Origin of the sequence: Youngiibacter multivorans (genome assembly GCF_017873395.1) — a bacterium.
In the GTDB taxonomy this organism is placed as follows: Bacteria; Bacillota; Clostridia; order Clostridiales; family Clostridiaceae; genus Youngiibacter; species Youngiibacter multivorans.
Window position 1 is genome coordinate 57,672 of the sequence record NZ_JAGGKC010000009.1, and the last position, 57,671, is coordinate 115,342.

Annotated in this window: 58 protein-coding genes and 2 tRNA genes (2 of these 60 cut by a window edge); 48 read left to right on the forward strand and 12 right to left on the reverse strand. The window is 45.1% G+C overall.

Annotated elements, in window-relative coordinates; all coding sequences use genetic code 11:
- The 3 genes from J2Z34_RS06800 to thrB all read left to right on the forward strand — a co-directional run.
- Nucleotides 1-168 carry the end of an alpha/beta hydrolase gene (locus tag J2Z34_RS06800; protein WP_209459115.1) on the forward strand. The gene continues 636 nt to the left of window position 1, outside the view, so only the last 168 of its 804 coding nucleotides appear in the window; its start codon lies beyond the left edge, outside the window; the stop codon is at nt 166-168.
- Nucleotides 169-368: 200 nt separating this feature from the next.
- Nucleotides 369-1,664 (forward strand): homoserine dehydrogenase, encoded by a 1,296-nt coding sequence (locus tag J2Z34_RS06805; protein WP_209459116.1) that lies wholly within the window; start codon nt 369-371, stop codon nt 1,662-1,664.
- Between the two features lie 70 nt (nt 1,665-1,734).
- The gene (thrB, locus tag J2Z34_RS06810; RefSeq protein WP_209459117.1) at nt 1,735-2,646 is read left to right on the forward strand and encodes a homoserine kinase; all 912 of its coding nucleotides are present in this window, start codon (nt 1,735-1,737) and stop codon (nt 2,644-2,646) included.
- A 48-nt stretch (nt 2,647-2,694) separates the two neighbouring features.
- Here the strand turns inward: thrB and J2Z34_RS06815 are convergent, their stop codons facing one another.
- Nucleotides 2,695-3,345: a hypothetical protein gene (locus tag J2Z34_RS06815; protein ID WP_209459118.1), complete on the reverse strand. Its 651-nt coding sequence runs from the start codon at nt 3,343-3,345 to the stop codon at nt 2,695-2,697.
- A 253-nt stretch (nt 3,346-3,598) separates the two neighbouring features.
- Here J2Z34_RS06815 and dnaX point away from each other — a divergent pair, with 253 nt between their 5' ends.
- The 6 genes from dnaX to trxA all read left to right on the forward strand — a co-directional run bounded on the left by dnaX (nt 3,599) and on the right by trxA (nt 8,789).
- Entirely contained in the window at nt 3,599-5,242 is a 1,644-nt protein-coding gene (gene dnaX, locus J2Z34_RS06820; protein WP_209459119.1) for a DNA polymerase III subunit gamma/tau, read from the forward strand.
- 45 nt (nt 5,243-5,287) lie between these two features.
- Nucleotides 5,288-5,620 carry a YbaB/EbfC family nucleoid-associated protein gene (locus tag J2Z34_RS06825; RefSeq protein WP_209459120.1) on the forward strand — a complete coding sequence of 111 codons (333 nt, stop codon included), beginning with the start codon at nt 5,288-5,290 and terminating at the stop codon, nt 5,618-5,620.
- A 13-nt stretch (nt 5,621-5,633) separates the two neighbouring features.
- Nucleotides 5,634-6,230, forward strand: a complete 597-nt coding sequence (gene recR, locus J2Z34_RS06830; RefSeq protein WP_209459121.1) for a recombination mediator RecR — start codon at nt 5,634-5,636, stop codon at nt 6,228-6,230.
- Between the two features lie 504 nt (nt 6,231-6,734).
- A complete protein-coding gene (locus J2Z34_RS06835; protein WP_209459122.1) occupies nt 6,735-7,685 on the forward strand; it encodes an SH3 domain-containing protein in 951 nt (316 codons plus the stop codon).
- A gap of 134 nt (nt 7,686-7,819) precedes the next feature.
- The gene (locus J2Z34_RS06840) at nt 7,820-8,353 is read left to right on the forward strand and encodes a dihydrofolate reductase family protein (protein ID WP_209459123.1); all 534 of its coding nucleotides are present in this window, start codon (nt 7,820-7,822) and stop codon (nt 8,351-8,353) included.
- 121 nt (nt 8,354-8,474) lie between these two features.
- Entirely contained in the window at nt 8,475-8,789 is a 315-nt protein-coding gene (trxA, locus tag J2Z34_RS06845; RefSeq protein ID WP_209459124.1) for a thioredoxin, read from the forward strand.
- 54 nt (nt 8,790-8,843) lie between these two features.
- Here the strand turns inward: trxA and J2Z34_RS06850 are convergent, their stop codons facing one another.
- Nucleotides 8,844-9,482: a dUTP diphosphatase gene (locus J2Z34_RS06850; RefSeq protein WP_209459125.1), complete on the reverse strand. Its 639-nt coding sequence runs from the start codon at nt 9,480-9,482 to the stop codon at nt 8,844-8,846.
- Between the two features lie 122 nt (nt 9,483-9,604).
- Here J2Z34_RS06850 and J2Z34_RS06855 point away from each other — a divergent pair, with 122 nt between their 5' ends.
- A complete protein-coding gene (locus tag J2Z34_RS06855; protein WP_209459126.1) occupies nt 9,605-10,075 on the forward strand; it encodes a GTP pyrophosphokinase in 471 nt (156 codons plus the stop codon).
- A 367-nt stretch (nt 10,076-10,442) separates the two neighbouring features.
- On the opposite strand, the gene wrbA is transcribed toward J2Z34_RS06855, so the two are convergent.
- Nucleotides 10,443-11,051 (reverse strand): NAD(P)H:quinone oxidoreductase, encoded by a 609-nt coding sequence (gene wrbA, locus J2Z34_RS06860; protein ID WP_209459127.1) that lies wholly within the window; start codon nt 11,049-11,051, stop codon nt 10,443-10,445.
- A 225-nt stretch (nt 11,052-11,276) separates the two neighbouring features.
- Here wrbA and J2Z34_RS06865 point away from each other — a divergent pair.
- The 7 genes from J2Z34_RS06865 (at nt 11,277) to J2Z34_RS06895 (ending at nt 17,539) form a co-directional block, all read left to right on the forward strand.
- Nucleotides 11,277-11,351, forward strand: a tRNA-Glu gene (locus J2Z34_RS06865).
- A 320-nt stretch (nt 11,352-11,671) separates the two neighbouring features.
- Nucleotides 11,672-13,057: an FAD-binding oxidoreductase gene (locus tag J2Z34_RS06870; protein WP_209459128.1), complete on the forward strand. Its 1,386-nt coding sequence runs from the start codon at nt 11,672-11,674 to the stop codon at nt 13,055-13,057.
- Between the two features lie 379 nt (nt 13,058-13,436).
- Nucleotides 13,437-14,126, forward strand: a complete 690-nt coding sequence (sfsA, locus tag J2Z34_RS06875; protein WP_209459129.1) for a DNA/RNA nuclease SfsA — start codon at nt 13,437-13,439, stop codon at nt 14,124-14,126.
- 91 nt (nt 14,127-14,217) lie between these two features.
- Complete coding sequence (locus tag J2Z34_RS06880; RefSeq protein ID WP_245250545.1) at nt 14,218-14,880, forward strand: beta/alpha barrel domain-containing protein; 663 nt, start codon at nt 14,218-14,220, stop codon at nt 14,878-14,880.
- Nucleotides 14,880-15,104: a hypothetical protein gene (locus J2Z34_RS06885; RefSeq protein WP_209459173.1), complete on the forward strand. Its 225-nt coding sequence runs from the start codon at nt 14,880-14,882 to the stop codon at nt 15,102-15,104. Before J2Z34_RS06880 ends, J2Z34_RS06885 begins: the two co-directional genes overlap by 1 nt.
- A gap of 11 nt (nt 15,105-15,115) precedes the next feature.
- Nucleotides 15,116-16,624 (forward strand): carboxypeptidase M32, encoded by a 1,509-nt coding sequence (locus J2Z34_RS06890; RefSeq protein ID WP_209459131.1) that lies wholly within the window; start codon nt 15,116-15,118, stop codon nt 16,622-16,624.
- 27 nt (nt 16,625-16,651) lie between these two features.
- A complete protein-coding gene (locus J2Z34_RS06895) occupies nt 16,652-17,539 on the forward strand; it encodes an MBL fold metallo-hydrolase (protein ID WP_209459132.1) in 888 nt (295 codons plus the stop codon).
- A gap of 45 nt (nt 17,540-17,584) precedes the next feature.
- On the opposite strand, the gene J2Z34_RS06900 is transcribed toward J2Z34_RS06895, so the two are convergent.
- A complete protein-coding gene (locus J2Z34_RS06900; RefSeq protein ID WP_209459133.1) occupies nt 17,585-18,292 on the reverse strand; it encodes a 5'-methylthioadenosine/adenosylhomocysteine nucleosidase in 708 nt (235 codons plus the stop codon).
- Nucleotides 18,293-18,453: 161 nt separating this feature from the next.
- Here J2Z34_RS06900 and J2Z34_RS06905 point away from each other — a divergent pair, with 161 nt between their 5' ends.
- On the forward strand, nt 18,454-19,164 hold the full coding sequence (locus tag J2Z34_RS06905; RefSeq protein ID WP_209459171.1) for a tRNA threonylcarbamoyladenosine dehydratase: 711 nt from the start codon (nt 18,454-18,456) through the stop codon (nt 19,162-19,164).
- Between the two features lie 45 nt (nt 19,165-19,209).
- Here J2Z34_RS06905 and J2Z34_RS06910 read toward each other — a convergent pair whose 3' ends face one another.
- Entirely contained in the window at nt 19,210-19,398 is a 189-nt protein-coding gene (locus J2Z34_RS06910; protein WP_023387448.1) for a DUF4250 domain-containing protein, read from the reverse strand.
- A gap of 247 nt (nt 19,399-19,645) precedes the next feature.
- Between J2Z34_RS06910 and J2Z34_RS06915 the strand changes: the two genes are divergently transcribed.
- Nucleotides 19,646-20,671, forward strand: coding sequence for an NADH:flavin oxidoreductase/NADH oxidase (locus J2Z34_RS06915; RefSeq protein WP_209459134.1), 1,026 nt, complete (start codon nt 19,646-19,648; stop codon nt 20,669-20,671).
- A gap of 149 nt (nt 20,672-20,820) precedes the next feature.
- On the opposite strand, the gene J2Z34_RS06920 is transcribed toward J2Z34_RS06915, so the two are convergent.
- Genes J2Z34_RS06920 through J2Z34_RS06930 form a run of 3 tightly spaced genes read right to left on the reverse strand, consistent with a single transcriptional unit; the run spans nt 20,821 to nt 24,094 of the window.
- A complete protein-coding gene (locus J2Z34_RS06920; RefSeq protein ID WP_209459135.1) occupies nt 20,821-22,488 on the reverse strand; it encodes an SWIM zinc finger family protein in 1,668 nt (555 codons plus the stop codon).
- Nucleotides 22,489-22,508: 20 nt separating this feature from the next.
- Nucleotides 22,509-22,907 carry a hypothetical protein gene (locus J2Z34_RS06925; protein WP_209459136.1) on the reverse strand — a complete coding sequence of 133 codons (399 nt, stop codon included), beginning with the start codon at nt 22,905-22,907 and terminating at the stop codon, nt 22,509-22,511.
- Between the two features lie 14 nt (nt 22,908-22,921).
- Nucleotides 22,922-24,094, reverse strand: a complete 1,173-nt coding sequence (locus J2Z34_RS06930) for a class I SAM-dependent methyltransferase (RefSeq protein WP_209459137.1) — start codon at nt 24,092-24,094, stop codon at nt 22,922-22,924.
- Nucleotides 24,095-24,307: 213 nt separating this feature from the next.
- Between J2Z34_RS06930 and J2Z34_RS06935 the strand changes: the two genes are divergently transcribed.
- From J2Z34_RS06935 to J2Z34_RS06945, 3 genes are all read left to right on the forward strand, one after another.
- Nucleotides 24,308-25,468: an MFS transporter gene (locus J2Z34_RS06935; RefSeq protein ID WP_209459138.1), complete on the forward strand. Its 1,161-nt coding sequence runs from the start codon at nt 24,308-24,310 to the stop codon at nt 25,466-25,468.
- Nucleotides 25,469-25,484: 16 nt separating this feature from the next.
- Nucleotides 25,485-26,447, forward strand: a complete 963-nt coding sequence (locus J2Z34_RS06940) for a GNAT family N-acetyltransferase (RefSeq protein WP_209459139.1) — start codon at nt 25,485-25,487, stop codon at nt 26,445-26,447.
- A 123-nt stretch (nt 26,448-26,570) separates the two neighbouring features.
- Nucleotides 26,571-27,812, forward strand: coding sequence for an MFS transporter (locus J2Z34_RS06945; protein WP_209459140.1), 1,242 nt, complete (start codon nt 26,571-26,573; stop codon nt 27,810-27,812).
- Between the two features lie 57 nt (nt 27,813-27,869).
- Here the strand turns inward: J2Z34_RS06945 and J2Z34_RS06950 are convergent, their stop codons facing one another.
- Nucleotides 27,870-28,760: a LysR family transcriptional regulator gene (locus J2Z34_RS06950; RefSeq protein ID WP_209459141.1), complete on the reverse strand. Its 891-nt coding sequence runs from the start codon at nt 28,758-28,760 to the stop codon at nt 27,870-27,872.
- A 109-nt stretch (nt 28,761-28,869) separates the two neighbouring features.
- Here J2Z34_RS06950 and J2Z34_RS06955 point away from each other — a divergent pair, with 109 nt between their 5' ends.
- The 3 genes from J2Z34_RS06955 (at nt 28,870) to J2Z34_RS06965 (ending at nt 32,540) form a co-directional block, all read left to right on the forward strand.
- A complete protein-coding gene (locus J2Z34_RS06955) occupies nt 28,870-29,886 on the forward strand; it encodes a YeiH family protein (protein ID WP_209459142.1) in 1,017 nt (338 codons plus the stop codon).
- 307 nt (nt 29,887-30,193) lie between these two features.
- Nucleotides 30,194-30,817: an AAA family ATPase gene (locus J2Z34_RS06960; protein ID WP_209459143.1), complete on the forward strand. Its 624-nt coding sequence runs from the start codon at nt 30,194-30,196 to the stop codon at nt 30,815-30,817.
- Nucleotides 30,818-30,944: 127 nt separating this feature from the next.
- Nucleotides 30,945-32,540 carry an ABC-F family ATP-binding cassette domain-containing protein gene (locus tag J2Z34_RS06965; RefSeq protein ID WP_209459144.1) on the forward strand — a complete coding sequence of 532 codons (1,596 nt, stop codon included), beginning with the start codon at nt 30,945-30,947 and terminating at the stop codon, nt 32,538-32,540.
- A 45-nt stretch (nt 32,541-32,585) separates the two neighbouring features.
- Here the strand turns inward: J2Z34_RS06965 and J2Z34_RS06970 are convergent, their stop codons facing one another.
- Together J2Z34_RS06970 and J2Z34_RS06975 are read right to left on the reverse strand one after the other, a co-directional pair.
- The gene (locus J2Z34_RS06970; RefSeq protein ID WP_209459145.1) at nt 32,586-33,206 is read right to left on the reverse strand and encodes an SOS response-associated peptidase; all 621 of its coding nucleotides are present in this window, start codon (nt 33,204-33,206) and stop codon (nt 32,586-32,588) included.
- A gap of 12 nt (nt 33,207-33,218) precedes the next feature.
- On the reverse strand, nt 33,219-34,316 hold the full coding sequence (locus J2Z34_RS06975) for an iron-containing alcohol dehydrogenase family protein (protein WP_245250546.1): 1,098 nt from the start codon (nt 34,314-34,316) through the stop codon (nt 33,219-33,221).
- Between the two features lie 531 nt (nt 34,317-34,847).
- On the opposite strand from J2Z34_RS06975, the gene J2Z34_RS06980 reads away from it, so the two are divergent.
- From J2Z34_RS06980 to cuyB, 16 genes are all read left to right on the forward strand, one after another.
- Nucleotides 34,848-35,300, forward strand: a complete 453-nt coding sequence (locus J2Z34_RS06980; protein ID WP_209459147.1) for a tripartite tricarboxylate transporter TctB family protein — start codon at nt 34,848-34,850, stop codon at nt 35,298-35,300.
- 11 nt (nt 35,301-35,311) lie between these two features.
- Nucleotides 35,312-36,865, forward strand: a complete 1,554-nt coding sequence (locus J2Z34_RS06985) for a tripartite tricarboxylate transporter permease (RefSeq protein WP_209459148.1) — start codon at nt 35,312-35,314, stop codon at nt 36,863-36,865.
- A gap of 29 nt (nt 36,866-36,894) precedes the next feature.
- On the forward strand, nt 36,895-37,881 hold the full coding sequence (locus tag J2Z34_RS06990) for a tripartite tricarboxylate transporter substrate-binding protein (RefSeq protein ID WP_209459149.1): 987 nt from the start codon (nt 36,895-36,897) through the stop codon (nt 37,879-37,881).
- 43 nt (nt 37,882-37,924) lie between these two features.
- Nucleotides 37,925-38,611, forward strand: a complete 687-nt coding sequence (locus tag J2Z34_RS06995) for a FadR/GntR family transcriptional regulator (protein WP_209459150.1) — start codon at nt 37,925-37,927, stop codon at nt 38,609-38,611.
- Between the two features lie 36 nt (nt 38,612-38,647).
- Entirely contained in the window at nt 38,648-39,667 is a 1,020-nt protein-coding gene (locus J2Z34_RS07000; protein ID WP_209459151.1) for a 4-hydroxythreonine-4-phosphate dehydrogenase PdxA, read from the forward strand.
- Between the two features lie 156 nt (nt 39,668-39,823).
- A complete protein-coding gene (locus J2Z34_RS07005; RefSeq protein WP_209459152.1) occupies nt 39,824-40,870 on the forward strand; it encodes a zinc-dependent alcohol dehydrogenase in 1,047 nt (348 codons plus the stop codon).
- A complete protein-coding gene (locus J2Z34_RS07010) occupies nt 40,867-41,676 on the forward strand; it encodes a sugar phosphate isomerase/epimerase family protein (protein WP_209459153.1) in 810 nt (269 codons plus the stop codon). Before J2Z34_RS07005 ends, J2Z34_RS07010 begins: the two co-directional genes overlap by 4 nt.
- Nucleotides 41,677-41,678: 2 nt before the next feature.
- The gene (locus tag J2Z34_RS07015; RefSeq protein ID WP_209459154.1) at nt 41,679-42,500 is read left to right on the forward strand and encodes a transketolase; all 822 of its coding nucleotides are present in this window, start codon (nt 41,679-41,681) and stop codon (nt 42,498-42,500) included.
- A 14-nt stretch (nt 42,501-42,514) separates the two neighbouring features.
- Nucleotides 42,515-43,447, forward strand: a complete 933-nt coding sequence (locus tag J2Z34_RS07020; protein WP_209459155.1) for a transketolase family protein — start codon at nt 42,515-42,517, stop codon at nt 43,445-43,447.
- Between the two features lie 9 nt (nt 43,448-43,456).
- Nucleotides 43,457-44,350 carry a 2-hydroxy-3-oxopropionate reductase gene (gene garR / locus J2Z34_RS07025; RefSeq protein WP_209459156.1) on the forward strand — a complete coding sequence of 298 codons (894 nt, stop codon included), beginning with the start codon at nt 43,457-43,459 and terminating at the stop codon, nt 44,348-44,350.
- Nucleotides 44,351-44,544: 194 nt separating this feature from the next.
- Nucleotides 44,545-44,620, forward strand: a tRNA-Lys gene (locus J2Z34_RS07030).
- A gap of 126 nt (nt 44,621-44,746) precedes the next feature.
- Nucleotides 44,747-45,604 carry a DMT family transporter gene (locus tag J2Z34_RS07035; protein WP_209459157.1) on the forward strand — a complete coding sequence of 286 codons (858 nt, stop codon included), beginning with the start codon at nt 44,747-44,749 and terminating at the stop codon, nt 45,602-45,604.
- A gap of 2 nt (nt 45,605-45,606) precedes the next feature.
- Entirely contained in the window at nt 45,607-46,737 is a 1,131-nt protein-coding gene (locus J2Z34_RS07040) for an aminopeptidase (RefSeq protein ID WP_209459158.1), read from the forward strand.
- Nucleotides 46,738-46,886: 149 nt separating this feature from the next.
- Nucleotides 46,887-48,137 (forward strand): 3-phosphoshikimate 1-carboxyvinyltransferase, encoded by a 1,251-nt coding sequence (gene aroA, locus J2Z34_RS07045; RefSeq protein WP_209459159.1) that lies wholly within the window; start codon nt 46,887-46,889, stop codon nt 48,135-48,137.
- A gap of 155 nt (nt 48,138-48,292) precedes the next feature.
- Nucleotides 48,293-49,849: a Mur ligase family protein gene (locus J2Z34_RS07050; RefSeq protein WP_209459160.1), complete on the forward strand. Its 1,557-nt coding sequence runs from the start codon at nt 48,293-48,295 to the stop codon at nt 49,847-49,849.
- Nucleotides 49,846-50,541, forward strand: coding sequence for a cysteate racemase (gene cuyB, locus J2Z34_RS07055; protein WP_209459161.1), 696 nt, complete (start codon nt 49,846-49,848; stop codon nt 50,539-50,541). The genes J2Z34_RS07050 and cuyB overlap by 4 nt, the downstream gene beginning before the upstream one ends.
- Before the next feature lie 54 nt (nt 50,542-50,595).
- On the opposite strand, the gene J2Z34_RS07060 is transcribed toward cuyB, so the two are convergent.
- Complete coding sequence (locus tag J2Z34_RS07060) at nt 50,596-51,156, reverse strand: cob(I)yrinic acid a,c-diamide adenosyltransferase (RefSeq protein ID WP_209459162.1); 561 nt, start codon at nt 51,154-51,156, stop codon at nt 50,596-50,598.
- A gap of 191 nt (nt 51,157-51,347) precedes the next feature.
- Between J2Z34_RS07060 and gdhA the strand changes: the two genes are divergently transcribed.
- The 7 genes from gdhA to tatC form a co-directional block, all read left to right on the forward strand.
- Nucleotides 51,348-52,691 (forward strand): NADP-specific glutamate dehydrogenase, encoded by a 1,344-nt coding sequence (gdhA, locus tag J2Z34_RS07065; RefSeq protein ID WP_209459172.1) that lies wholly within the window; start codon nt 51,348-51,350, stop codon nt 52,689-52,691.
- Between the two features lie 339 nt (nt 52,692-53,030).
- Nucleotides 53,031-53,684, forward strand: coding sequence for a ferredoxin-like protein (locus tag J2Z34_RS07070; protein WP_209459163.1), 654 nt, complete (start codon nt 53,031-53,033; stop codon nt 53,682-53,684).
- 15 nt (nt 53,685-53,699) lie between these two features.
- A complete protein-coding gene (locus tag J2Z34_RS07075) occupies nt 53,700-55,805 on the forward strand; it encodes an aldehyde ferredoxin oxidoreductase (protein ID WP_245250547.1) in 2,106 nt (701 codons plus the stop codon).
- Between the two features lie 11 nt (nt 55,806-55,816).
- Nucleotides 55,817-56,380 carry a hypothetical protein gene (locus J2Z34_RS07080; protein WP_209459165.1) on the forward strand — a complete coding sequence of 188 codons (564 nt, stop codon included), beginning with the start codon at nt 55,817-55,819 and terminating at the stop codon, nt 56,378-56,380.
- A 13-nt stretch (nt 56,381-56,393) separates the two neighbouring features.
- The gene (gene fdhD, locus J2Z34_RS07085) at nt 56,394-57,134 is read left to right on the forward strand and encodes a formate dehydrogenase accessory sulfurtransferase FdhD (protein ID WP_209459166.1); all 741 of its coding nucleotides are present in this window, start codon (nt 56,394-56,396) and stop codon (nt 57,132-57,134) included.
- Nucleotides 57,119-57,304 carry a twin-arginine translocase TatA/TatE family subunit gene (locus J2Z34_RS07090; protein WP_209459167.1) on the forward strand — a complete coding sequence of 62 codons (186 nt, stop codon included), beginning with the start codon at nt 57,119-57,121 and terminating at the stop codon, nt 57,302-57,304. The genes fdhD and J2Z34_RS07090 overlap by 16 nt, the downstream gene beginning before the upstream one ends.
- A protein-coding gene (tatC, locus tag J2Z34_RS07095; protein WP_209459168.1) for a twin-arginine translocase subunit TatC crosses the window boundary here: on the forward strand, nt 57,288-57,671 show its beginning. It continues 393 nt past the right edge of the window; 384 of the gene's 777 nt are visible here — the first part of the coding sequence; the start codon lies at nt 57,288-57,290; its stop codon lies off the right edge, out of view. Before J2Z34_RS07090 ends, tatC begins: the two co-directional genes overlap by 17 nt.

Below are 57,671 nucleotides of genomic sequence, written 5' to 3' on the forward strand. Positions count from 1 at the left end.
GATGATGGATTGGTTTCCAATTCAGATTCAAGGGAGTTTTTCGGTGAGATAGCCTCTAAAGACAAGAGTCTCAAGATTTATTCGAAGCTTTACCATGAGATATTCAACGAGGTTGAAAAGGATGAGGTCATAAGTGAGGCGATTGCCTGGCTTGATAAGAGGTCTTAAGGCCCGCTTTCGTGGACAAGTGACTTGCAATTACGCACACATCTGATATAATTAAAAAAATCGGAGAGTCGGAAGGCTCTGGATTGCATGCATTTACGGTTAATTAGAATTGATGAAGCGTTTGGACGTGAAACAGGCAGCGCAAGGTAATACCTTAAGCTGCCTGCTTCTTCATGGTCCTGCGAGATGGGGAGTGTAACATGGATCATGTAAGAGTTGGCCTGGTAGGGCTGGGTACTGTGGGAACCGGAGTATACAAGATGCTCCAGGAAAATAAGGATATCATCACCAAGAAAGTCGGAAAGGAAATAAGGATCGAAAAAATTCTTGTTAGGAACAAGGACAAGGAAAGAGATCCGGAAATACCGTCAGAGCTCATCACGTTTGACCCTCGTGATATCCTGGAGAATGATGATATAGACATAGTGATTGAGGTAATGGGAAGCGTGGACCTGGCCATGGACTACATAAAAAGGGCGCTTTCCGCAAAGAAGCAGGTAATCACAGCAAACAAGGACCTTATCGCTCTTCATGAGGAAGAGCTTTCAGAGCTTGCCCATCAGAATGGAAGGGACCTTTATTTCGAAGCATCCGTAGCCGGAGGCATCCCGATAATTGGAACTTTAAAAGAGGACCTTGCCGGCAATAAGATAAGAAAGATAATGGGAATAATTAACGGAACGACCAACTACATACTCACCAGGATGACAAAAGAAGGCAAGAGCTACGAGGACGTATTGAAGGATGCAGTCGCACTTGGATATGCAGAAAGCGACCCTACCGCTGATGTTGAAGGACTCGATGCTGCAAGGAAGATTGCGATACTTGGCACTATTGCGTTCGATACCAAAATAACCTTCAATGATGTCTACGTTGAGGGAATCACGAAAATAACCAAAGACGACATAAAGTATGCTGATGAGCTTGGCTATGTGGTCAAGCTGCTTGGAATAGGCATGAATGTGGATGACAAGGCTGAGGCGAGAGTCCATCCGGTATTCATTCCCAAGGATCATCCGCTGGCTGCTGTAAATGATGTCTTCAATGCGATCTTCGTAGAAGGCAATGCAGTTGGCGAGACCATGTTCTACGGACGTGGCGCAGGTGAGCTTCCGACTGCAAGTGCAGTCATTGGCGACCTTATGAAGGCCACCAGGGATTTCATCAACGATACCATGGGATCAAGCTACAGGAAGATAGTCAAGAGAAAGGAAATCAAGGACATATCGGAGGTTGATACCGCATTCTATACCAGGATGAAGGTAAAGGACATACCCGGTGTTTTCGCAAAGATTGCCACTGTTTTTGGCGACCACGGCGTCAGTATCGCTTTGGTAAGGCAGCAGTACAGAGATGACAGCGGAGTGGCTGAGATTGTCCTTGTAACCCATAAGGTCAAGGAAAAGAATGTCAGGGATTCTCTGGCAGCAATCGAAAAGCTTGATGTGGTCGAGAAAGTGACAAGCGTCATAAGGGTCGAAGAAGGAAAGAGATAACTTATTTAGGATAGGTATATAAAAAGGGAAGTAAGCTATGGGCGGAGCTGTGAAATCTTTAAGGCTTCGCATGGAGGTAGGAATGGTAAGGGTAATTGTACCTGCGACGACTGCAAACTTAGGACCGGGTTTCGACACAATGGGACTTGCGCTTGACATGTATACGGAAGTCATCATGGAAACAGGCGGGGAAGGGATAAGGATAACATCAGAGGGTGAAGGCAGCGAGGAGCTATCCTGTTCTGAAGACAATCTCATCTACAAGTGTGCGAAAAAGCTTTTTGATTCTGTGGAATACGAGCCAAAAGGGCTGTCAGTCAGGATAATCAATGGGATACCCCTATCAAGGGGACTTGGCAGCAGCGCATCAGCTATAATAGCCGGGCTATTGGCTGCGAGGGAGATATCTGCTGCAAACATATCGGACTACGAGCTTCTGAAAATGGCTACTGAAGTCGAAGGACATCCTGACAATGTAGCTCCTGCCTTGTTTGGAGGATTCGTCCTCAGCAGGATGGAGGGCAAGGAGATCATCTACAGGAAGATCGATGTTGACGACAAGCTTCTTGCGGTGGTTGCAATCCCTGAATTCGAACTGCCTACGGAAAAATCCAGGGCGATACTACCAAGGGCAGTAAGCAGAGAGGATGCCATCTTCAACATTGGAAATGCGTCACTCCTTGTATACTCGCTCCTTATGAAGGACTACAGCCTTCTCAGAAAGGCCATGAACGACAGGCTTCACGAGCCTTACAGGATTCCGCTGGTTCCCGGTCTCGAGGAGGTCAAGAGAAGAGCTCTCGGAGCAGGTGCTTTCTCAGCTGCCCTCAGTGGAGCAGGCCCCACGGTAATAGCATTTGCTGACGAGCATAACTCGGAATCTGTAAGGTCAGCAATGGAGGAAGGCTTCAGAAGCGCTGGGATTGAGTCGGACGTAAGGATCCTGAGCCTTAATAACAAGGGTGCAATAGTATACAGATAAAAATACCGGTGCCAGGCAATCTTCAGACTGCCTGGCACCGGTATTTTACTATAGGCTTGTAATGATTGTCATTGCTGATGGAAGCAGGATTCCAAATGAATTGATGAAATTAATCACGGCTGTCCTGTACTCTTCCACTGCTGTGTTCATGACACCTTTGAAGGTTCCGTCTTCAGTTATTTCTTTAGTAATGGCTGCAATCACATTGCCATCATCGGTAAGTCTCTTGAAACCTGACTTTCTTAATGCCATGTTGGCAACAGCTGGAGCATCCTTGACCTCAGCATCCTCTTCCTCGATTGCTTCAGGGGCTTCCTCAGCCTCTTCGGTATCTTCGGTCTTTACTGCTTCAGGGTGTGCAAGGACATATGCGTCTACGAAAGCTACGACTGCAGCCTTGTATGCCTCAACGTCTGTCTTTTCAAACCCGTTGAATGATGAATCAGTACCCATTGCTTCTGATACGGCAGCGATTACGTTACCAGCATCCCTCAGCTTTTCGATTCCTTCTTCCTTGATGTACTCATTTGCTATAGCAGGTGCTGCCTTTGGAGGAGTCTTTTTCTCTTCCAGCTTCATTACCTTTGCAGGCCTGTCAGTGTTCTTGACTGTTTTTGCGTACGCCTCGGTTGTGTTAAGTGACATTGTTGCTCCAAAGGCAAGGAGCGACAGGAGCACTGCTCCGACTATCTTCTTCATGTGATCAACTCTCTTTCGTTTGATTTAGTAAGTTAATAATAAACCCAATGTGTGAAATTCATGTGAAGAAAGGCTTGATAATGAACGGGTTTGGCAAGGTTTCGCTCATCAAACTTCGACATGTGGCCGCAATTATGCGATATTCTTCGACAATCATGGTCTGAATTGAATTGCCTTAAGGCCAGGCTAAACAGATGGAAAATATAGTATAATAGAGGATGAGCAACAATAGGCATGAATGGAAGGTGAATCCATGGCATACACGGCGCTGTACAGGGAATGGAGACCAAAGGTCTTCAGTGATGTTATCGGACAGGAACATATAACTACTACACTTATCAATGAGATTAAAGCGGGCAGGATAGGTCATGCATACCTCTTCAGTGGAACCAGGGGAACAGGAAAGACCACCTGCGCCAAGATAATGGCCAAGGCACTCAACTGCATTGACCTGAAGGATGGAGAGCCCTGCAATGTATGTCACATGTGCAGGAAGATTGACTCGGGTCTGTCCCTGGATGTCATAGAGCAGGATGCTGCTACAAACAACAAGGTCGACGACATAAGGGAGCTTGTGGATGAGGTCCAGTATCCGCCGCATGAGGGAAAATACAAGGTCTATATCCTCGATGAGGTCCATATGCTGTCTACAGGAGCTGTAAATGCATTCCTCAAGACGCTTGAGGAGCCGCCGTCGCATGTGGTATTCATCCTGGCTACCACGGACCCTCAGAAGCTTCCCGTCACCATACTCTCAAGATGCCAGAGGTTTGACTTCAAGCGTATAAGGTATGAGGAAATCGGAAAAAGGCTAAGGCTCATTGCGGACAAAAAAGGTATATATGCAGAAGACAAGAGTCTCGAGCTGATTGCCCGAGTATCTGATGGAGCAATGAGAGATGCCCTGAGCATGATGGACCAGGCGATAAGCATGGGAGAAGGAAAGCTGGACTATGAAGAGGTACTGGACATGCTGGGTCTTTCGGGAACTGAGAACCTGTTCAGGATTTCAGAAGCAATTCTTAAGAAGGATGTCAGGAGTGCCATACAGATACTCGATGAAGTGGTTGACGGAGGAAAGGACCCTTATGGCTTTACAAAGGACCTGGTTCTTCATTTCAGGAACATACTAGTTGGAAAGATAATGCCTGATCCGGAGCAGGTAATCGACATGACAAGAGAAGATATCGAACTTTTGAAGATTCAGGGAGACCTTGCCGGAAATGAAATGATTACCAAGGCCATAAGGCTTCTCCAGGAAGCGGAGGAGCAGGCGAAGTTCAGCAAGCAGTCGAGGATCTATCTTGAGCTCGCCATAATAAACCTGACCAAGACTGAGCTTGATTCATCAAGGGAATCAATGCTCAGCAGAATATCCATGCTTGAAGACTATATCAGGAATGGCAATCTGCAGCCTGCGTCAAAAACCGAAGTGAAGCCGGATCCAAAGCCATCGGCTATAAAAAGCCAGTCGCTGACAGGGCCGGAAGACCTGAAGGTGATGAAGGAAGCAGTCAGAATAAATGAAGACATCTTCAATGATGACTGCAAGGTAACTCTGGATATGGTGAAGAGAAGCTGGAAGGAAATCATGGAGGCTCTGAAGGCGAGAAGGCAAATGATTATTCAGGCTTCAGTAATCGTAGGGAATCCCATGAAATGCGACAGGGGTGTCATAGAGGTCAGGTTTGCGAAGGAATACTCGTTTAACAAGAAGAGGCTTGAAAAGAAGGAATACAGGGATGTCCTTGAGGATACGGCAGCAGCTGTACTTGGTGAAAAGGTGAAGTTCAAGTTCTCTGTTGAAGGTGACAAGGAACGGGAGCCTGAAGCAGTCGCGAAGGGCACGCTTGCCGAATCACTTCAGGGTACTGGTGTCGAGATTGTAGATGAATAGAAGTCTATAGTATAATATATTGAAAGAAATTTTGGAGGTATTGAAATGGCAAAGGGATTCCCAGGAATGGGTGGAGGAAATATGAACGCGCTTCTCAAACAGGCGCAGAAAATGCAGAAGCAGATCGAGGATGCCCAGAAGGAGCTTGAAACTAAGGAGTATGAGTTCTCAATAGGCGGAGGGGCATGTTCTGTCAAGGCGAACGGCAAGAAGGTAATAACTGAAATAAAGCTGCTGCCTGATGCGGTTGACCCTGAAGATGTCGAAACACTTGAAGACATGATACTGGCTGCTATTAACAATGTGCTTGAAATGGTCGATGATGAAAAAGAGAAGGTCATGGGCAAGCTAACCGGGGGAATGCCTGGAATGTTCTAGGCTGAGGTGACTGATGGATTTTTATCCCATAGCGATCGAGAAGCTTATCGAGGAATTCGCAAAGCTTCCCGGTATAGGCTACAAGACAGCGCAAAGGCTTACGCTGCATGTTCTCAATCTTCCGCAGGAAGAAGTAAGGGAATTTGCTGAAGCGCTCGTCAAGGCAAGAGGAACAATCAAATACTGCTCGACGTGCGGGAACTTTACCGACAAGGATCCGTGTGCGATTTGCAGCAATCCGAGCAGAGACCACGATACCATATGCGTCATCGAGCAGCCCAAGGATATCATGTCCCTTGAAAGAGTCAGGGAGTTCAATGGAGTCTACCATGTACTTCATGGTACCATATCACCTATGGCCGGCAGAGGGCCTGAGGATATCAGGATCAAGGAGCTCGTAAGACGAATGTCCGGTAACATCAAGGAAGTCATCGTGGCTACAAATCCTACCATAGAAGGTGAGGCTACTGCCATGTACATATCAAGGGTGCTGAAGCCTCTTGAAGTCAAGGTCACAAGAATAGCGTCAGGAATGCCTGTTGGCGGAGACCTCGAATATGCAGACGAAGTGACTTTATCCAAGGCTATGGAAGGAAGAAAAGAAATCTGAATATAAACTCAGACGTCATCATGAATGACTAACGAGTATAAAATGAGAAGCGGTGGACATATGGGTCCACCGCTTCTCATTTTATATTGAATAAAAATATAGCCGGATTATAAGTAAATATACGAACAGTTAAATATGATAATTAAATTATATGAATTGTCTGAAAAATTATTTCGACTAATTATACAAATATCCGGTGACAATATTCGCGTGACACAGGACTGGTTAAATTTCCATGTCGGGTATATCCGAATATGTGTGCGTATCTGTCAAAAAAACTGAAAATATTTTTGCTGACATTACGAATTATTTGATTTGCATGGATTGTTAGTTCGGGATATGTTGGTTTTTGTAGAATAATGTGATTTGACGTTAAAATGTTTAGCATTTAACATTGGGGCTGTAAAACAATGCATGAATTATCAGAAGTCTCACATATGCATATGGATGTTAAATCGAGAGTTGCAGCAGTGGATGATGTTGTCTGATAGATAGGATAGGTGTATGAATAAAGTATTGGCTAATATAGGTAAAGTGATTGCAATTGGTGTCATAGGAGCAGCGTTGATTCCTGCAACAGGAGCTGTCAGGTCTACCGGTGCTGTGGATGCTTCCTTCACTGCACATTCTCAGATAACAGTCGAAGCAGACTGGTCTGGTACAACTGATGACATGGGAGAGCTTATCCTTTTCAAGAGTGAAGCAAGGAAAGCTGGAAACATGGAAATCGCTGCCGCTCTGGAGACGGATACTGAAGTTCCTGATACTGCAACCTACAATGCAGGTCTGACATACAAGGCTGTCTCATATTACAGATGGACAAAGTCATCCCTGAATCTTAGAAAAGGTCCTTCTGCTGGCTACAGCAAGCTTGCATCCATACCGGCAGGCACTAAGCTTAAGGTTACCAGGGTTGCAAGCAACGGATGGTCAAGGGTTTCATATGGAGGAAAGACAGGCTATGTTTCAGGCACGTATCTCTCTAAGACCGAGATACTTCCTGCTACAAAAGCATCCGCTTCAGCAGGAAGCTCATACAGCCCAAACAGGATGTATATTGCCGGGAAAGCCTTAGTATACAAGAATGGCGGAAAGTCATCAGGTCAGAGCATCATCGACTCAAACAGGAATGTTATCTCGACCTGGGGAGGGGCAACACCCTGGTCTGGAAACGATGGCTCCAACACTCACTTCATCGGGCATAATGACGGAGCGTTCAGGGGAATCTGGAATCTTGCCATCGGAAGCACGATAATCGTGACTGACGGGTCGGGAAAGCCTACAACCTACAGGCTTACGAAAAAATTCATTGTCACTGACAGCGCTGTTGGCGTAAATGACGGACAGAAATACTTCAGCTACATAACATCGACTTCAGGTGGAGAGGTCATAACGCTCCAGACCTGCAAGACATCCACTACAAACTGGATTCTGAGAGCAGAGAAAATCAACTGATTAGAACTACTGCGGCAATCAATAATGGTTGCCGCTTTTGTTTTGTAATTGAAAGTTAATGGATTCGTAATATCTGATACATCCTCCCATGGGATGCTTGGATATATAATTGCAAAATGATGAGGAGAAATAGCATGAAAAATAGAGAAGTTGTGCTCTATATCGCTCAGAGTCTGGACGGATTCATAGCCAGGGAGGATGGCGACATTGCATGGCTTGACATGGTTGCAATTGATGGTGAGGACTATGGATATGGCGAATTTTTGAAATCTGTGGATACAGTTGTACTTGGAAGGAAGACCTATGAAAAAGTAAAATCGATAAGTACAGAACCTCCTTATTTTGGTAAAAAGGTTTATGTTCTGACCAAGGATACTGATAAAAATGCTGATGATGTAATATACTGCAATGACGTCCTTAAGTTATTCAAAGATCTTAAGGCTACCGATGGTGGCAGGATTTTCATAGATGGAGGTTCTGAGACAGTCAGGAATCTGCGAGATATCGACATGATTGACCAGTACGTAATATCAATAATACCGGTTATGATAGGAAGGGGAATACGCCTTTTTGGTGATCTTGAAGAATCGGTGACCTCCAGGGTGAAACTTGTATCCTGCAGTCAGTTCAAATCGGGACTGGTCCAGCTTGAGTATGTGAAGGCTTAAGTATGGACATACAAAATTAAATTTGACAAAATTTAATATCGTGGTATAATATATCCATAAAATACCTGAAATTTAGGGGATTGAATAAAGCAATTATGCCGTATGGCAGGAGGGAAATAAGATGAGAGAGATAAACGATGCAACGTTTGAAAGCGAAGTACTTAACAAGAAGGGAATGGTTCTGGTAGATTTCTGGGCGCCATGGTGCGGACCATGCAGAATGGTTGCTCCAGTAATGGAGGAGCTTTCCAAAGAATTCGAAGGCAAGCTTGAAGTTGTGAAGCTTAACGTGGATAACAATCCAAAGGTTTCGCAGTCACTAAGGATCACCAGCATACCGACCATAATCCTGTTCAAGGACGGGAAGGCTGTGGATGGAACCGTTGGAGTAAGGCCAAAGGAATTCTTCCAAGACATCATTAAGAAGAACAGCTGATAATAATCATGGCACCTGCAAATTCAAGATTTGCAGGTGCCATTTAGATTCCATTTAGATTCCTGTGCTTCCAAAACCGCCACCGCGGTCTGTGCCGATTGATGCTACAGAATCAACCATTATGAACTCAGCGCTTTTGTATTCATTGAAAACCAGCTGTGCAATCTTCATTCCCTTTCCGATATAGATTGTCCCGTAAGGATTTCCTATACTGTCAACTATTATGGGGCTGATGGAAGAAACGGCTTGAAGAACATTAAGGTATGACGGACTACCTGTAGGTTCCTGAACTCCAATCAATCGCTCTAGCGTAGTAAGCTTGTATTCAGAAGTGATTTTCTCCAAAATTGTAGGATCAGCCAATATCTCATATGGAAGATTTGATATATTGTAGGTATTCTGCATTATGATTCCGACTGAATCCCTGTAGCCTGCATCAACTGTCCCTGGACTGTTTGGTATCCTTAGGTCTGTCTTAAGCGAAAGACCGCTTCTGGGGCGCACCTGCATCTCGATGTTGTCTGGCAATGCGACCTTTATGTTCAAAGGAATCACAAGACATTCCATAGGGCGAATCGCGATGTCCCTTGATGCGAATACGTCAGCACCGGCATCATTGAAGTTTGCGTATGCCGGAACTGTTCCGCCCTCATTGATCTCTATGTATACCTGGATCTTTTCCAAATTATTCACCTCTCCAGAAAATTATACTTTAACATCAATTTATACACAACTTGACCTTAAGTTTCAAAATTTGTCTGCCGACAAAACCCTCAAGGAGTTGTATAATCAAGTTGAGAATAAGAGGTGATGATATGATAGTTGAAATTGGAAAGCTAAGAACACTTCCTGAACTTGAGAGGGCAATCACCCTTTCGGCAATCTGCCATGTTGGGCAGGTTGACCTCATGGGAACTCCATACATACTGCATCCGTTAAGAGTAATGGGTGGTGTTGCAACATACGATGAAAAGGTTGCTGCAGCCCTTCACGACCTCGTAGAAGATACGGACATTACGCTCCAGGACCTTGAGGAACTGGGATTCAAGGAAGAAATCGTAGCAGCAGTTGATGCTTTGACTAAAAGAGATGACGAAAAATACATGGATTATGTAAAAAGGGCTACTGAAGACCCGATTGCAATCAAAGTCAAACTGAGCGACCTCGTTGACAATCTGGGTAAGACAGAAGAGCTGCCAGATGATGAGGTCAAGGATAAGAGGAGAAGGAAATACACCAAGGCGCTTAAGTTCGTTGAAGATGCCATCAGCAGGACAAGAAAATAGGAATTGAAAAATATAGTTCAGGAAAATTTTAATGGCTTCCGTACAAGTACGGAAGCCATGGCCATTATTAAAGCAATTCGAGGTATCCCTCCGGGATTCCTTTGGTCCCGTTTGGTTTATCACTTGCAAGCACAGTGAGAACTTTCTGTACTTCCAATTATGATTATACCAAAAATGTCCCACTGTAAACAGACCAAATTGAATACAATAATAAATTTTCAGTGAACAAGGAATATTTCAATAAACCCAAAATACCCAGCCATGCTGCCTGAAGCCTTATGAGAAAGGCTTCAGGTGCAAAAAAGTGATTTTAAGTCGAACACAAGAAAACGGCGGAGCATATTGCTCCACCGCTCATACTTAGGTATTATACTGATTTTCCTGTGACTTTTGCAGCGATATCTATTGTTCGCTTTGCCTGGAATTTTACAGCATCCTCGATATCGTTGACTATCTTTCCATCAAGAACCTGTGCAGTGGTACCGTAAGGATTTCCACCTGCCTTGTAAACTGAAGGATCGATGTATCCAGGTCCGACGATTATGGCTCCAAGATGGAAGAATACTGTATGGAAGCTTCTGACAGTCTCCTCCACTCCACCATGAAGGTTCATCGCAGAGCTCATTGCGCTCATTACCTTGTTTACCAGAAGACCCTGGGACCATACTCCACCAAGAGTATCTATGAACTGCTTCATCTGCGAAGCCATTACACCATACCGTGTCGGGCTTGAGAATATTATCGCATCAGCCCAGACAAGGTCATCAGGAGTTACAACCTGAACATCAGATGTGGCATCATGATTTGCCTGCCATAGAGGGTTTGCTGCTATTGCATTTGGCGGAGCCAATTCAGGTACCTTCAGCAGCCTTACCTCTGCGCCTGCTGCTTCACCAGCATCTTTTGCCCAATTTACCATCTGAGTGTTGCCGCCTGTCGAGCTGTAATATACTATTGCAAGTTTAACTTTATCCATTTGTTGAACCATCCTTTATAATAAATTTTATAAGATTTAATCTTGTACTATATTTATACCGTATGATTATGAACATATAATGTGCAGAGTGTTTCTAAAGTGTTAATTATACTAATTAGTATAAAAATTTATCTAAATTTTTGTGCGCTTCATTTTCTAAAAAGGTGTTGACTGCAATAAATATCAATGGTAATATGATTAAGTCACATTAGTTGTGACTGATTCGGCCCCATGGTCAAGCGGTCAAGACGCTAGCCTCTCACGCTGGAAACAGGAGTTCGATTCTCCTTGGGGTCACCACATTACACCAGATTTCGATAAGAAATCTGGTGTTTTTATTTTTGTGGAAAATTGCGCAATTGCTGTATTTTATAGCAATAATATGACGCAAAACTCAAAAAATGTGATAGAAAAGACTATATACATATTGAGAACGTATGGTTAATATTAGTTTAATTCTTACAAAAAGAGTTGAATGTGATATCGATACGGAACATAATCAAGATACGAGGGAGAGCGATTTCGCTTCTCCTGGTTTGGTGTTGAATGAGCTTGATATTCCATCGCTAATGATCCGCATATCGTAAAACTTCTCAAAAATGCAATAGAGGTGCATAAGGATGGAAAATATAAGAATTGAACTGCATAGACTGCAGTCGAAGATAAAGGGAAAGATATTACTCCCAGAAGACAAGGATTTTGATTCAGCAAGGGCGACATGGGATGTTGCAACTGACCACCGGCCGGCATTGATTGTACTTGCTGCTAATGCCAAGGATGTCATTGAAACCATAAAGTTCGCAGGTGAAGTCGGTCAGAAAGTAACTGTAATTTCGACTGGGCATGGCCCGACAAGACCTGCTTCGGGAGGAATAATGCTCAGGCTGTCCGGAATGGATGCTGTAAGGATTGACAAGGAAGCACGGACTGCATATGTTGAAGCCGGCGCAAAATGGTCGAAGGTGCTTGAAATGGCAGCTGTGTATGGACTCGCGCCACTTATGGGTTCGTCGTCTGATGTCGGTGCCGTAGGATATACTTTGGGTGGTGGACTTGGATGGCTTGCAAGAAAGTATGGGCTGTCGCTGGACAACGTTAATTACTTTGATATCGTAACCTCAGATGCTGAACTGAAAAGGGCAGAAAGAGATAGCTGTGATGACCTTTTCTGGGCCCTGTCTGGTGCGGGAAGTGCCTTCGGGGTTGTTGTGTCGATGGAAATTAGACTGGTTCCAGAAAACATTGTCTACGCCGGGAATCTGGTCTATGGACATGAAGATGCTAAGATGCTTCTTGATAAATACATTGAATGGACAGAAGAACTGCCTGATGAAATGTCATCAGCGATGGTACTTGCAAACTTTCCGGATTTGCCTATAGTACCGGAGCCTCTTCGAGGAAAATCAGTTGCAATGGTGAGAGGCTGCTTTGCAGGCAATATTGAAGATGGTGAGAGGATAGTCAACAAGCTTCGAGAATGGAGGGAGCCGATTCTTGACATGTGGTCGAAGATTCCTTTCAGCATGGCTGATACTATCAGCAACGATCCTAAGGAGCCGATACCTGTTTCGGTTACCAATGTTACTATTGATGAGCTGAATGAGAAGGCTAAAGCCGCTCTTCTGAAAATGACATATAGGGATGAGGGGTACTCTCCTATACTGTTTACTGAAATCTACCATATGGGTGGAAGTATAGCTTCGTCTGACAGGAGCGAGAGTGTCTTTGCGGTCCGTGATGCGAAATATGTGGTAAAAATCATGGGGCTTGTACTAGGAGATGGATCAAGGGATTTTTTCTCTGCAGCAGTTACTGGTCTTAAGGATGAATTGAAGGATGAACTGAACAGTGAAGTATACCCGAACTTTCTTGAGGGGCTTGAAAAATTCAATCACCCTGGAAGGCTATACCCTGTTGATACTTTAGAGAAGCTTGGAAGAATAAAGGTAAGATTCGATCCTGACAACATGTTCGAAAATGGTCTTGAGATAGGACCTGTTCAATAAGATTCATTTGCAGATACCTGGTCAGTTGAGTGCCTCGCGTTAGCGGGGCATTCGAATTTACGAATATTAAATCAGTGATTCCAAAGAATGTTCATGTCAAGCCTCTCCTTGGACAATCAAGGATTATCGGGTAAATTTACAAGATTTGTATTTTCGTGATAAGCTGTTGACACCGGAGAGATTGAGGAAGTCTTAGAGTTATCCACACTGCCTGTTGGTAAATAGTGTTTTTTGTGGATAACTTTCCGCTTGATTCTTAAGGGTAAATGAAAGTTATAAACATTATCCACAGAAAAAACACAAAAACACTGGTTAAATGTGGATAGTTAATGTAATCTTTACAATGTAAAAAAGGATTATCCACACATGAGGAGAATTTATGAGATTCGCAAAAGAAACAATAAAAGCAAAATTCATTAACAGACCGAACAGGTTCAAGGCTTTCGTGGAGCTTGATGGGGAGACGGTCGTAGTGCATGTTCCAAACACCGGAAGGAACAGGGAAATCCTTGTGCCTGGCTGCACTGTGGTACTGAGAAAAGAAGATTCTCCTACCAGGAAAACTAAGTTCAGCCTCATAGCAGGCTATAAGGGAGACAAGCTGATCAACATAGACTCGCAGATTCCAAACCACGTTGTGGAGGAGGCGTTGTCTTTGGGCCTGATTGAGGAGCTTAAGGGCTATGGCACTGTCATGAGAGAGAAGACTTACGGTAAGAGCAGATTCGATTTTCTTCTCGAGGATTCCGAAAGGAAATTCTACCTGGAGGTAAAGGGCGTGACGCTTGAATCTGATGGTGTGGCAAGCTTCCCTGATGCACCTACTGAAAGGGGTGCGAAGCATGTCAGGGAACTGATGGATGCACTTTCGGAAGGTCATGGTGCAGGGATTCTGTTCCTAGTCCAGATTGAGGATGTCCATATGTTTACCCCGGCATATGCTTTGGATCCGGAGTTCTCTGAGGTGCTGAAGTCAGCCAGGGACAAGGGTGTGAAGGTCATGGCATACAGGTGTGCTGTAACTGAATCCTCGCTGGACATCATCGGAAGCATACCTGTACTCATATAGGAAATGCGCGGAGGAGCCAATGCTGATACAATATAATTGTAAGATATGACAGGAAGATAGCCGCAAGCTGAGCGGCGGGATGGAGTTTAATATGAAAAAGATACCTGAGATCATGGGTACCTTCAGGAGCCATATCATAGAGGTTCCTGACGTCATAAGGAAATGCAGCGGAGTCAGGATTTTCGGGAAGAGGGTTAAAAGCTTCATCTTCACGACTGATGTAGCGATAATCAAGAATACTGATGCAGACGCAGTAATGAGCGTATATCCCTTCACACCGCAGCCGGTAATAACCCAGAGCCTTGTCAGTGCATCTGATGTACCGGTGTTCTGCGGAGTAGGCGGAGGGACGACAACCGGAAAAAGGGTGGTCAACCTTGCGCTGGATGCTGAATTCAAGGGTGCAATGGGCGTTGTGCTGAACAGTCCGACATCCAATGAGACAATAAGGGCTGTCAGGGAAGTCATAGACATTCCTATAGTCATAACGATAATATCTGATAAGGATGACTTTGAGGGAAGACTAGAGGCAGGAGCAACAATATTCAATGTGTCAGGAGCAAAGGACACAGCAAGGATTGTAAGGGTGATTAGGGAGAGATATCCGGATCTGCCCATCATTGCAACTGGCGGACCGACAGATGAGAGCATACTGGAGACGATTGAAGCGGGAGCAAACGCAATTACATGGACTCCGCCTTCAGGAACTGAGATAATGAGGAGACTTATGGAAAAATACAGGGGGGATTATTAGTGGCCGTACTGGGTGAAAACTGCAAGCATTGTCCTGAATTCAAGGTAAGCTGTGATGGTAACGACACAGGCTGCATCTGCTACAGATGTCCGAGAAACCTTGGCCAGTGCATAATAGTAAAATACTGCAGGGAAACTGAATCTGTGCTCGAATTGGCTGACAGGATGGATGCCGGTACTGAGCTTATGATAGAGAGATATTATAGAGACAAGAATATGGAATGAGGAGTTGCAAAATGGAAAACATCAGAGAAGCCTTCGGAAAGTTCCTTGATTATCAGCTGAGACTTTCCAACCTTTACCATGCCATGAACCTGCTGCACTGGGATATGTCGACTATCATGCCGCCCAAGGATGCTGAAAGGCGGTCAGAGGTCGTGGGGTTCATGTCACAGGAAGCCTTCAGGATTGAAACCGACAAGGCTTTCATCGAGCTCACTGACAGCCTGTTCGAGGTAAGGGATGAACTTACCGACCAGGAAAAGGCCATGGTCGAAAAACAGAAGAAGGAGCAGGACTTCAAGAAGAAGATTCCTGAGGAAGAATATCTGGAATACAGCATACTTGTCTCAAGGGGTGAAAAAATCTGGGAGGATGCAAGGAATGCTGATGATTACGAGGCGTTCAGGCCTACTCTTGAAAAGATAGTGCAATTCAACAGGAAAATCGCTGATTATATCGGATGGGAAGAAACAAGATACGATGCTCTTCTGGATATGTATGAGCCTGGAATGAAGGTCAGCGATATTGACAAGGTGTTCAGCGAAGTGAGAGACGGTCTTGTCTCAATACTGGACAGAATCAGGGCAAAAGGCCTGGAGGTTGATAATAGCTTCCTCCATGACAAATTCGACAAGAGGCTTCAGGAAGAATACAACCGGGAGCTGGCAGAAAGGCTTGGATTTGATTTCGAGGCAGGTGTCATTGCTGTAAGCGCACATCCATTCACGACTAATTTCGGAAACAAGGATGTCAGGATAACCACAAGATACGACGAGAATGACCTGATGATGAGTGTATATTCTACGATCCATGAAGCAGGACACGCCATATACGAGCAGAACATCCCTGACGAGCTGGCGAAGACCAATATCGGGGGCGGCGTATCCATGGGAATCCATGAGTCGCAGTCACGCTTCTACGAAAATATCGTTGGAAGGAGCAGAGGCTTCATAGGAGCTGAGCTTCCTAAGCTTGCAGAGAGGTTCCCGAATCTCTCAAAAGTATCTGCTGAGGCTTTCCACAGGGCAGTCAACAAGGTAATGCCTTCACTCATAAGGATCGAGGCTGACGAGCTTACATACAGTCTCCATATCATCATAAGGTATGAGATTGAAAAGGCGTTCATCAATGGTGAGGTGGACTTCAATGAGCTTCCAAAGCTTTGGTCTGCAAAATACAAAGAGTATCTTGGAGTTGAACCTTCTAACTTCAGGGAAGGTGTGCTGCAGGATGTTCACTGGGCAGGCGGCATGATAGGGTATTTCCCAAGCTATGCCCTTGGTAACCTCTACGGAGCTCAAATGCTTTACAAAGGAATATTGAGGGACCTTCCTGACTACGATGAGATAGTGGCATCAGGAGATCTGAGCAGGGTAACAGGATGGCTTAAGGACAACATCCATACCCATGGAGGTACCTACAAGCCTTCGGTCCTTATTGAAAAGGCTACCGGAGAACCCCTCAGCGCAAGCTACTTCCTGAGGTACATAGAGGAAAAGTATTCAAATCTCTACGGGATATAGAAATTCTGTCTTAAAGAGGTGAGTGAAGTGTTCATAAAAAAGGTTAAGGGAAACACCTTTCTGGTAGAGACAAGCTTTCAGTCGATTCCATTCTACAAGCTTGAAGGCGGAAAGATAATCATGGTCGACTGCGGCTTGATTGAGGAGAGGGAAGGTATACTGAACCTTTTTTCAATGGAAGGGCTAAAACCGGCTGCAGTACTTGCCACTCACGCGCATGTGGACCATATCGGGAACGCCGCATATTTCCAGAAGGAGTTTGGTGCGAGGATAATCATGAATGAGGTCGAGGCAGCAGTTGCTAATTCCATAAGGGGTCTGAAGACCACGTACTCGACACTGGCAGCAACTGACATCATGAAGCATTTTGGAAATATGGTGGTTGAAGCTGATGAAAAGATAGGGATGCATGAAGACCATGTTGAAGTGCTGGGTGCAGACTTTAGGATAATTGCTGTACCTGGTCATTCTCCAGGACATATTGCTGTGTTAACGCCTGACAACGTGGCATGTATTGGGGATACCCTTGCAAGCTGCGATGTCCTTGGCAGCTCGAGGATGATGTACTCATTCTCAATATCAAAGGACCTTGAGAGCAAAAGGTCATTGATGGACCTGGACGCTGACAAGTTCGTTCTTTCTCATAAGGGTGCATTTGATGAGATAAGGAGCATAATACCGGCTAACATAAAGTATTTCGAGGATTCAGCAGATGAGGTACTTAGCCTCATTGAGACTCCTGTTGGATTTGAAGAGCTGCTCGACAGGGTCATAAGGCATAAAGGTACAAAGGTAGCATCGCTCTATAAATACAACAGGATGGAAAGGATGACGAGGCCTCTACTGGAGTTCCTGATAGATACTGGCAGACTGAGATGCGAAATAGTTGATAATAGACTATATTATGTCAAATGAGAAGATCCCTGAAGCCTTAGGTGCTTCAGGGATCTTCCATTTATTTCAGTCAGCCTTGAGTGCCGCTGCCATCTTCAAAATTATGTTTGCTGAGTTGCGAACGGCATGAGGTTTGAACTTCTCATAATCCATTCCTGCTCCGGTATTTGCATTGTCTGAAATCGACCTTACCACAGAAAACGGGATATTGTTAAGGCTGCAGGCTTGTGCTACCGCAGCGCCCTCCATTTCGCATGCAGCTGCACCAAAGGTTCGCTCAAGCTCCCGGACCTTCTCGCTGTCGCTCATGAATTGGTCACCGGTGACTATGATGCCCTTATGTGTCCTATGGTCTCCGCAGCATGTCGCAGAATCGAACGCCAGGTCTGAAAGGTGTTGGTCGCATTTGAATACAGATGTTTCAAGCCTTGGTATGACTCCTTTTGCGTAGCCTAAAGGCGTTACATCGAAATCGTGCTGAATCAGCGAGGTTGCAATCACCACGTCAAGCGGAGCGATGTCTTTTCCAATTCCGCCAGCCACACCTACATTGATGACATGTGTGACTTTGAAGTCATCGATCAGTATTTGTGCGCAGATGGCTGCATTTACTTTTCCGATTCCGCTTACTACAAGCACGCTCTCAAGTCCGTTCAGAGATCCGTGAAGGAATTCCATCCCGGCCTTCGAGACTGTGCGGCTCATATCAAAACCATCCATCAGAGGTTCAAGCTCCTCTTCCATGGCGCATATTATTCCAAGTATCCTGTCCATAAATTTCCTCCTCGAATTGCTTATATACTGATGATACTAGAAATATCTGACTTGTTGAAGGAAAATCACACAAGACATCTTAATAATAGGGTGCTTTTGTAGTATTATAACGAATATGACAGGAGGAGAGACTTTTGAAACAGGAACTGCAAAGGACAAGAATGCTGATAGGTGATGAGGGACTTGACAAGCTTATGGATTCAAAGGTTTGCCTGCTTGGGCTCGGAGGAGTCGGCGGAGCTGCGTTTGAAGCGCTTGTAAGAGGTGGAATAGGAACCGTAGTTGCCATCGACAATGATATAGTCACAATTTCAAACCTTAACAGGCAGACGATAGCGACCTACAGCACAATCGGAAAGCCAAAGGTTACGGCGGCATTTGAAAGGGCTCAGGATATGAACAGGCACTGCAGGGTTATTCCTGTCGAAGCCTTCCTGACTCCGGAAAACATAAGCGAGTACATACCTTCGGACTCTGACTATGTGATCGATGCGATAGATAACGTATCAGCTAAGCTAGCTGCCATTGAATTCTGCAAGGATAAGGGAATAAGGATAATAAGTGCCATGGGTACCGGAAACAAGTTTGATCCATCAATGCTCAAGGTCATGGATATCAATGATACATCCATGTGCCCGCTGGCCAAGGTAATGAGGCGTGAGCTTAAGAAGAGGGGAGTAATAAAACTGAAGGTAGTCGCCTCTCTTGAAAAGCCTCAGGAACCAAGATCATTCGATGAAGGGCTGGATGGACCTGAAAGTCTACTAAAGTCCAAGAGAAGGACACCAGGAAGCACATCGTTCGTACCGCCTGTAGCCGGGATGATAATGGCATCGGTTGTAATACGTGAGATCCTTGGTATTTATGAATAATTCAGGCCAATAAAATAGCCGGGCTTTGACCCGGCTGCTGATGGCTTAGCGAAACTGGTTTATCTCGCCATAATACTCGTATCCAAATTGTGAAAGACGCTCCAGCAATTCCTTCTTGTCCAGACTGAAGTGCGAACACAGGTCATTCAGTGATTTGAACTCATTCCTTAGTTTTGTGTTGATAAGGCTGCTAAGCATGAAGGGGTCCATGGTTTTGATGTTTTCCGGTGTCATTTGGTTCCTCCTTTATTGTGGCAGTGAAATCACGGGCTCCATCTATTAAAAGTATAATAGAAAATCCGGGTTCATTTATGAACAAAATGAAAATTTGGGAGTAAACGTTTGAAAAATAACTAACACATAAAAATAAAGCGATTTGATTATTGATTTCGCAATAAATGAAAAACATTGAAAAATTTGATATAATTAAGCAATATGATACCAATAATGTTCTATCGGATAGGACAAGAGGAGAATTCGAATGAAGACTTTTGAAGGATACGGCATAAGGGGACTTCACCTGAAAAACAGGGTAGTGATGCCCCCGATGTGCATGAATATGGCGATAGATGGAGTTGCTCAAGATTTCCACCTGATACACTACGGAAATGCGGCTCTGGGTGAAATAGGACTTGTAATAGTCGAGGCTACCGGAGTCAATCCAGAAGGAAGGATACTGGATAAGGACCTTGGGATATGGAACGACGAGCAGGCTTCAGGGCACAGGATGATAACGGATGTATTGCACAAATACGGTTCTAAGGCAGGAATCCAGCTGGGACATGCAGGCAGAAAATGCAGGATTGAAGGAACAGAGCCTGTAGCGCCTTCTGCCATCGCTTACAATGGAGATTACGACCTTCCACGTGAAATGACCAGAACTGACATTGAAGATGTCGTAGAGGCATTCAGGTCAGCTGCAATAAGGGCTGTTGAGGCAGGATATGACCTCATCGAGCTGCATGGAGCCCATGGATATCTAATGCATGAATTTCTGAGCCCGCTTACAAACAGGCGCACTGACGAATTCGGCGGAAATCTTGAGAACAGGACGAGGCTAATGAAGATGACTGCGAAAGCGGTAAGGGATGCAATACCTGAGAATATGCCGCTGATACTTCGCGTATCCGCTTCAGATTATTTCGAAGGCGGCATTGACCTTGATGAGATGGTAAGGATAGTCGACATTCTCAAGGAGGACCTGGACATGATCCATGTAAGCTCAGGAGGACTTGTCGAGGATCAGAAGATAAGGGTATACCCTGGATACCAGGTGAGATTCTCAGAGGAAATCAGGAGAAGGTGCGAGATACCTACCATTGCTGTGGGACTCCTTACCGACATCAAGCAGGTCGAGGAAATACTGTCAAATGACAGGGCTGACCTGGTTGCACTTGGAAGGGTGCTTCTTAGGGATCCATTTATACTGATAAAGGAAAGCCACGGACTCATTACTCCTCTTTTTGCCTATAAAAGGGGCTTCAATGTGGAGTGGAGAAAGAAATGATGTCGTGAAGGCATAACAATAAACCAGCCATATTCTGCAAGCAACATGCAGCATATGGCTGGTCTTTTAGTTTCTACCTTCTCTTTGTCCCACCGAATACATCGGACATTTCAACCATATCCAAGGCTTCTTGCACAGCATACAAGGTTCTATTCGGGTTTATACAGCGAGGTAGTAAAGCGCCCTCTAAGTATCGAAAGTTCTGTAAGGAAGCCCTTTAGGTTCCTGTGCATCGATGCAAGGCTTGATGAAGCGCTGTCAGCTTCCTCTGAGTGCCCCGACTCATAGAGTTTTTCAAGGAGTCTGAGGATCTCCTCCTGGCTGCGTTTTGTCGACAGCCTCCGGCCTCTTGAGACTATATGAGAAGAGAGGATCTCTGCAGCCTCAGAAGGATATCGCTCGTTGAGCTGGTCATAGTGGTCGGGAATGAAATCCGGAAATTCCCTGACAAACCTTAAGAGCCCGTACAGGTCACCTTCCTCAATGAGGATCCTCTTGTAAATACCTTTGGTGTTCTTTCTTACATCGGTATCCTCGGAAAGCCTCTTATATACAAGCGGCCAATCCTGAGGGCTCAATGACCTTTTTAGCTGGGAATATCCGTTGAATTCGCCGAGCGCTATCAGCCTTATGGAGAGCTCTATGAACCTCTCCTTGTTCTGCAGCTGCTTGTTTACATTAGATGCAAGGTACAGCCATCTTATAAGCTCCGTCCAGTTCCCCTTGGCTTTATGAACCCCTTCTTCAACAAGTTTAAGGGCTTCAGGAAGATGACCTTTGGAAACCAGAGAAGTAACCTCCATGTATCTGAAATCAGGTACATCGGGATTCTCCTTTTTCAATTCCTCAGCTTCATCGATTCTGCCGATCATCATCAGGAGCTCATACTCCAGATAAAGGAAACCGTGACCTACAGATGGGTTGTTGTCCTTTTTTTCCGAGCAGATTACAAGGGACCTGTAATAGCTGTCAAAGTCTCTTTCTGTAGCTATGAATTTCTTCATTATTCTGAGAAGAACAAGAAGCTCCTGTGCATTTCCGTTGTCTTCGCAGATTCTACGAAGATGCCTGAAAACAAGGTCTCCTTCAGGTGCTGCGTATTTCTTTTCGGAAAGTGGAATAAGAGCCTCCTGGCATATTTTTTTATAGTTCTCAGACATCAGCAGATGGTCTATTCCCTTGGTATCCCTTATTGAAACATCATATATTGTCAGATAGGAAATTGCAGCAGACAGATAATCCCTTGAACCTATGTGTCTCCTGGCTCCTTCATGCATGTTCCTGAGCTCAGTCACAAGTATTTCAAAGCTGTCCTTGGACTTTTCCTCCATATAGCCGTAGTATGCCTCAAGAAGTGAAGCCTTTTGAGTTTCGAGTGCCTTGTCCTCTGATGGATCATGGAATGTTTTTCTCACAAGCACTGGAATATCCTTATATATGCTCCTGAGAGACAAAATGAACTCAACCAGAGATTCCTTATCTGCATCATCAAGAATGGATTTCAGGGCTGTCCTGTCATCGAGTGCTGATACTCTGGGAGCCTTTCTTCCATTGTTCCCTGCCGAAGTGAGAATATCTTCTCCTGCTTCAAGGACAGCGACCAGATGTGCGCAAAGTACACCAGATCCGCAGGAACAGGTGGGCTTTGAGTTATCGCCCAGCGGGATCTGCTGGTGGTAGAGGTCCCCATCCCTTACAGTTGAAGTAAGGATGCCTTTCCTCACTGAGAGCCTTCCAACTGCCTTCTCGTCAAGGAGCCTTCTGGCTTTTTTTATTGTTATTTCAGATATTTCACCGTAGGATTCCCTGATTTTCATGGCTCACCCCGAATGCTGATTTATACTGGAAACGGCAGGTCAAGGATATCTTTTAAAAATCCAATGTAGAACAGATACAGTCCGATTGTGAAGACAAGGTTGAATATGACCATGACCAGAAAATGGACATTTGTCCTCTTCTTCCATAGTCCTCTCATATATAGCACATCTTCCATGACAACAATCATGATCACATGGAAAAGGATGGATAGCAGCATGAAGGACCGTATCCTGATGAACGGAATGAAGATGAACGGGAGCAGGTACATGAGCGAAAATTTGTTGAATAGCCTCACTCCTGTGGGCTCTTTACTGAAAAACCGGTTCAGCCTGTAGCTTTCGCCTGAAGCGACATGCAGCACAGACAGGAACACGACGGCTATCATTGTTGAGGTCATTGCAAGCGCATAAAAAAGCATAATGGCTCCTTATATCAAATATCACCGTATTTGTATTCATCAAGATATATCCTGAATGAGGGGAAGATTCCGAAGGACCTTATAAGGCTGTCAGCCTCCCTGGCTGATTCGGCATCTTTTCTGCCTGTCCTTCGTGCCCTGATCATCAGGTTCTTTGGAGTTTCAAGAGGGGATATGTATTCTACTATGGACACCTCGTAGCCCTCAGCCTCAAGCATGAGGCCACGCAGGCCATCTGTCAGCGTATCTGCAAGCCTTGCCTTGAGTATGCCGTGCTTCATGATTCCCTTGAATGGCTCGTAAGTGTAGGTTGAGAGCATCTCCTTGTGGCAGCAGGGTACTGCGACTATGTACTCTGCATCCCTTGAGGCGCCGAATGCAAGGGCCATGTCAGTAGCAGTATCGCAGGCGTGGAGGGACAGCACTACGTCTATCTTCCTTCCGTCCCTGAAGTCCTTGATGTCCATGGCGTGGAACTCCATGTTCCTGTATCCGAGCTCGGCCTGGATCTTCTTTGAGGCTTCAATTACGGCAGGGGAGATGTCGATGCCTATGAAATGGCACTTCATCCTCTTCACCTCTGTAAGGTAATAGTTAAGGACAAAGGAAAGGTATGACTTTCCGCAGCCTGCGTCAAGTATTGTCACAGTGCCCTCCCTCTTGAGTGAGGAAAGCTCAGGAGCCAAAAGCTCAACATAGTGGTCGATCTGGTTGTACTTCCTAATCCTGTTGTTCTTTATCTTTCCGTCCTTGGACATTATCCCGATTGCCTTAAGGAGAGCCTGTGCTTCGGTTGACTTCACAAGGTAATCCCTGTTAAGCAGTGTGGATGTCTCACCGGCTTCTATTTCCCTGTCCTTCAGGACCTCAGTAGCCATATTGACATTCTTGCCATCAGCAGTTATGACGAGCCTGGTTCCCCTTTCCTCATAGATGATATTAGCTGCATCATACTTAAGTGCTTCAGCCTGGATATCCTTAAGCATGTCAGCAAAAGACATCTTCCTCGTCACACCATTGTAGTTATAGGCTACCCCATCCCCATCAGGTATGGCATTGCCTTTGAATTTCTTCAGCCCTGCGGTGAAGATTACTTCGGTACCTACATATATGGAGCTGTTTTCATTGAATCTTCCTATAAGACCCATAAAGAAGAAGCCCAGCTTGTCAGTCATATTCTTGTTCATATCGCACCTCAATTTTTTACTTACTCAATTATACCCCATATGAGGCAGGTTTTGCAGATGCAGCGAACAAGCGCTTTAATTGTCTTCCATATAAGCATTGGCAAATGTGATGCATAGGCAAGTCGGATACTGTTTGCCTGCCCGGGTGGAAATAAACTATAATTGAGATGGCAGCTGCAGAGGGCTGCCTGGGAATATGAAAGGGACAATATGATGAAACAGAAGCATAATGGAATCGGAGTATTCCTCATATTTGCGATAATGCTCCTTGCACCGTTCATAGAAAACACAAGAGGTATCTTCATACCCATGTTCAAGGATGAGTTTGGAGTGTCCAATACGCTCATATCAACTGCTATAACCGTGGGAGCGGCATCAAGCCTTTTCGTGTCGCTTTTCGGTGGCCCGATAATAGGGAAGCTTGGCCAGAAGGGCTCCTTTACTGTGAGCCTTGTATTTGTACTCTCAGGGATACTGCTCCAGACCTGGTCTAAGAGCTTCCTCCTGTTTGCATTGGGGCTTGTGCCGATTTCAATGGGTATAGCGTTGTACAACGTATCAGCCAATACGATAATTCCATTCATGTTCTTTTCGATCCAGACAGTGATAATGAACATACTGCATGCCATGTATGGGGTTGGTTCTACAATAGCTCAGAACCTGACGGGAACCCTTCTATCCATGGGAATCGGTTGGAGAACAATTTATCTTGGAGTTTCCGTTGCATATTTTCTCCTGGCTTTCCTTTCGAGGTTCGCTGTGATACCGGAAATACCCAGGGCGAAGGAAGAGATGAAGATATCCCAAAGAAAGCTCATGAGGGACCCACTTGTCATTGCATTCGGTCTCGCACTGGGATTCTATGCCTTTTCTGAATTCGGTGTCTCACTGTGGCTTACAAATTATCTGAAGGCAATCTACGGATATCCAGAGAGCACAGGTGCGCGGTATGTAGGATTCTTCTTCCTGCTGTTCTCAGTTGGAAGGCTTCTCGGAGGATTCGTAGTGCAGAGGATAGGAACCTTAAGGGCTGTAGTTGGAACTCTCCTGATATCGCTTGCAATGATGGTATCGGGACTGCTGCTGGGGGAAAGGTTCCTAATTGTTGTAAGCATAGCAGGACTTTTTTACTCGATTGTCTACCCTTCGCTCATATCGAAGGTAGGAGCAGTATTTCCTGACAGCACAGCCCATGCGATGGGATATGTAATAACGATAATTAATGTGGTGCTTAACGGAATGAACCAGGTAATGGGTATGCTGACTGATGCCATTGGTCCTGGCTTGTCCATATTCCTCATACCTGCCTGCCTTGTAGCAGCGCTGGCGGCTACAGCGTTCATAGGCTCGAGGACCAAAGTGATCATGAAATGACAGAAGGGGTGAAGCTATGGGAAGCATGAAGGTAACCATCGAACAGACTAAGGGCGGAGATGGCAGGGACCATATCCTCAGGGACAATGATTCCATAACAATAGGAAGATATACGGTAATTGAGAAGGACCCGGGTACCAAGAGCACAATGATTAGACTAAGGTTCTACAAGATCCAGGATTCAGACCTTATGAAGGCTGCTGTCCAGGCCATAGCAAAGTCACTCATCTGGGGAGGCGAGGTGTTCAAGCTCAACATCATAACCTCGAGCGAGACTCCTACATCTCCATTCACATCAAGTGGATTTACGCTGGAAGGTATACTTGTAAATAACTCCTATCAGGATTCGATAATAGCAAGCGAGTTCCTATTCGGCACAGATGCCACCAGGTTTAGAAGCGTGACCGACTACAAGCTTCTGGCACTCGAAGGGAGGAGCGTTGACCTGAGGCTTGCAACCCCTGAGGATGCTGAATCATTTCTCAGATACTACACGAGGAACAAGGAATTCCTCGGTCCGTTCGAGCCAAGGAGGGAGGACGATTTCTTTACTCTAAGAGGGCAGAAGAAGGCTCTTGAGGAATCCTATCGTGCATATCTTGCAGGCAGCGCCATCAATTTCGGGGTATTCCTAAAGGGAACGCTTATAGGCAAGATACAGATTTCAGGAATAACCTATGGAAGCTTCAGAAGTGCAATTGTAGGCTATGGTCTTGGAAAAGAGACAGAAGGAAAGGGTTATATGCAGGATGCGCTGTCAACTGTCATTGACTACGCATTCGAGGAGCTGGGTCTGCACAGGCTGGAAGCTTCAACTCTTCCTGAGAACCTGAGGTCGCAGAAGACCCTGGAGAAGAATGGGTTCAGGAAGGTCGGACTGAATGAGAAATACCTGTACATATCCGGAGAATGGAGAGACCATCTGACTTTTTCGCTGGTAAAGGAAAGATATCTTGAAAACAGGGATGGAAAAGAATAGATTACCGAGGGGACTTCGAGAGAGGTTCCCTTCTTAACGTGCAATTGACAATTCTCCCTGTATCATTAGAAGGCTCATGCGTTGTATACTTGAAGAAATGACTTAAAGACTCAGGAGGGTTATATGACTAAACAGGAAAGAAGCTGGATACTCCAGGATGTAGGAAACTCGGCATATTCCATAACGATCACGACAGCAATACTTCCGGTCTATTTCAAAAGCGTTGCGGCAGTTAACATGACTGACAGCATGTCGACAGCCTACTGGGGATACGCAAACTCCCTTGCCACGCTGATAATTGCAATCATGGCTCCGCTTCTCGGAACCATAGCGGACTTCAAGGGATTCAAAAAGACATTATTTTCAATATTCACCCTTACCGCCATAGGCTCATCCGCACTTCTCGCAGTAGCAGGTGAAGGACAGTGGTTCCTTGCCCTCGCGATTTATGTGGTTACAGCGGTAGCTTTCAATGGATCGAGCATATTCTACGATTCGTTCCTTACTGATGTCACTGATGACTCGAAAATGGACATGATATCTTCAAAAGGCTTTGCCTACGGTTATCTTGGCGGCACCATACCATTTGTAATTTCAATAGGTCTTATACTAAGCGCTGACAAGATAGGAATATCGACTGTTCTGGCTACTCAGCTCGCATTCATCATAACTGCTGTCTGGTGGCTGATATTCACCATACCTATGCTTAAGAATGTGAAGCAGACCTACTACATAGAAGGAAAGCCGGGACAGATAAGTGAAAGCTTCAAGAGGCTCAAGGCTACCCTTAATGATACTCTTAAGAACAGGAACGTATTCTTCTTCCTCCTTGCCTACTTCTTCTACATAGACGGCGTTCATACAGTAATAACTATGGCAACCGCCTATGGTATCGATGTAGGTCTGGATTCTGACAGGCTGATGGTAATACTGATAGCAATACAGCTCGTGGCATTCCCCTTCGCTCTGATTTATGGAGCTCTTTCAAAGAAATTCGGTGCAAGGAACATGATAATGGCGGGAATTGTAACATACACAATAATTTCCATCTATGGATTCTTCCTTAAGACTGAGTTTGATTTCTGGATACTCGCAATGCTCGTGGCAAGTGCTCAGGGTGGAATCCAGGCGCTCTCCAGATCATTCTTCGGAAAGATCATCCCGAAGGAGAAGTCTGCTGAATACTTTTCGATATACAACATTTTCGGAAGGGTTTCGTCCATATTTGGTCCGCTTCTTATGGCGATCGTATCTACCATTACCGGCGAGTCCAGGTACGGGATACTGAGCCTGATACTACTATTCATTCTTGGCATGGTATTCTTCTGGAAGGTCAAGGATGGGGAAAGGATGGAAGCAGCATAGCCTGGATGCGGATACTGGAAGTAAGTCTGATGTTTCATACCTGCTTCAGAAGTATTATCAGGTATTTCTCAGATTAGATATTCGATCAAACCAATACTCAATTTGAGTTTTGTCAGGACAATTTTTCAAGTAAACAAAATTAAATAAATGACTAACATTAAAGTTTTGTAATGGTATTTCTTTAAGGTATCCTTGTGATACCTCTTTTTTTATGGCTTCACGATACATGAATGTGATGCCAATATTTTCATGGCATAATTCTTTAATGGCATTCATATTTCCAACTTCAATTTTTCTTTCAAAATCATTGATACTGAGGTTTTGGTTATATAAGGCATGTTCAAAGATATCTCGTGTTCCGCTGCCTGGTTCCCGCAGAATCAGATTTTGGTCTAGCAGCCCCTCCAAACTTGTTGCAGTGGCTGCGATTTTGTTATTTGGAGAACATACACCAACGAAAGTTTCATTGGATAATTCCTTATATTCGAATTGATTCTGATTAAAATGACCTTCCAGTAAAGCGAAGTCTATTTTTCCCTCCCAAAGCATCTTTTGAAGGATATGAGTGTTTTCAACAAACATGGAGATATTGGTTTCTGGATCTTCTTTGAACAATTTGAGAAGAATAGGGGGAATCGTGTATTCACCAATTGTCAAGGTCGCTCCGAAAATCAAAGGTTTGGTGTGATTCTTAATCCGGTGCAACAAAGGTAAGATACGTTCAGAATTGGCATAGAGTGTCCTTGCATATTCCTGCAACGCTCTTCCTTCTTCAGTCAGAGAAAATTTCTTTCCTTTACTTGAGATTAACGCAACCTGATAGTGATTTTCTAAGAACCGTATTTGCTGTGAGACAGCTGGCTGTGTCATGTTTAGTTTTTGGGCGGTCTTTGTATAATTGCACGTTTCACATAGTGTAAGAAATGTCTGTAACCTATTATCCAGCATTTTAACCTCTCATAAGTGTAATTTATATAAATATAAAATAATATAATTTTATTTTATACAAACATAATGATATATTCAAGTTAATTTCTTATAAGTTTGGAGGTGTATTATGTTTGGGAAATTAAACAACATAGCACCTGGGTTGCTGCTTAGCGCCTGCGTTGCAGTTATTGCAATGCTTTTTAGCAGTCTGATTCCGGGTGATATTATTGGAGCCACAGTAATGGCTCTTTTGGTTGGTATGATGTTGAATCCAATAATAAGTGGATACAAACAATTCAATGCTGGAATAAGTTTTGCTGGAAAGCTTGTCCTTCGTTTAGGTATCATCCTTATGGGTGTTAACCTGAATTTTACTGAAGTGTTGAGTGTGGGAAAATATTCTTTATTTGTGATGATCTTTACCATGGCTACTGCATTCGGTGCAGGAAACCTTATTGGTAAATTGTTTGGAACTAACTGGAAACTTACAAATTTGCTATCCGTCAGTACGGCAATTTGTGGTGGTTCTGCTGTGGCTGCAGTAGGACCGGTTATCAGAGCAAAAGATGAAGATGTTGCTTATGCAATTTCTTCGACATTCATCTTCGATGTTCTTACTGTTGTAATTATTCCATGGATTGGAGTTGCTCTTGGTATGTCAAGCATGGGATATGGCTTATGGGTAGGTACGGCAGTTAATGATACATCTTCAGTTGTCGCTGCAGGATACGCTTTTTCAGAATTTGCAGGCAACACAGCAGTCATTGTCAAGCTGACCAGAACATTGTTCATAATTCCATTTGTTTTGATTTTTTCGATTATCACAGAAAGGTTGGAAGCAAGGTCAGAGGGTGGTCATGGACGCATATCTGTTAACTTAAGGAAGATCTTCCCGTACTTCATCATATTCTTTCTTGTTATCGTAGCAATTCGAAGCACGGGAATCATTCCTGGTGCTCTAGTAGATGCGTTATCAAGAACATCAAAATTCTGCATGGTCATGGCCTTATCGGCAATCGGTCTGAAAACAAGTTTCACAGATATCAAAAATATTGGATTCAAGCCTATGATCCTAGGGTTTATAGTTGATACACTGGTGGTCTTTGTCTCCATAGGTGTTCAGGTAGCAACTGGAAGATTCTAGGCACTCTGGGTTTTGAGGGCCAAACTGCTACAGGGTTTACAAAGCGGATTGAGCTCAAGTTAAGCACTCAATAATCTTATGAACATCCTGATGAAATAGAAAACGACCATAATTTTGGTGAAATTTATACAAATTGGTTATACAGTTATCTTATTTGCATCTGGTATCGGGTCAGCCTTATAATGATTCTTCATTTTTGCTAATTTACTTATACGCATGAAGTATAATATTTCTCTTTATTTATTGGCGTTTTGAAGTATAATATACTTTGAATGTGAACAGGTTTAGCGCCAAAATGGAGGAAATGATGGAATACAACGGAATAATAATCTTTGGAGAAATGGGGTCAGGCAAGGACACTTTGGCCGACTACATAATCGAAAAGGAGAACAAGGTAAAGAAATACGGCCTCAGTGACATAATAAGAGGCATGAAACCCGTCGTGTCCGTCTCACCGGAGTGGAAGAACAACGAAAGGGGCTTCATGCAGCTTGTTGCGGACAAGCTCAGGGAAATAGACATGAACATACTTAACAAGTATGCTCTCGGTAAGATGATACAGGACAATGCGGAACAGGTTGAGATCACTCAGGACCGCAAATGGGAAGAGATCAACGAGAACCTGAGACTGGTCAACCAGAAGATCATTCCAATGATCGTAGGCGGAAGGACCAAGGACGACTTCGACTTCTGGAAGAAGTCAGGTTTCCTTATCGTAGGGATAACTGCAACCAAGGAGAACAGGTTTGCAAGGCTTGTTGCCAGGGATGGTGAAGAGGTTGCAAAGAACAGCAACCCGAACCATAATACTGAGAAGGAAGTCGCTTCACTTGTCGAAAAGGCTGCCATGATAGTAAACAATGACGGTACGCTTGAAGATATCAGGGATAAGGCATCCGATGTCCTGGAAACATACCTTAAGGGATATTGAATTTTGATGAGGTCCATTTGAGACCTCATTTTTCATCTGGTCTATTATTTAATTTTCCTACATTTATATAGGAATTGATGATATAATAATTAATTGTACGAAAAACGTAAATGGAGTGAATTACTTAATGTTAAGTGTAAATAATGTTGGACTCAGATATGGCGGCAGGAAGCTCTTCGATGAAGTAAACCTTAAATTCAATCCTGGAAATTGCTACGGTGTAATAGGAGCAAACGGAGCTGGGAAATCGACATTCCTCAAGATATTGTCCGGGGAGATAGAACCGAATACCGGAGAAGTGTTCATAGGGAACAATGTCAGGATGTCGGTCCTGAAGCAGGACCATTACCAGTACGATTCCAACAGGGTAATCGATACTGTCGTAATGGGAAATGCAAGGCTGTTCGAGATAATGAAGGAAAAAGACGAGATTTACGCAAAGGCTGATTTCAGCGATGCAGACGGTATAAGGGCTGCAGAGCTTGAAGGTGAGTTTGCCGACATGAACGGATGGGAATCTGAGTCTGAAGCTGCATCTCTCCTCATAGGACTTGGCATCAGCACAGACAGCCATGAAAAGACACTGAGCGAGCTTGAAGGCGGAGACAAGGTCAAGGTCCTCCTTGCACAGGCGCTCTTCGGTAAGCCTGGAGTCCTGATACTGGACGAGCCGACTAACAACCTTGATGTGGTCTCAATAGCATGGCTTGAGGATTTCCTCATTAACTTCGAGGGAACTGTAATCGTAGTATCACATGACAGGCATTTCCTGAACATGGTCTGTACCCATATCTGCGACGTTGACTTTGGTAAGATAAGGATGTACATGGGAAGCTATGATTTCTGGTATGAATCAAGCCAGCTCATGCAGCAGCTCATGAAGGACCAGAATAAGAAGAAAGAGGACAAGATCAAAGACCTTCAGGCCTTCATACAGAGGTTCTCGGCCAATAAATCAAAGTCCAAACAGGCTACCTCGAGAAAGAAGCTGCTTGATAAGATCACTCTTGACGATATTGCGGTATCCAACAGAAGATATCCTTTTGTAGGCTTCAAGCCTGAAAGGGAACCAGGAAATGACATCCTTATTGTTGATGGCATATCCAAGACAATAGACGGAGTGAAAATACTGGATAATGTTTCCTTCATAGTAAACAGGGATGAAAAGATAGCATTTGCTGGAAATGACATCAGCGTAAGCACTCTGTTCAAGATACTTGCCGGTGAGATGGAGCCTGATTCAGGCAGCTACAAGTACGGCATCACAATAACAAAGAGCTATTTCCCCAGGGACAACAACGAATATTTCGATGGCGTTGAAATGAACCTCGTCGACTGGATGAGGCAGTACTCAGATGACAAGACTGAGACATATATCAGAGGATTCCTTGGAAGGATGCTTTTCTCGGGCGAAGAAGCCCTCAAGGAGGCAAGCGTTCTTTCGGGAGGCGAGAGGGTAAGGTGCATGCTATCGAAGCTTATGCTTAGCACAGCTAACCTCCTCATTATAGACCAGCCGACGAACCACCTTGACCTTGAGTCAATAACAGCTGTGAATGATGGCCTTATAGACTACTCAGGAGTGCTTCTGTTCTCCTCGAGAGACCATCAGTTCTGTCAGACGGTTGCAAACAGGGTAATTGAGATAACTCCTGATTCATACTACGACAAGCTTTGCACGTTCGATGAATATCTGGAAATAAGGAACGGCATAAAATCATAGTAAACAAGAGAGCCTGCGCAAAAGCGCAGGCTCATTTTTGTATGGTCAGAACATCGAAATCTGTGAGTGACCTTCATCCATGGCAATAATGAGATGTTCAGGGTAGGAGGACAGGATGCTTCTGATCTCATCTTCCGGAGTTTCGTGGTTCAGGTATCTGGCGTATTTTCCCTTTGGAACTATGACCGGTATCCTTGAATGCACTTTGGCCATCTCGTCCTTTGAATCCATGGTAAGAATAGTGAACCGTTCCTCTGGCTTGCCATCTGGATTTCTGAAAACCTGGTGGATGCCTCCAAGCATCATATGACGGTCATCAGTAGAGATCATATGCTTAACTTTCTTTTCACCCTGCCATTCATAGAAGAGGTTTGCAGGAATCAGGCAGCGCCCTTCTGACATCGATCTTTTGAACATGCTTTTCTCATATGCTGTTTCAGACCTGGCGTTTATTATCAGCTTCTTCTCCATTGGATATCCCCAGACAGGCTCAAGAAAGCCTTCTTCGGTTATTGCAAGAGAATGGTTTCCCGGATACACATCCTTCTTCTCTCTTGCGAATCTGTCAAGGTCCTGTGCGTTGTAGCGCCTGTTCACCTCTTCAATGATCTCCATGAAGTTGACCATGTCTTCGATGCTGAGCTCAAGCTGGAATCTGCCGCACATTTTTTTCACTCCTTACTTTCGGTTTATGCTCCTGTATATGCCTGCTATGTCGTCCCTTGTAACATGCTCCGGATGGTTTTTGAGCTTCGTGTCGTTGCAGAGCATGCTCTCCGTATATTGAGTTATCTCACCCTCTGAAAGCACCAGGTCGCATTTGAGGAGCTCCCTGAAGGTATCTCCCAATTCGGCGATTCCTGAAATGCCCGCAAGCTCGAGCATCCTATCTATCTTTCTTCTGTCCTTGAAAATCGACAGATACCCTTCATATAGGATTCCATTAGCAGTACCATGAGGTACTCCCTTGAAATAGGTCAGCGGGTAACCCATTCCATGCGGAAGGCTGGTTCCTGTCTGGGAAATCTCCATCCCGGCAAGGGTTGAGGCAAGCATCAGCTTTTCCCTGTCCCGTATCGTTATGCAGCCGTTTCTTAAGGCGCTAATGCACTCTCCGAAAAGAATGAACCCTTTTTCGGCCAGGATGTCGGACATTATGCTGGAGTTTCTGTTCAGATACCCCTCCGCCAGATGTGTGAAGGCATCTATGGCTGTGGAGACTGTAATGTGATGGGGTAAATTTATAGTGTATCTGGCATCCAGAAATGCGATGTCAGAAAAAATAACCTGACCGATATTCTTTTTAGTCGATTCCTGATGGTCTGTTAAAACAGAATAGGGAGTTGTCTCTGAACCGGTACCAGCTGTAGTAGGAATCGAAAGTATTGGAATTCCCTTGAGATTCTTCATCGACAGAAGCTCGCGGGCTGTAATCCTGTTCCTGAAAAGAAGGGATACTGCCTTAGCTGCATCCATTGCAGATCCTCCGCCGATGGCGATTATGAAATCAACGGGATGAACGGAGTTTTCCATGAAGGCCTTCTCCACTGTCTCAAGTGAAGGATTCTCTTCCACTTCGTCGAATATCCTGTATTTTATATCTTCATGTTCAAGAGCGGAAATTGCATCCTCCAGAGAACCGTTGATCTTTGAAGAACCGTGACCTGTGACAATCAGGCAAAAATCGCCGAACTTTCTAAGGACCCTGCTGTTTTTCTTCACACAATCAGGACCCATTATTATCTTGGTTGGCATATGGTAATTGAAATTGAACAAATCCATCCCCCCATTAGAATCATAGGACAAGGCGGAAACCGTATCCACAATTTAAGTTTAGCACAAAAAAAGGACCATGACTCAGATTGCTGCGGTCTTCACAATATGGAAACAATAATGATACGATGCTGTGCCATGTGGCAGGAAGCACGAAGTAAGAATGGTTGAGGTGATATGGATAATGGTGCAAACACCATATTAATATTAAAGGGTGATTTGAGTGAATCCGTATTAATGCTGTTATTTTTTTATTATTTTATGGATAATGATTATCTGCAAGATCCTCTATATTTGCAAATATAGATTATGTGAGTAGATTAATTATCGATTTGTCAGTATCTGGTTGAATATTCACACTTCGGTATTATCTATAAATTATCAATCAATGAAAACGTAATCAAAATTCTAGTGAAGACTTATTGACAACGATTACTAATTTCTGTAGATTATGGGTATACCTGTAATACAGGTAGCCAGCATACAGATTCGCGAAAGAGATGCAAAGTACAAAAATGGAAAGGAGTGAAGCATTTGAAAAAGGGCAAGATAAATTCAAGATTGATCATACCTCTTGCGGGGTTGTTGATATCTGTGGTCTTCATTTGGCTTGGATTAAGTAAATTCGGATTCTGGGATGGTGTAAACGGACCGAAGCCAGGATTTTTCCCGACAATAATTGGAACAGTACTTCTACTGGTAAGCTTGTTCTTATTGAAGGTTGCCATCGGAAGTGAGAGTCCTAAGTATTTCAAAATCGAGCTCATGGTAATTCTCGGTGCGATTGGTGTAATAGCAATGACATACATAATCGGGCTGATACCCAGCGTGATCCTCTATATCGTAGTTTGGCTGAGATTCTATGAGAAGACACCTTGGATTTCGACTCTTAAGGTCACAGGATTCATGTCTGTAATCATAATCGGGGCATTCGTGTTCTGGCTCAAGGTACCGTTCCCGATGGGACTTCTTGAAAATCTTTTATAGGGGGAAAAGCTTTGGAAAATTTAGAGCATCTGTTAATTGGATTTCAGACAGCGCTGACACTTCAAAATGTCATTGCATCAATGCTTGGTGCCGTTCTGGGGCTTGTCGTGGGGGCGATGCCCGGAATAGGAAGCCTTGCAGGAGTTGCGCTTCTGCTTCCGCTTACCTTTAAATTCAATCCTCTGACTGCGATGATAATGCTTGGTGCACTGTATTACTCGAACATGTATGGAGGAAGCTTCAGTGCGATACTCCTGAACATTCCGGGTGATTCACCTGCAATCATGACGACGCTCGACGGATATCCGATGAACGTTAAGAAGAAAAGGCCTGGACAGGCGCTTATGACTGCCATAATGGCATCCTTCGTAGGCGGAACAATCGGAATAATGATCCTAACAGTAGTCGGTCCGGCTCTTGCGAACGTGGGCTTGAAATTCGGACCTGCCGAGATGACAATGGTACTTCTCATTGCGATGACATCGATAAGCTGGCTGGTTGGAGACAATATCAGCAAAGGGCTCCTTGTCACAATGTTTGGAATACTTCTAGCAACAATAGGAATGGATACACTGACCGGCTCGCCAAGGTATACCTTTGGAAGCATGTACCTTCTCGGAGGAATCCCATTCACACCGTTTATAATCGGAGCTGTTGGATTTTCTCAGGTCATTAAGCTGATTCATGATGCGAAGAAGGATATTAAGCCTGAAACTCCTCAGGAGCTGACAAAGCTTTCAATTAAGGGGAGTATGCTTACCTGGGCTGACTGGAAAAGGCTTTTGCCTCCTGCAATACGGTCAGGAGTAATGGGAACATTCGTAGGTGTGCTTCCGGGTGCGGGAGCCACAACAGGTGCATTCCTCGGCTATGCAGTACAGAAGAAGTTCAAATCTAAGGAACCGCTTGGAACCGGAGCAATAGAGGGAATCTCAGCAGCAGAAGCCGCTAACAATGCAGCAGCAGCTGGAGCGTTTGCACCTCTGCTAGCTCTTGGAATACCAGGATCCGGAACTGGAGCAGTGCTCCTTGGCGGACTGATAATGTTTGGCTTAAATCCCGGACCGCTTCTGTTCACGAACCAGCCAGTATTCACCTGGGGTCTCATAGCTTCACTTTATCTTTCAAATGTGCTTGCAGTAATAGTATCAATACTTGTTATACCGTACCTTCTGAAGATACTGTCAGTCCCTATCAAGTACATGGTACCGGCGATAACATCGATCTGTATTGTTGGTGCTTACAGCACAAGCAATTCCATGTATGGGGTGGTGGTGATGCTTGTAACAGGAGTACTAGGGTATGTGCTTGACAAGAACGACTACCCGGTTGCACCGATGCTGCTGTCGTTCGTACTGGCTCCGCTGCTTGAGTCCAACATGAGGAAGACCTTCATAATATCAGGCGGAAGTCTTGGGATATTCCTGGACAGCCCGATAAGCACTGTACTCGTTATAGTGTTTGCAGGTCTGATAATTACACCTGCCTTTAAAAGTATCATGGGAAAAATCAAAGCTGGGAAGACTAAGGCAGAGTCAAAAACCGAGTTGTCTGCTGAAAAGTAGAGAATATATTAAATTATTGGGGGGAAACAATGTTTAAGAAAATCAGCAAACTAATGGTCACAGTCATGGGTATCGCACTTCTTGCGGGTTGCGGACAAAAGGATCAGACACCTGCAGCATTCAAGCCAGCTTCACAGGTAGACTGGATAGTCACATCCAGTGCCGGCGGCGGAAGCGACATTTTCACAAGGAAAATCACAGACATAATGACCAAGGACAAGATAGTTGAAGGCGTAACATTCGTGGTAAACAACAAGACAGACGGAAATGGCGAGATAGGAAGGAATGAAGTTGCAAACCTTAAGGGAGACAAGGCAAACAACACACTCCTTACCTTCAACAGCGGAGACCTTATGCCAATGGTGCAGAATACTGCAAACAGGTCAGGAAACTTCCAGATCATAGCGATCATGGCTGTTGACAAGCAGCTCCTGTTCAAGGGTAAGGCCAGCAAATATGCGACCTTCAAGGATGCCATAGATGCAGCCAAGGCAGGAACTCCTGTCATAATTGGAGGTTCGAAAGGTGATGACATCGCTACATACGAAGCTATGATAGCTGAAGTTGGACTTTCAAAGGATGTCATGAAGTACATAACCTACAACTCGACAAGTGAAGCGATAACTGCAATACTTGGCGGACATGTTGACCTTGTAATGTCGAAGCCTGCGGCGGCATCAGAGTATGTCAATTCAGGAGACCTTACTGCAATACTTGCACTTTCAGAGAAGAGATACGAGGGTAACCTTAAGGATGCGCCTACTCTCAGCGAAGTGGGAAGCTACAAGAATGTTGAGGTTCCGGTGTGGAGAGGCGTTGCAGCACCAAAGAGCATGAGCGCTGATGCTGTAAAGTACTACACAGAAGCTCTCAAGAAGGTCAGTGATTCAGCAACCTGGAAGACTGATTACATCGACATATACAAGCTCATATCAGACTACAAGAACAGCACGGATGCCACAACTTTCGTAAAACAATTTGAGAGTGAATTCATGGCATCAAAAGGGATAAAGTAAGCTCAGATTCTTGCATCTCTCTTTTGTGCAAAAGGAGACAATAATGGAGATCCAGAAGATAACAAAATCAAGCATAAGCGATCAGGTATACGATCAGCTGAAGAAGCATATCATTGAAGGGATATGGGTACAGGGTGAAAAGCTGCCGTCAGAAAACGACCTTGCGAAATCCTTCGGGGTTAGCAGGATAACTATAAGGCAGGCACTATCCAAGCTCACAACCCTTGGAATACTCGAGACAAGGACAGGCGAGGGCTCCTTCATAAAGGAGCTGACGCCTGGGATATATGTCAATGAGATAATTCCATATGTATATCTTGGCAAGGATTCAATGAGGGAGGTATTCGAGTTCAGGATGATCATCGAAGTCGGCTCAGCAGAAATGGCGGCCTACAAGATGACTGAAGAAGAGCTTCTCGCTCTTGAAGAAAGCGTAGACAGGCTTGAGAGCTACAGTGAGGACCTGGAGAAATATGTTGATGAGGACCTTGAGTTCCACACTATAATCGCGGAAAGCACCAGGAATTCGCTGATTATGCAAATGAACAGCATCGTAAGGGATGTAATGAGGGAAACGATTAGCAGTTTGACAGAGAAAGTGGGTATGGGAATAGGAAAGAAGTATCACAGGCTGCTGCTCGAGGCACTCAAGGAGAGAGATGGGGAACTGGCAAAGGAACTTATGAAGGAACATCTGCTGGAAGCGTACGGGACCTACTCCCAGAATTAGGGAATAGGCCCGGTCCTTCCGGACCGTGGAGGGAATATGAAGGAAGAGAGACCAATACTTGGAATACCGCTTGGAGATGCCGCTGGAATCGGACCAGAGCTGGTAGCAAAGCTAGCTGCTAAGGGAGTCCTTTCTGAACACTCATGCCCGGTTATTATCGGCGATGAAAGATTGCTCATTAAAGGAATTGAAATAGCTGGTGTAAGCTTTGAATACAAAAGAATAACACATCCTGAAGATATAGTATCTGGTGAAGGGATCCTTCTTCTGGATACTGAAAGCCTTGATACGGAAGGCTTAAGACTATCAGAGGTTTCTGCATCAAATGGGAAAGAAGAGGCTGACAATCTCGTTAGGACTATGGATTGGTGTAAAGAAGGCTATCTTGAAGGTTTTTGCTTCGCTCCTCTAAACAAGGCTGCAATGAAGCTTGGCGGGTATGAGTATGAGAGTGAGCATGAGCTGTTTGCTGATAAACTCGGTGTAGCCCACCTTCCTCATGGAGAAATGAATGTGCTTGAGGATCTTTGGACTTCCAGGGTGACAAGCCACATACCCCTCAGCGAGGTCAGCAGGAACATAACCGTTGAAAGGGTGATGGATGCAATAACTCTTGCGAACGATACTTTAAGAAGGGGCGGCTTCACGAATCCCAGGATTGTGATTGCTGCGATCAATCCTCATGGTGGAGATTCAGGAACATGCGGAAGGGAAGAGATAGATGTGCTTGAGCCGGCAGTAAGACTGGCGGCAGAAAATGGTATAAGAGTTGATGGCCCGTTTCCATCAGACACAGTATTCCTGAAGGCTTTCAAGGGCGATTACGACGCGGTTGTGACCATGTACCATGACCAGGGGCAGATTGCGATGAAGCTCAAGGGCTTCCAGAAAGGGATAACAGTAGCTGCAGGACAGCCATATGCTATCACCACACCTGCACACGGAACTGCATATGACATAGCTGGCAAGGGAATAGCAGACACAGGTGCATTTGAAGCAGCATTCAGGCTTTGTGCCAGGATGGCGTTGAGCGACAGGGAAAATAAAAGGAAGTAGACTGCGGGAACAGTCTACCTCCATCTTTATAGAAGCATCGGCAACTATAATTTTATTCAATGGTAACACATTATTAGTGCAAAGAAAACATTGGCCTTGGTAATTTCGGCAAAAATCGGAATTTTCCACATTCAGGCCACAGTATGGAGGCGGCAAATGAGAGCATTGAGATATCTCGGGCCAAAGAAGCTTGAGATTGAAGATATGAAAGAACCGGTACCAGGAGAGGGTGAAGCCCTCTTAAGGGTAAAGGCTGTCGGAATCTGCGGAAGCGATGTCCATGGCTACCTTGGACTTACTGGAAGAAGGATACCACCGATGACAATGGGTCATGAATTCTCTGCAGAGGTAGTTAAGCCTGCTGAAGGGTCAAAGCTATTCTCATCTGGTGACAAGGTGATAGTGCAGCCGATCAATTTCTGCGGAAAGTGCGAAAACTGCATGAACGGATACACTAACATGTGCCTGAACAAGAAATTTTTCGGTGTGCTGACAGAGGATGGAGCTTTGGCAGAATATCTTGCGGTACCTGAAAAGCTGCTTTACAAGCTGCCTGATAGCTGCGAGTTTGAAGACGGAGCTCTTGCGGAGCCGTATGCCGTAGGCTACGGTGCTGTAAAGAAGGCCGGAGACTTAAAGGGCAAGGTTGTTCTTGTCATCGGAGCGGGAACCATAGGCCTTTGCATATTGCAGCTTGTGAAGATAAGGGAGCCCAAAATGATAATAGTCAGCGACCTTAGTGACAAGAGGCTTGAGACAGCGCTAGCCCTGGGAGCTGATGCCGTTGTCAATCCATCAAAGGTGGATTATCTGGAGGCACTCGCTGAAATGACAGGCGGGAAAATGGCTGACATCTCAATAGAGGCTGTCGGAGTGCAGGCGACTGCCAACCAGTCGATAAAGAGCCTGAAGATGGCAGGTACATCCATCTGGGTTGGAATGTCTCAGAAGGAGATGCAGATCAACATGCAGGATATTGTTGTATCTGCAAGAAGCGTGCTTGGTACCTTCAACTACACTCATGAGGAGTTCGGCGAGGTTGTTGACATACTCGGTTCAGGCAAGCTTGATACCAGGAGCCTCATAAGTGCAAGGGTAACCCTAGGGGAAGCTCCTGAATATTTCGAGCTTCTGCATACATCGCCTGATGACTTAATCAAGGTTGTGGTTGACCCATCCAAGAAGGAGGCTGCTGTCCAATGAGATTCGGATGCTGTCTGAACATGGTTTCAACCGGAGCTGATGGAACAGGTATCGAGAACATTGAGACACTAAAGGAAGCAGGCTTTGATTATGTGGAGCTTCCTCTGGCAGAGCTGACCAGGCTTACTGACTCCGAAAGAGAGGCAGTAATCGAAAGGCTTAAAGCTTCCGGAATCAGCTGCGAGGCATGCAACAACATGTTCCCGAAGACTTTTCGTCTGACGGGACCTGATGTCAGGATGGATGAAATCCTTTCATATGCTGAGAAGGCTTTGGCGATTGCAGGTTCAATAGGTGCGAAATCGGTGGTATTTGGAAGCGGTCCTGCAAAGATGGTACCTGAAGGATTCCCGATGGATGAAGGCTACAGACAGGTAGTAGATCTCCTGAAGCTGATTGACCCGATTGCAGGAAAGAATGGGATAAAAATAGCGATAGAGCCTCTGAGGAAAGCTGAATGCAACCTGATCAACACATTTGAGGAAGGTGTAAGGCTGGCTGAAGATGTAGGCGGAGAAAACATAAGGGTTTTAGTGGATTATTACCACCTTACGGTTGAAGATGAAAGTCCTGAAAAAGTTAAAAATTATGGCAGGGGAGCCCTTGTACATGTACATATGGCAAATCCCACAGGAAGGATATTCCCAAAGTCAATGGATGAATCAGACTACAGACCTTTCTTCGATGCCCTGAGTGGTATCGGATATGATGGCAGAGTCAGCTGTGAAGCCTATTCAGAAGGTTTCAGAGAGGATGCTCCAGCGGCACTTAAGTTCTTCAGAGACAATATGACACAGGAGGTATGAACATGTATAGTGAAAAGCTTGTGGCCGATCTCGAGGATAAGGCCAGGAAACTTAGAAAAAACGTTATTGTAAGCATGGGAGTTGGATTTGCAGGCCATATCGGAGGCTCCTTCTCTTCAGCTGACATGGTCGCAGCACTTTATTTCCATAAGCTGAGACATGACCCGGAAGACAAAAAAATGACAGACAGGGACAGATTCCTTCTAAGCAAGGGACATGTGGCAATACTCCAGTACTCGGCCCTTGCTGAAGCTGGATACTTCCCGATAGAGGACCTGGTCAATACCAAGAGAATCGACTCATATCTCCAGGGACACCCTGATGTATTGAAGACACCTGGCATAGAGGCCGGTACCGGATCCCTTGGACAGGGCCTTTCCATAGGACTTGGCATGGCCATGGGATTGAAGATGGATGGACTTGACAGCAAGGTCTATGTGCTCATGGGTGATGGAGAACAGCAGGAAGGACAGATATGGGAGGCTGCAATGGCAGCAACTGTCTACAACACTGACAATCTTGTAGGAATTGTCGACTGCAACAAGCTGCAGGCTACAGGTCCGATATGCGAGAGATTCGATGCCGGTGACATTAAGAACAAATGGGAAAGCTTCGGATGGAACACAATTGAGATAAACGGCCATGATATGAAGGAAATACTTTGGGCTCTTGACGAGACTGACAAAAAGAACGGCAAACCCACTGTCATAATAATGAATACGGTAAAGGGAAAGGGACTGAGCTTTGCAGAGAACGTAGTCAGCTACCATAACGGAATGCTGTCTAAAGAGAACTACGACAAGGCTATGGCCGAGCTTTCATAGAGGAGGATACCATCATGGAACATACAAATCAGAGAGAAGCATATGGCACGACCCTTGTAGAACTTGGAAAGGTAAACAGGAACATCGTCATACTTGATGCGGACCTTGGAGGTTCAACAAGAGGCAAGCTGTTCGAGGAAAATTTTCCGGACAGGCATGTGGAGATGGGAATAGCAGAGGCTAACATGACTTCTGTCGCTGCAGGCCTTGCTCAGACTGGAAAGATACCTTTTGTAAATACATTCGCAGTATTCGCTTCTGGCAGAGCTTATGACCAGATCAGGCAGACAATAGCCATCGGAAAGCTCAACGTCAAGATATGCGGATCCTCAGCGGGAGTATCGGATTTCGGAGACGGCTCAACACATCAGTCAGTAGAGGACATGGCGATAATGAGGGCGATACCCAACATGACTGTGCTTTGCCCTGCGGATGCCAATGAGACAGTGAAGGCTGTCAGGGCACTTGCTGAATACAATGGACCTTGCTACATAAGGCTTAACAGGAATGACTATCCAAATGTCACTTCTTCAGACGCGCCTTTTGAGATAGGTGTGCCTTCGGTTCTTAAAGAGGGTAATGAAGTGGTTCTTTTCGCCACCGGCTATATGCTGACTCTGGCCATGGAAGCTGCAAGGCAGCTTGAGGGCAGGGTGTCTGTAAAGGTCGTGAACATTAGTACCATAAAGCCGCTAGACCAGAACAGGATCAAAGAGCTTGTAAAGGGAGCGAAGGGAGTCGTCACAGCTGAAGAGCACAGCATAGTAGGTGGTCTTGGCAGTGCGATAGCGGAAGCCCTGAGGCTTGAAAGAATGCCAATCGAGTTCGTCGGAATACAAGACTGCTTCGGAAGGAGCGCCCACAGTTATAGTGACATTCTCAAATACCAGAACCTGACCACTGAGAGAGTTGTGGAGGCAATAGATACTATCGTTTCACTTCAATAGGAGGAATCAATGAATAAAAAAGTTGGATTCATAGGACTTGGAATAATGGGAAGGCCAATGGCTAAGAACCTTCTGAAGGCTGGATACAGCCTGAAGGTGTATGACCTGAACAAAGCTGCAGTAGCTGACCTTGTGTCAGCCGGAGCAGAGGAAGGGGCAAGCGTATCTGAGGTTGCAAGGGACTGCAGCCTGATAATCACGATGCTTCCAAACTCTCCTCATGTCAAGGCTGTTGTACTTGGTGAAGGCGGAATACTCGAAAGCGCTGCTGAAGGCACCCTGGTTGTCGACATGAGCTCCATAGCACCTGATGCTTCAAAGGAGATGGAGAAGGCTCTGTCTCTGAAGAAGCTGAGGATGATAGATGCTCCCGTATCAGGAGGAGAGCCTAAGGCAATAGATGGATCCCTTGCGATAATGGTTGGGGGAAATGAGGAAGATTTCAACGAGGCCAAGCCGCTGTTCGACATAATGGGAGCGTCTGCTCTACTTGTCGGACCTATTGGAAGCGGAAACACCTGCAAGCTTACAAATCAGATTATAGTGGCACTTAATATAGCAGCACTCAGTGAAGGGCTCCTTCTTGCGAAAAAGGCTGGAGCTGATGTGGAGAAGGTGTTCAATGCCATCAAGGGCGGACTTGCAGGAAGCACGGTAATGAATGCCAAGGCACCGATGATACTTGAGGGCAACTTCAAACCTGGCTTCAAGATCGACCTGCATATCAAGGACCTGACAAATGCTCTGGACACAGGTGCTGCTGCGGGAGCTCCGCTTCCGCTGACGGCAAGCGTTCAGCAGATGCTTCAGGTGCTTAAGGCTGATGGAGAAGGTCAGAGCGACCATTCTGCTATAGCCAGATACTATGAGAAGGTTTCAGGAACTGCCATCAGAAAAGACTGATACTCCCATTAAGTCTTTTGTTACCGGAGGCATGCGGCTATTGTCCCATGCCTCTACCTTTAATATTTTGGCCTCTTAATCGGCGGACACATGTAGCTGGATAATGGATGAAAAAAAGCTGCACAAAAATATGAAATTTTTTGTTGACATTATATTGGTGGGTAAGTATAATAATCTTTGTCAGTAAAAACCGCGGTCGATTAGCTCAGTTGGTAGAGCATGCGACTCTTAATCGTAGGGTCCAGGGTTCGAGCCCCTGATCGACCACCATCAAAAAATCCGATACGTTTGTATCGGATTTTTTCGTCTGACTAAAACATACAATCATAAGGTTCACTTGATTGTCCAAATGGGATAGAATTAGCTTGTGGCCTAAAAGGGCACATGGAGGTACAAATGAAAAAGGTTTTGCCGCATGCTGCGGCTATCGTTCTGATGGTAATCTGGGGACTTAGCTATCTCAGCATAAGATTTGTGGTTAATGAGATAGACCCGGTGCTTTCAGCATTGTATAGATTCGCCATATCCACTGCAGTGATGGCAGTGTTTGCTTTGGGAAAAGGGAAAAAGGTACTGAAGGAAGACAGGTTGAGATTCATCCTTGGAGGACTTTTCGGAGTCGCGACATACTTCACATTCCAGAACATAGGCGTCAAGCTTACAACTACAGCGAATGTTGCAATAATAGTATCCACGATTCCAGTGATTACGCTGCTTGTGAATTCGGTGGTGCTAAAGATCAGGCTCGACAGATGGAAGGTTGCAGGTGTTACCATGTCTGTTGCCGGAATAGCACTTATTGTGCTTGCGAAGGAAAACTTTTCACTTTTCTCATCCGGCACATTAGGGGACCTTCTGGTACTCGGAGCAGCACTTTCATGGGTGGCATACACTTTACTCATGAGTAATCTTAAGGGAAGCTATTCTCCGATGGAGGCATCATTTCATACAAATGCATGGGGGACACTGTTCCTCTCTCCTATAATACTGAAAACAGGCTTGCAGCCTCTTAGTCCTACTGGTATTTTTCATCTTCTTTATCTGTCGATAGTCTGTACCTTTGTCGGGTATAATCTTTACCTTTATTGCCTGAAGGCTCTGGGGAGCGTAAAGGCTACCGCATACATCAACCTGGAACCTGCGATCAGCGTCGTGGTATCTATATTCATCTTGAAGGAAGCTGTGTTCCCTCTGCAGATTGCAGGGGCTGCTGTAATCATAATAGGGGTGTTCCTTGTGAACAGAAAGGGGTAATGATGAAGGACGAAAGACTGGAAAAGCTTGCAAAGCTGCTGGTGGGTTATTCCACAGGGGTAAAGGAGGGAGACTTTGTCTACGTGAGATGCGACGAGGTCGCATTGCCGTGGGCCAAGGAGGTAGTAAAGGCAGCAATCAGGGCTGGTGCTCATGTCGAGACTGTGCTGACGTCAGATGAGATCCAGGAGATAGTACTTAAGAACTCGAGCGAAGAACAGCTTGAGAAGGAGAATGAGCTCCAGAAGGCGATGATGGAGAAGGTAGATGTTTGGCTTACTGCATGGGGATCAAGAAACCTAAAGTATGCCTCGTCTGTTCCGTCTGAAAAAATCAAATCCGCCGCAAGGGGAGCATCGTCCTGGAGGAAGATATACACCGAGAGGACTGGAGACGGAACCATGAGATGGTGCGGTACCCAGTTCCCGACCTTTGCTGATGCCCAGGAAGCAGGGATGAGCCTTGAAGACTACGAGGATTTCGTATATGGAGCAGGACTTCTTGATACGGATGACCCTGTAGCTGAATGGAAAAGAATAAGCCATGAGCAGGAGAGATGGGTCAGGTACCTGGATACCAAAAAAGAGCTTCATATATTATCTGAAGGCACTGACATAAAGGTTTCCGTTTCTGGTAGGAAATGGATCAATTGTGATGGGAGGCAGAATTTCCCAGATGGTGAGATTTTCACTTCACCAGTCCATGAAGAGATAAACGGACATGTTTCCTTTACCTTCCCCCTTATCTATGCAGGCAAGGAGATACGCGGGATAAGGCTTGAAGTGGTAAATGGAAGGGTAGTTGATGCCCTCGCTGATGAGGGACAGGACCTTCTACAAAATGTCCTCGATACGGATGCCGGCTCGAGATTCTTTGGTGAGGTTGCCATAGGGACCAATTACGGAATAAAGGACTTTACAAAGAATACGCTTTTTGATGAAAAGATCGGCGGTACCTTCCATATGGCCATAGGAGACTCCATGCCGGAGGCTGGTGGGAAAAACAGCTCTTCAGTGCATTGGGACATGATAGGGGACCTGAGAAAAGGAGGCTCCATATCTGCAGATGGAGAGGTATTCTACAGAGATGGTGAATTCCTGATGGAAGTACTTGAGCGTTTCGAGACCGTATGATTGTAATGCATTCTTTCTTCTGGAAATCGAAGCCATATGAATAAAATATTAACGATTTGTTATAAGATTGACATTTTGTTTGTAAATAGTCCTATTGCCCTTACAATAAGATAAGACGAATACAGAACGGAAATAGGAGCGTGGTACAAATGATCAAAGAGATTAACTGCAAAAAGGTAAATGGAACCGTACGAATCCCTGCATCGAAGTCCTATGGACACAGGGCTCTGATTGCTCTGTCGCTTTCTAAAGGAAAAGGTGTGCTGGACAATTTCGACATGTCGCTGGATATCATGGCAACCTTGAAGTGTCTGGAAGATCTTGGTGTAGATTTCATTTTTTCGGACAGGTCGCTGTCGATAGACGCAACGAAGTTCGGCCAATTCAGGGACAGGACGATGAAGCCGGAAGAATCAGGTTCCACGCTCAGGTTCTTCATACCAATAACCCTCCTGTTTGACGAAGTGTTCGAATTCAGATGCAAGACGGGACTTCTTAAGAGACCGCTTACTGTATATGAGGAGCTCTTCAAGGACCTTGACATTGTCCTCTACAGGGATAGCCTTGAATGTCTTGTTGTTAAGGGCAAACTTACAAGCGGCGAATTCACCATGAGAGGGGATGTCAGCTCCCAGTTCATATCTGGAATGCTGCTGGTGCTTCCGATGCTTGATGGAGACAGTGTACTGAAGGTTACTGGTGAACTGGAATCTGAAGGCTATGTCAACATGACACTAAAGGTAATGGAGGACTTCGGAATAGAAGTTGTAAGGGATGGCAACACATTCCGCGTAAAGGGCGGCCAGAGCTATATTGCAAGAGATTACAAGATAGAGGGAGACTACTCTCAGGGAGCCTTCATGCTGGCGGCAGGAGTGCTTGGCGGGGATGTTACGGTAACCGGACTTGAAAAGGATACTGCCCAGGGTGACGCTGATATAGTAAGGATAATAAGGGACATGGGTGGAGTTATTGAAGAGACAGAGGATGGACTCAGAGCGAGAAGGTCAGACCTTAAGGCGATTGACATTGATATCTCACAGACTCCTGACCTGACACCAATACTTGGAGTGCTTCTTAGTCTTTCAAAGGGCACCGGAAGGCTGCTAAACGGAAAGAGGTTAAGGTATAAGGAATCAGACAGGATCAAGACCACTGTGGCAATGATAACATCCCTTGGAGGAGATGCCAGGGAGGATGGCGAGGACATAGTGATCGAAGGCAAGGAGATGCTTAAGGGAGGCAGGTCCTTCGCATTCAATGACCACAGGATTGTAATGGCTTCCTCAGTGGCTGCACTAAGATCCGAGGACAAGGTTTATATTGACGGCTATGAAGCTGTAAACAAGTCTTATCCTGAATTCTTCAATGATTTTGAACATATGCTTTGCAACAGATAGACATTATGGGCATCCTTACGGATGCCCGTTGTTTTTCAGGCAGGCTATTGCAATCAGTTCACATTCTTATGATTTTCTTAGGTTTTCAAACCTCATTCACCAGGATGTGAATATGTGATAAAATTAGATGATAATTTTCAGGATGGGTGAATGCTATGCAAATCGGTGAATTGATGAACGGTGTCGAGGTCCTCGAAAAAAAGGGTTTCGCTGAAGATATTGAAATAGAGGACATTACTGTAAGCTCAAGGGAAGTGGAGATTGGATCTCTCTTTACGGCCATCAGAGGGCACTATAGTGATGGGCACAGGTACCTCAGGGATGCAGAAGCAAAAGGAGCAGTCTGTGCTGTAGTAGAAACCATAAGCGATGATCTGGAGATTCCACAGATAAGGGTGGCTGATACAAGGCGTGCACATTCTCGGATCTGCAGCAATTTCTATGGGTCTGCATCGAGAGATATGCGGGTATTTGGTATAACCGCTACCAACGGCAAGACAACGACCTCATATATGCTTAACAGCATCCTGGAAGACAGCGGAAGCACTACCGGCCTTTTTGGAAGCGTAAGGATCAAGAACGGTAACGAAAACATCCCTTCATCGATGACGACCCCGGATGCCAAGATAGTGCAGGCTAGTCTAAGGAAAATGAAAGACAATGGTGTGACTAAGGTAACCATGGAGGTATCCTCATCGTCACTTGAGCAGTATAGGGTTGCGGATATTGATTTTGATATTGTAGCATTCAATAATTTCAGCAGAGAGCACATCGACCAGCACGGAAGCTTTGAGAAATACTTTGAGGCGAAATCGAGTCTGATAACAGGTGCTGGCGAGAAAGCATATGCAGTCCTCAATTACGATGATCCATATGCAAGGAGCCTGATTGGCAAGACGCATGCAAGGGTGATAACCTACTCTGTTTCAGACAAATCTGCAGACATATATTGCTCAGGCTATGACCTGTCCTCTGGAAGGGCTTCAATGGAGGTTGTCGTTGCTTTGGATTTTGAAGGCCTTGAGGGCAAGGTTGAAAAGGGGACATTCCATGTGGAGCTGGGAGTTCCCGGGTATCATTCAATAACAAATGCCCTGTCTGTGATTGCCATGGCCCTTATTGACGGGGTGGACAGGAAGGTAATAGCTGATGCCCTCAAAAGATTTACCGGAGTTGAGAGAAGATTCCAGTATATCTATGACAGGGATTTTATAATTGCAGATGACCATTTCGCAAACAGCAGGAACATTGACGTGACACTCGAGAGCATCGCAATGTCTGATTGTAGAAAGCTCCATATTGTCTACGCGATACGCGGGAACCGCGGTACTACGGTTAACCGGGAGAATATTGAAACCCTGCTGAAGTGGAAGGACTCTCTCCCAATGGATGAGATAATCGGCACAGTGAGCGAAGGTCTTGTCGGACCTAAGGACGAAGTCAAGCCTGAGGAGCTAGAGGTTTATTTCGATGCCCTTAAGGATTCAGGACTTGCAACACCGCTTTACAATAAGCTTGAGGATGCCATTGCCTACGCACTGAATAAGGCGGAGAAGGGCGATATGGTTCTGCTTGCCGGATCGCAGGGGATGGATTACGGAGCTGAAATTGCCCTGAACACGATGAAGGCTTTGAGACCAGACCTGCCGGAAGAAGATTTGCTAAGACCACTTAAGGAAAGAACCTTGCTATTGGAGAACTTAAAGATATGAGAGACAAGATACTTGGAATAATCGGCGGGATGGGGCCTGAGGCTACAGCCCAGCTATACATGAAGATGATAAAGGCAACGAAAGTTTCCAGAGACCAGGAACACTACAGGATAATTATTGACAGCAATCCGAAGATACCTGACAGGACCAGGGCGATACTTGGGCTTGGAGAGAATCCGGTCCCCATGATAATCGAAACGGCGAGAAACCTTGAAAGAATGGGTGTGGATATCGCTTGCATCCCATGCATGACTTCCCACTACTTCTTCGATGAAATTCAGAGCGGCGTAGATATGAAAATCATGAATGCACTGGTGGAGCTCAAGAAATACATAGACATAAACTTTCCGGAAATCAGGAAGGTAGGAATACTTGCTACTACCGGAACCATGAATACTAAGATATTCGACAAGTATCTTGCAGGCATGGAACTCATCTATCCTGACCTTGATGTCCAGAAGGATAAGGTAATGGAAGCTATTTATGGCGAGGGAACCGGGATAAAGAGCGGAGTGACTGAAGGCAGGCCGGTGGAACTGCTTGTTGAAGCAGGTGAACATGTAATAATGAAGGGTGCCGAGCTGGTGGTCCTTGGATGCACTGAAATAGGACTTGTGCTCAATAAGGAATCTCTATCCATGCCTTGCGTTGATCCCATGGATGTCATGGCTGAAGCGATGGTAAGTGAATAAATTACTGAAAGTAAAGAGGAACGCCAGGCTTATCTGCTGGACGTTCCTCTTGTGTTATTTCCAGGCGTTTGCAGTAATCTCAATACCGCCAAGCTCCTGGTTAAGGTATCGGGCAAGGGTGAAAAGATAATCAGAAAGCCTGTTCAGGAACATATAGCTTTGGGGGAAGGTTTCCACTTCCTCCTCGAGAAGATATCTCACATATTGCCTTTCGACCCTTCGGGCCAGTGACCTTGTGACGTGCGTGTAGGTTGCCTGCCTCGTTCCGGAAAAAAGTATGAAGTGAGTCTGTTCAGGCATAAGCGATGTCAGCTCGTCTATCTTCTCTTCAAGGAGTTTTGGATGACTTTCGTTGAACCTCATGACTTCATATTTTGATGATATTTCGCTTCCCATGTTGTAGAGTCCGTTCTGGATGTATCTGATAAAATCGGTGAGCTCTGTTTTCCTTTCAAAATCTGCGCCTTCATCGATAAGGGAACAAAGATATCCAAGGGATGAATTGAGTTCATCTATCTGTCCGTTAAGCTCAATAAGCGATGATGACTTGAGTACCCTTTCGCCTCCGAGTGTTCCTGTGGTGCCTTTGTCGCCGGTCTTGGTTACAATTCCCATTGCAGTCCTCCATAGATAAATATTTGCGTTCAAAAAAATTTTCGCAAGTGGTGTCAAGATAATTCTACATCATCTAAAGTATGGTATACTAAATAATATTGTTAATCTTTTTGAAACAATTATGACACAAATGCAAAGAAACAAGGAACAACTTAACATTAATGCAAAACCAAGGAGAAGGGGAGATCATCATGAACGCACATGACTATATCGAGGAGGTCCTTGATAAGGTAAGGACCAAAAACAGGGGAGAGGATGAATTCATAGCTGCAACTACTGAAGTCCTTCACTCACTAACACCAGTAATCGAAAAGCATCCCAAGTACATGGAGCACAACATACTGGAAAGAATAATCGAGCCGGACAGGCAGATAATATTCTCGGTTCCATGGGTTGATGATTCAGGCAAGGTAAGGGTAAACAGAGGCTTCAGAGTTCAGTTCTCAAGCGCAATCGGACCATACAAGGGCGGACTCAGGTATCATCCTTCAGTAAACCTGAGCATCATAAAGTTCCTTGGTTTTGAGCAGATATTCAAGAACTCGCTAACCGGTCTTCCAATCGGTGGAGGCAAGGGCGGAAGCGACTTTGATCCCAAGGGCAAGAGTGAAATGGAGGTAATGAGGTTCTGTCAGAGCTTCATGACTGAACTTTACAGGCATATAGGTGAAGACATAGATGTTCCTGCCGGAGATATCGGTGTCGGCGGCAGAGAGATAGGATATATGTACGGACAGTACAGGAAGATCATGGGATCTTCAGAGCCTGGCGTGCTTACAGGCAAGGGCATCGTATACGGTGGAAGCCTTGGAAGACCAGAGGCAACAGGCTTCGGTCTTGTGTATTTCGTCAAGGAGATACTTGAGCACAGAGGAATTGAAATGAACGGAAAGACTGCAGTAGTATCAGGTTCAGGCAATGTTGCGCTTTTCGCTATTGAAAAGCTGGCTGAGTTTGGAGTGAAGACTGTAGCATGCTCAGACAGCAACGGTTATATATATGACGAGAACGGCGTGGACCTTGAAATGCTGAGGCAGATCAAAGACGTTGAAAGAAAGAGAATAAGCGAATATCCTTCAAGGACTGGCAGAGGAGAATATCGTGAAGGCTCAAGGAACATCTGGGATGTCAAGTGCGATATCGTATTGCCTTGCGCAACACAGAATGAGATCAACAAGGACGAGGCAATGAAGATCGCTGACAATGGGGTCATTCTTGTAGGCGAAGGTGCAAACATGCCATCGACACTCGAAGCTCAGGATGTCTACAGGGAGCGAAAAGTGCTTTTCGCACCGGCAAAAGCAGCCAATGCCGGCGGTGTTGCTGTCTCCGCACTTGAAATGTCTCAGAACTCCATGAGAATGTACTGGGAAAAGAGCGAAGTTGACAACATGCTCAAGGGCATCATGAAGAGGATTTACGAGAATGCGAGCAAAATGGCAGAAGAGTATGGCGACAAGGATAACCTTGTAATGGGTGCAAACATTGCAGGCTTCGTAAAGGTTGCTGATGCAATGGTATATCAGGGAATATAAAAAATATAAAAGTACATATCTAAACAAACAAAAGCAGCTGAAAAGCTGCTTTTGTTTGTTTACAAATTGTACCGAAATGGGATTTTCTCATTAATTTGTTAAATATTTTTCTAACATTATTTATAAATATGTAATGAAATGGTACTATTAAAGCATGTTATTTTTCTGCTTCGCATTATATTATGACGATTTGTTCCAATTTAAAAGAATATAATTGGAAAATGTCGTATAAAATAGTATTTTGCACTATGATTTATGCATATTTTGCGTCTGTGATTGATAACAATCTAACCAGGCTCGAGATAATAGTTAAATTATTACTTAACGGGAGGGAAATCAATGGAAGAAAAGAAAAGCTTTTTCAACAAGGAGCAAACCAGGAGAGATTTTCTTAAGCTAACTGGAAAAGGAATCGGTGGTGCAGTAGTATCCTTGTCAATACTCAGTCTCTTCGGATGCGATACCAAAGAAGTTTCCGCATTTCCTATAGCTGAGGGTCTGCTGGTCGCAGACAGGTCGAAGTGCACAGGCTGCCAGAGGTGTGAAATCACATGTACAGCCATGAATGAAGGTAAGATTCAGCCATTCATATCAAGGATCAATGTCAGCAAGAACTACAATTTCGGAAAAGAAGGCCCGAAAATCAACTTTGCAAGTGCTGATGGACAATATGGAAATCTTCTGATGTCGCCTTCTACCTGCAAACAGTGCAGGGAGCCGTTCTGTGGAAATGCATGCCCTGTCGGGGCCATATATGCTGACAAGAACAACGGAAACGCAAGGACTGTGAACAAGGAGCTTTGCATTGGCTGCGGCACTTGTGTTCAGGCATGCCCATGGCATATGCCAAATGTTGATGCTGAGACAAAGAAGTCTTCAAAGTGCGTAACCTGCGGGGAGTGCGCAAAGGCTTGTCCTACAGGCGCCCTATCGGTTATACCATGGGAAGACATCAAGGTTGCAATGGACAGACACGGAATGCTTTTAGGTTAATGGAGGAGGATGGCAATGGCTGATAAATCGTTTGGATGGGCTGGTAAGATACTTAGGGTAAACCTTACTACAGCTAATATCTCAGTATCTGAAACAAAGGAATATGAATCACTTATAGGCGGCATGGGCATAGGCTACAAGGTCATTTTTGATGAAGTTCCTCAGGGAACAAAGGCTTTTGATGAGGCTAACAAGGTTGTCATAGCTGTAGGACCACTGACAGGAAGCGGTGTACCTTGCAGTTCAAGAACTAACTTCACATCCCTTCTTCCATCGAATCCAAACAATGCGGTTTCAGATTCGCATATGGGCGGAAATTTCGCGGCAGTGATGAAATATGCCGGATATGACGCAATAATCATAGAAGGGAAATCTCCAAAGCCAGTTTGGCTCAGGATAGAGGATGACAAGGTAACAATTGAAGATGCAAGACACGTATGGGGAAAAGGGATATTCGAATCAACAGCCATCATTGCAGGTGAAATCGGCAAAGAAGCTTCGATTGCTGCAATCGGTCAGGCTGGAGAAAATCTCGTAAACCTGTCTGTAATCATGAACGGTACATCCCACTCAGCAGGTGGTCACGGTGGAGTATTCGGTTCGAAATTACTCAAGGCCGTAGCTGTCAAGGGAACAGGATCAGTTGCGATTGCTGGAAAAGGTGCTGACTTCGTTGAACTTAACAGATACATGATGGCAGATATCATCGGTGCCAACAATCAGCATGTTGTTCCGAATGCTCCTCAGCCATGGGCAGAATACCACAGCCAGAGCTCGAGATGGACCGCCAAGGCAGGCCTTACATGGGGAGCTGCAGATCCTGTAGTGGAAACCGGAGACTGCGCTGCCGGAGAAGTCAACAAGGTCGGTTACAGGACAATGAAGTCTGTTTTTGACCTTGGACCTGTCGCTGAGAAGTATACTGTCAGGATGGGCGGATGCCAGAGCTGTCCGATAAGGTGCCATTCACAGCTTACTATTCCTAAGCTTGCAACCTATGGAGTATCTCCAAATGTTGCCAATACCTGCATGGGATTCCATTCGCCTGCAGGAGTAATGATAAAGGGAGTCAAGGACCAGTTCGAGGAAGGCGATGCGAACATGATCACAAGGACTCTTGGCGCACAGCTTGCCGATGACTATGGTGTATGGTGCAACTATGGCCTTATAGGCAAGGACTTCAAATACGCTTATGACAATGGGATACTCAAGAATGTTCTGCCAAAGGAAGAATACGACTCGATACCATGGGACCTTCTGGAAAAGGGAGACCCGGCATTCCTGAAGGACTTCTACAGAAGAATAGCCTTCAAGGAAGGGGAGTTCTCCAACCTGGGACTTGGCACCTATTGGATAGCGCAGAGATGGAACTATGGTCAGGACTTCTGGAATGGAGCTGCATATGGAATCTGGTCGCCGCTTGGATACCCGAAGCATCATTCGAATGAGGCCGGCGGACAGGTAGGAGCGCTCATATCATGCATGTTCAACAGGGACTCCCAGTCACATACACATATGAATCTGATAGGCTCGGGACTTCCGATAGAGATACTGAAGGAAATCGCTGGAGAAGTGTTTGGATCACCTGACGCACTTGATGCGCCAATGGATTACAAGCCAATGAACGAGTACAAGGCAAAGTTCGCCAAGTGGTCTCTTGCAAGAAACTGCATACATGACGCACTGACGCTTTGCAACTGGATGTGGCCTATGACTGTTTCACCGACAAAATCAAGAAACTACAGGGGAGATACTGCCCTTGAAGCGAAGTTCATGTCGATGGTTACAGGCAAGGAAATAACAGAAGCTGAACTCGATCTCGCCGGTGAAAGAATTATGACACTCCACAGGGCGCTAACAGTAAAATGCATGAATACCATGGACATGAGAGCGACTCATGATGTAATGATGGACTGGGTATATGATGCTGATCCTGGAATTGCTCCATTCACTAAGGGAACCATAAAGATGGACAGGGATGACATGCAGCTTGCGCTCACTATGTTCTATAAGGAAATGGGATGGGATGAGAAGCTTGGTGCTCCTACTAGGGCGACGCTGGAGAGGCTTGGACTCAAGGATGTTGCTGATGAACTGGGGAGCCTGAACCTCCTTCCGTAATGAGGTAAACAATGGGAAAGGATATTGCCATATTCGATGATATGCTCAAGCTTAAGGAAGCTGTCATATTCATCAGAAAAGAATCGATAAAGGGAAACCTTGTTGCGAAGAACAGCCTTGCGGAAACCGCTGGAATCGAGGAGGGAGAGGTTGAACCTCTCCTTGCAAGGATGCTGGATTTTCCTGAATTCATTGAGCTGAAGAGGGTAAGCGATTCGGATGGAAATGAATACATTTATTCAGCAAGCGAGATGACTGACAGGTATGTAGAGATACTGATGGGACTGAAGAACAAGGACCTTCTGAAGCTCATAGCTGACACTGTGAGGTATGAATCTAAGAAGTATCCAAGGCCGACAAGAGCTGACCTGTTTACCAAGAAGCCGTACTCCATAGCTCTCGATGAGCTCAAGGAGCTGCTTGACAGCCTCGGAGAAGAGAGTGACTACAAGGACCTGAAGTTCACCGAAGCATCAAACGGTACCCGATTCATATATTCAGATCAGCACATGACCAAATTTTATGCAACTAAGCTTGCTGAGTGGTACGAGGTGCTTCAGTACGAAATACCTTAAGGAGGGACTTTGGATGAATGACTTAAATCTATCTGATGAAGTTCCGGTATCGATATATGTGAACGGAGATGTTGCCGCGACCTTGATGTGTACCCCTGAGGACCTGAAGGATCTTGCGCTGGGGTATCTTCTTGATACCGGTTCAGTTGAGGGCATGACAGACATATCAAAAATCAGTGTCTGCAATGCTGAGAGGGAGGTATATGTGAATCTGAGGGAGTCGTTGAAAAGGCGCCCGAAGTTCAGCGAAATCATTACGACTGCCTGCAGCCAGGGCTTTGACTATAAGGATGCCATTGAAGGTCTGGAGACTCTTGATTCAGACCATGCAGTGACCATCCTTGAGATAAGACAGGCTGTAAAGAGGATGGTAAAGGAATCGGAAAAATACATCTGCCATGGAGGAATTCATGCTTCTGCGCTTGTTTCAGAGGGTTTTTTCGTTACCAGGGAAGATGTTGGAAGACATAACTCGCATGACAAGGTGGTCGGTCGAGCTATGCAGGAAAATGTGGATTTGAATGCATCGATGATTGTTACAACAGGCAGAATATCAGCAGACATGGTTTTTAAGGCTATGAATGCCGGAGTGCCGATTTTGTGCTCGATGAGTAATCCGACGAAGCTTGCAGTTGACATCGCACACAAGTGCAGAATAACATTAGTTGGAAGATGCATGGGAAAGGACCTTACGGTCTATACCCAGGACGAAAGAATAATTGATAAGGAGATAAAAATATGTTTAGCAGATTAGGAGCCCCGGAGCTGATACTCATACTTGCCATTGCTCTAGTAGTATTTGGACCATCGAAACTTCCTGAGATAGGAAAATCTGTCGGAAAGGCTATCAACGAGTTCAAGGCTCAGGCCAACAAAGTCTCGGAGGATATCAAGGTAGACCTTAACGATGAGAGCAAGAATTGAGGATCTGGAAAAGGATCTGAAGAAGGCAAAGAAGAGAGAGAGAAAGATGACTCTTATAGGTCATCTCGGTGAACTTAGGAGAAGGCTCATCTATTCAGCAATCTTTTTTCTTGCTGGAGCCGGATTCTGTTATTACCATGTTGAAACGCTGATAACGGACATGCTCAACAAAGCACCAGGAATGGAATTTGTAGCTATTGCTCCTGAAGAGCTTCTTATTTCCCAGATACGTATAGCTTTCCTCGGCGGAGTCATTGTGGCGTCACCGCTCATCATCATGCAAATCTGGATGTTTGTTAAGCCAGGTCTTGTTGTAAAGGAAAAGAGATATCTTCTCCTTTCGCTATTTGTTGGTGCCATGTTCTTT

Coding starts and splice junctions, on each gene's coding strand:
- J2Z34_RS06870 (WP_209459128.1), top strand. CDS start 11,672: ATGGAAAATATAAGAATTGAACTGCATAGACTGCAGTCGAAGATAAAG.
- J2Z34_RS06805 (WP_209459116.1), top strand. CDS start 369: ATGGATCATGTAAGAGTTGGCCTGGTAGGGCTGGGTACTGTGGGAACC.
- J2Z34_RS06910 (WP_023387448.1), bottom strand. CDS start 19,398: ATGACACCGGAAAACATCAAAACCATGGACCCCTTCATGCTTAGCAGC.
- J2Z34_RS06930 (WP_209459137.1), bottom strand. CDS start 24,094: ATGAACAAGAATATGACTGACAAGCTGGGCTTCTTCTTTATGGGTCTT.
- J2Z34_RS07090 (WP_209459167.1), top strand. CDS start 57,119: ATGTTTAGCAGATTAGGAGCCCCGGAGCTGATACTCATACTTGCCATT.
- J2Z34_RS06900 (WP_209459133.1), bottom strand. CDS start 18,292: ATGGACAGGATACTTGGAATAATATGCGCCATGGAAGAGGAGCTTGAA.
- J2Z34_RS06840 (WP_209459123.1), top strand. CDS start 7,820: ATGAAAAATAGAGAAGTTGTGCTCTATATCGCTCAGAGTCTGGACGGA.
- J2Z34_RS06950 (WP_209459141.1), bottom strand. CDS start 28,760: ATGCTGGATAATAGGTTACAGACATTTCTTACACTATGTGAAACGTGC.
- J2Z34_RS07050 (WP_209459160.1), top strand. CDS start 48,293: ATGCAAATCGGTGAATTGATGAACGGTGTCGAGGTCCTCGAAAAAAAG.
- J2Z34_RS06960 (WP_209459143.1), top strand. CDS start 30,194: ATGGAATACAACGGAATAATAATCTTTGGAGAAATGGGGTCAGGCAAG.
- thrB (WP_209459117.1), top strand. CDS start 1,735: ATGGAGGTAGGAATGGTAAGGGTAATTGTACCTGCGACGACTGCAAAC.
- J2Z34_RS07075 (WP_245250547.1), top strand. CDS start 53,700: ATGGCTGATAAATCGTTTGGATGGGCTGGTAAGATACTTAGGGTAAAC.
- J2Z34_RS07070 (WP_209459163.1), top strand. CDS start 53,031: ATGGAAGAAAAGAAAAGCTTTTTCAACAAGGAGCAAACCAGGAGAGAT.
- aroA (WP_209459159.1), top strand. CDS start 46,887: ATGATCAAAGAGATTAACTGCAAAAAGGTAAATGGAACCGTACGAATC.
- J2Z34_RS07040 (WP_209459158.1), top strand. CDS start 45,607: ATGAAGGACGAAAGACTGGAAAAGCTTGCAAAGCTGCTGGTGGGTTAT.
- J2Z34_RS07035 (WP_209459157.1), top strand. CDS start 44,747: ATGAAAAAGGTTTTGCCGCATGCTGCGGCTATCGTTCTGATGGTAATC.
- J2Z34_RS07005 (WP_209459152.1), top strand. CDS start 39,824: ATGAGAGCATTGAGATATCTCGGGCCAAAGAAGCTTGAGATTGAAGAT.
- J2Z34_RS06825 (WP_209459120.1), top strand. CDS start 5,288: ATGGCAAAGGGATTCCCAGGAATGGGTGGAGGAAATATGAACGCGCTT.
- cuyB (WP_209459161.1), top strand. CDS start 49,846: ATGAGAGACAAGATACTTGGAATAATCGGCGGGATGGGGCCTGAGGCT.
- J2Z34_RS06955 (WP_209459142.1), top strand. CDS start 28,870: ATGTTTGGGAAATTAAACAACATAGCACCTGGGTTGCTGCTTAGCGCC.
- sfsA (WP_209459129.1), top strand. CDS start 13,437: ATGAGATTCGCAAAAGAAACAATAAAAGCAAAATTCATTAACAGACCG.
- J2Z34_RS06970 (WP_209459145.1), bottom strand. CDS start 33,206: ATGTGCGGCAGATTCCAGCTTGAGCTCAGCATCGAAGACATGGTCAAC.
- fdhD (WP_209459166.1), top strand. CDS start 56,394: ATGAATGACTTAAATCTATCTGATGAAGTTCCGGTATCGATATATGTG.
- J2Z34_RS06920 (WP_209459135.1), bottom strand. CDS start 22,488: ATGAAAATCAGGGAATCCTACGGTGAAATATCTGAAATAACAATAAAA.
- J2Z34_RS06995 (WP_209459150.1), top strand. CDS start 37,925: ATGGAGATCCAGAAGATAACAAAATCAAGCATAAGCGATCAGGTATAC.
- J2Z34_RS07010 (WP_209459153.1), top strand. CDS start 40,867: ATGAGATTCGGATGCTGTCTGAACATGGTTTCAACCGGAGCTGATGGA.
- J2Z34_RS06815 (WP_209459118.1), bottom strand. CDS start 3,345: ATGAAGAAGATAGTCGGAGCAGTGCTCCTGTCGCTCCTTGCCTTTGGA.
- J2Z34_RS07060 (WP_209459162.1), bottom strand. CDS start 51,156: ATGGGAATTGTAACCAAGACCGGCGACAAAGGCACCACAGGAACACTC.
- J2Z34_RS06835 (WP_209459122.1), top strand. CDS start 6,735: ATGAATAAAGTATTGGCTAATATAGGTAAAGTGATTGCAATTGGTGTC.
- J2Z34_RS06935 (WP_209459138.1), top strand. CDS start 24,308: ATGAAACAGAAGCATAATGGAATCGGAGTATTCCTCATATTTGCGATA.
- dnaX (WP_209459119.1), top strand. CDS start 3,599: ATGGCATACACGGCGCTGTACAGGGAATGGAGACCAAAGGTCTTCAGT.
- J2Z34_RS06940 (WP_209459139.1), top strand. CDS start 25,485: ATGGGAAGCATGAAGGTAACCATCGAACAGACTAAGGGCGGAGATGGC.
- gdhA (WP_209459172.1), top strand. CDS start 51,348: ATGAACGCACATGACTATATCGAGGAGGTCCTTGATAAGGTAAGGACC.
- J2Z34_RS06880 (WP_245250545.1), top strand. CDS start 14,218: ATGAAAAAGATACCTGAGATCATGGGTACCTTCAGGAGCCATATCATA.
- J2Z34_RS07020 (WP_209459155.1), top strand. CDS start 42,515: ATGGAACATACAAATCAGAGAGAAGCATATGGCACGACCCTTGTAGAA.
- J2Z34_RS06990 (WP_209459149.1), top strand. CDS start 36,895: ATGTTTAAGAAAATCAGCAAACTAATGGTCACAGTCATGGGTATCGCA.
- J2Z34_RS06905 (WP_209459171.1), top strand. CDS start 18,454: ATGCTGATAGGTGATGAGGGACTTGACAAGCTTATGGATTCAAAGGTT.
- J2Z34_RS06945 (WP_209459140.1), top strand. CDS start 26,571: ATGACTAAACAGGAAAGAAGCTGGATACTCCAGGATGTAGGAAACTCG.
- J2Z34_RS06925 (WP_209459136.1), bottom strand. CDS start 22,907: ATGCTTTTTTATGCGCTTGCAATGACCTCAACAATGATAGCCGTCGTG.
- J2Z34_RS06890 (WP_209459131.1), top strand. CDS start 15,116: ATGGAAAACATCAGAGAAGCCTTCGGAAAGTTCCTTGATTATCAGCTG.
- J2Z34_RS07080 (WP_209459165.1), top strand. CDS start 55,817: ATGGGAAAGGATATTGCCATATTCGATGATATGCTCAAGCTTAAGGAA.
- wrbA (WP_209459127.1), bottom strand. CDS start 11,051: ATGGATAAAGTTAAACTTGCAATAGTATATTACAGCTCGACAGGCGGC.
- J2Z34_RS06915 (WP_209459134.1), top strand. CDS start 19,646: ATGAAGACTTTTGAAGGATACGGCATAAGGGGACTTCACCTGAAAAAC.
- J2Z34_RS06965 (WP_209459144.1), top strand. CDS start 30,945: ATGTTAAGTGTAAATAATGTTGGACTCAGATATGGCGGCAGGAAGCTC.
- J2Z34_RS07015 (WP_209459154.1), top strand. CDS start 41,679: ATGTATAGTGAAAAGCTTGTGGCCGATCTCGAGGATAAGGCCAGGAAA.
- garR (WP_209459156.1), top strand. CDS start 43,457: ATGAATAAAAAAGTTGGATTCATAGGACTTGGAATAATGGGAAGGCCA.
- recR (WP_209459121.1), top strand. CDS start 5,634: ATGGATTTTTATCCCATAGCGATCGAGAAGCTTATCGAGGAATTCGCA.
- J2Z34_RS07000 (WP_209459151.1), top strand. CDS start 38,648: ATGAAGGAAGAGAGACCAATACTTGGAATACCGCTTGGAGATGCCGCT.
- J2Z34_RS06855 (WP_209459126.1), top strand. CDS start 9,605: ATGATAGTTGAAATTGGAAAGCTAAGAACACTTCCTGAACTTGAGAGG.
- trxA (WP_209459124.1), top strand. CDS start 8,475: ATGAGAGAGATAAACGATGCAACGTTTGAAAGCGAAGTACTTAACAAG.